The following is a 57,671-nucleotide window of genomic DNA, read 5'->3' as shown; positions in this document are numbered from 1 at the left end:
GGGCCGGATCGGCGAGCTCGAACGCTATTCGACCGCAGCGCTCGGCGCCGCCCGCCGTGCCGCGGCGCTCACCCACCGGCTGCTCGCCTTCTCGCGCCGCCAGACGCTCGATCCCAAGCCGACCGACATCAACCGCCTGATCGACGGGCTGCGCGACCTGATCCAGCGCACCGTCGGCCCCGGCGTCGAGATCGAGGTGGTCGGCGCCGGCGGCCTCTGGCCGGCGATGGTCGATCCCAACCAACTCGAAAACGCGCTGCTCAACCTATGCATCAACGCGCGCGATGCGATGCCCGACGGCGGCCACATCACGATCGAGACCGCCAACCGCTGGCTCGACCAGCGCGCCGCGCGCGACCGCGATCTCGAACCCGGCCAGTATCTGTCGCTCTGCGTCACCGACACCGGCACCGGCATGACGCCGGAGGTGCAGGCGCGCGCCTTCGACCCCTTCTACACCACCAAGCCGATGGGCGAGGGCACCGGGCTCGGCCTGTCGATGATCTACGGCTTCGCGCGCCAGTCGGGCGGGCAGGTGCGCGTCTATTCCGAACTCGGCCAGGGCACGACGATGTGCATCTACCTGCCCCGCCATTACGGCGATGCGGAGGAGGAGGGCGCCCCGGTCGGCGCCGTCCTGCCGGTCGCGGCGGAGGGCCGGCATTCGGTGATGGTCGTCGACGACGAACCGACGATCCGCATGCTGGTGGTCGAGATCCTCGAGGAGATGGGCCATACCGTGCTCGAGGCGGGCGACGGTGCCGCGGCGATGCGCCTCCTCGCCACCGGCGCGCAGGTCGACCTGCTCATCACCGACGTCGGCCTGCCCGGCCAGATGAACGGGCGTCAGGTCGCCGACGCCGCCATGGCCTTGCTGCCGCAGCTCAAGGTGCTGTTCATCACCGGCTATGCGGAAAACGCCGTGATCGGCAACGGCCCGCTCGCGCCCAATATGGCGCTGGTCACCAAGCCCTTCGCCATGGAAGTCATCGCCGACCGCGTCCGCGCCATTCTGGAAGGCTGACCCCGCCCCCGGCTCGGGGCGGAGGTCAATAGGCCAGCAACCGCTCCGCCTCGGCGAGGTGGAGCCGCTCGACCATCGCACCGTCCAGCCGGATCGCGCCCTTGCCCGCCGCCTCGGGCGCGGCGAAGGCCGCCACCACGCCCCGCGCCCACGCCAGTTCCTCGTCCGACGGCCCGAACGCCGCATTGGCCGCGGCGATCTGCCCCGGATGGATCAGCGTCTTGCCGTCGAAGCCCAGCATCGCGCCCTGCGCGCATTCCGCCGTCAGCCGCGCCTCGTCGCCGATCGCGTTGCACACCCCGTCCAGCACCACCAGCCCCGCCGATCGCGCCGCGATCACCATCTGCGCCAGCGCCGGCACCAGCGGCGCGCGGTCCGCGCCGGGCCGGCAGCGCATCTCCTTGGCGAGGTCGTTGGTCCCCGCGATCAGCAGCTCCAGCCCCGCCCCCGCCGCGACGATCTCCGCCAGCCGCAGGATCGCGCCGCACGTCTCGATCATCGCCCATAGCGGCGGACCGTCCGCGCCCAGCAGCGCGCGCACCGCGCTCAGTTCCGCCGCAGACGCCACCTTGGGCACCACCACCGCCGCGACGCCGGGCGCGCCCGCCAGCGCCGCCGCATCCGCCGCGCCCCATGACGTATCGAGCGCGTTGATCCGCACCGCACACGCCCGCGCCCCGAACCCTTCCTCCGCGGCCGCCAGCGCCGCCGCCCGCGCCTCGTCCTTCGCCTCGGGCGCGACCGCATCCTCGAGGTCGAGGATCACCGCATCGCACTTCAGGTCCCGCGCCTTGGCCATCGCCCGCGGGTTGGAGGCGGGCATGAACAGCACGCTGCGGCGCCGGAGGGTCTGCTGGGTCATGCGCCCGTCCTATCAGGCGCTCACCAGCCGGGCGAGATCGATCAGCGTCCGCGGCATCGCCGCGCCCGGCGGCGTCGCGATATAGCGCGACACCCAGTCCGGCCCGTATTTCGCCTTGAACGCGCGCAGCCCGGCAAAGCCGTACAATCGCTCGCCATTGGCATACATCGCATGGCCCAGCCGCGCCCACAGCGGCGCCAGCCGCCCGCTCGGCATCCCCGACAGCGGCGCCATCCCCAGGTTGAACCGCCCGTAGCCGCCCTCGCGCGCCCATTCGATCAGCCGCACCATCATCATCTCCATCGTCCCGTAGGGCGCATCGGGGCGGTGGCGCATCAGGTCGACCGACGCCTCCTCGCCGTCGCCCGACACCCAGACGTTGGCGAAGGCGACGATCCGCCCCTCCACCCGCACCAGCGCGATCGGCGAGCGCGCCAGATAGGCCGGATCGAACGCGCCCAGGCTGAACCGCTTCTCGCACCCCGCCTTGTCCGCCAGCCACGCCGCCGACACATCGGCGAGGTCGGGGATCAGCCCCGGCACCACGCCCGCCGGCTCGACCGAGAAGACCGCCCCCGCCGCCTCGGTCCGCCGCACCGCATGGCGCAGCGACTTGCCGCGCGGCCCCGCCATCGAGAAGGTTGCGGTCGCGACATGCGCCTCCTCGCCATATTTGATCGCGTGCAGCCCCATCTCGACGAACAGCGGCAGCATCCGCTCGCTCGCCTGATAGAAGCACAACCGTCCCGACCGCGCGTCGCAGGCGCGGCGGATGCTCCACACCAGCTCGCTCCACGCCGCGACCGGGCCGACCGGATCGCCCATCACCACCCAGCTGCGCCCCTGCACCCGGTACATCAGGAACGCATCGCCCGCCGCGGACACGACGAAGCTCTTGTCCCCGGTCCACGCCAGCGCGGCGTCGCTGCGCGATGCATGCGCCCGCGCCGCCGCGATCACCGCCTCGGGCGGCAGCGCATCGGGCAGCGACCGCGTCGCGCTCGCGGTCAGCAACTGCCACGCCGACGCCGCGGTCAGCAGCACCCCGGCGGCGAAGCTCGCGCGCAGGAACCGCGGCGCATTGGCGTCGAACGCGAATCGCCACCACAATTCGTCGCTGTAGGGGGTGCGCTTGTAGGCGAAGAATCCCGCCCAGATGCTCAGCCCCAGCGCCGCCGCCGCCGCGACCAGCCATGGCCAGCGCGGCCGGTCGGTCAGGATGCCGCCCTCGCGATAGAAGCTCGCCCGGCAATATTGCAGCACGCCCGCGACGATCAGCTGCAACGCCGCCTCTTCGTAATCGAGGCCCTTGGTCAGCGAAAAGATCGCCCCGCCGATCAGCAGGATGCGCGCCGCCGCCCAGCCCGAGCGCAGCCGCGCGGTCAGCGCCGGCGCGACCAGCAGCATCGCGGTGCCGATCAGGCTCCCCGCCATGTGCGATCCCTCGATGAACGGCAGCGGCACGAGGTCCTGCAGGTCGGCGAGCCGCCCCTTCACCCCCGGCAGCGCGCCCGACACCAGCAACACGAAGCCCGCGACGAACACCAGCACGGTGACCGCGCTCGGCGCCAGCAGCTGCCCGGCACGGTCGACATAGGACAGGCCGCGCCGGATCGGATGGCGCAGCCGCCACCCCTCCGCCGCCGCGATCCCGATCGCCGCAATCAGCAGCGGCAGCAGATAATAGATCAGCCGGTACAGCAGCAGCCCCGCGAACAGCGCCGGCCGGTCGCCCGGCACCGTCGCCAGCACCATCGTCTCGAACACGCCGAGGCCGCCCGGCACGTGCAGCAGCAGCGCGACGACCACCGCCACCGCATAGGCGACGACGAACGCCGGAAACGCCGCCGCCGCCGCATGCGGGGTGAGCACGAACAGCGCCGCCGACGCCGCGATCAGGTCGGCGAGCGACAGCCCGCCCAGCGCCGCCATCTGCCCGAGCCGCGGCAAGGCGATGCGCAAACGACCCCACCCCAAGGTCTCGCGCCCGCTCGCCCGCACGATCGGCAGCACGGCGAGCGCCGCGACCAGCACCGCCCCCAGCCCGCGCGCCGCGCCCGCCCCCAGCGTCACCGGCCCCAGCACGATGCCGTCGCTCACGATCAGGCCGATCCCGCCCGCACCCGTCACGCCCGCCCAGAACGCGAGCGCGCAGATCGCCGCGACCTGCGCGATCTCGCCGAACGCGAGTCCCGCCGCGCCGTACAATCGCAGCCGCGCCGACCCGCCGGTAATCAGCGACAGGCCCAGATTGTGGCTCAACGTGTAGCTGGTGAACGATCCCGCCGCCGCGATCCGCCACGGCAACGGTCGCCCGACGCTGCGCAGCGCGACCCAGTCGAGCCCGGTCAGCAGCAGGTAACTGACCGCGGTCAGCGCCAGCGCCGCGGCGATCCGCACATCCGCCACCGCATGCAGCGCGGTGCGCACGTCGCTCAGATGCACCGCGCGCAGCACCAGCCGCAACGCTTCGAACCCGATTCCCGCGACGACCAGCACCGCCGCGACCGTCAGGCTGCGGCGGTGCCGGGTCGCCAGCGCGATGACGGCATCCAGGCGCATGGTCGTCACGCCACCCGGTGCCAGACCTGCGATTTGCACAGGAAGCCGCCGACCAGACAGCCCGAGATGCTCAGCGTCCCTGCCGACGTCTGGCGGATGCGCGAGGAAAAGCTGCGCCCCATGTCGGGGACATAGACCCGCCCCGCCCAGCTGCCGTGCCCCTCCGGCCGATAGCCCTGCAGCAATTGCGTGCCCACCAGCGCGGCGACCCCGGCGTCGCGGGCATCGGCCTGCGCCTGCGCGCTCGCCCAGACGATCTGCCCGCACAGCGATCCGTCGGCGCACAGGCCGGTCTGCACCGCCAGCGTCCCCTTGGGATTGCTCCAGCGGCCGATCACCGCGTCCGGCCGCAGTGCCGCCCCCGCAGACGCGCCTGCCGCCAGCGCCATCAGCGTCGCCGCGCCGATCGCGACCCTCTTCGCCGTCATCATCATCCCCCTCTTCTCATCCTGTCACCCCGCGAACGCCTCGGGCGCCGCCCGCCGCACCGCCGCCAGCACATGGCCGAACAGCCCCGCATGATCCTCGTTCAGGAAATGGCCGCCCGGCATGGCGATCGCGCGCTGGTTGCGCAGGCGCACGTGCGGACACACGCTGTCGCGCTCGGCGACACCGTAGATGCACGTCACCGGCGTCCAGTCCAGCCGCGCGAGCGTCGCCGCGCCGCGGCTGTCCGGCGTCTCGCGATAGGCGAGGCCGGTCGGGTCGGCACGGAAGAACACCGACGTTCCCGGCACCACCAGCACCACCCCGGCGACATGCGCACGCAGATCGGCGGGCAGCGCCGCCAGCCCGGTCTGCACGATATCGGCGCCATAGCTCTGCCCGATCAGCACCAGCCGGTCCGCGTGCGTCTCCGCCAGCGCCCGCCGCACGCCGTCCGCGACGATCGCATCGATTTCCGTTCGCGTCCGGCGGGTGCGGAACGCGGTCGGCGCGTTGATCCCGACCACGGTGATGCCCTGCGCCACCAGCGCCTGTGTCGTATAGGGGGCGGGACCGAAGCGCAGCCCCATGTCGCCCGACATATAGAGCACGCCGACCGGCCGCTTCGCGCCTCGCGCGGCGAACAGCCGCACGGGATCGCGATCGAAAAACCCCGCCACCGCGGCGACGCCGATCAGCGCGACGGCGACGACGACGCCGATCCCGGCGCTCCATCGCATCCACCGCCGCTGCCGTCGCTCGGGTGCATTCAGGCCCATCCCGCCGCCATGCGCCCGCGCCACTGTCCCGGGCATGGCGGCGACATGAACTTTTCGTCACCCGCCGCGCGTTCAGCCGCCGGCACCGGGTCATTCGCGGTTGCGCGCCGCGTCGCTTGCGTCATGATACCGCTATCGACCCCGATCGCAGGGTCGCACCGGGGAGGGTGAATGACCGACGCGCAGCTCACGCGGATCGCCGACGATCCAAGATACCGCCAGCTCATCCGCGCGCGCGGCCGGTTCGGCTGGCTGCTGTCGGGCATCATGCTCGCCGCCTATTTCGGCTTCGTCCTGCTCGTCGCCTTCGACAAACCCTTCCTCGCGCAGCCGATCGCGGCGGGCGACGTCACCTCGCTCGGCATCCTGATCGGCTTCGCGCTGATCCTCCTCGCGATCCTGCTCACCGGCCTCTACGTCGCGCGCGCCAACCGCGATTACGACGCCGCGCTCGTCGCGCTCGTCGCGGATCACACGCCATGACGCGCCGGCTCCTCGCCCTGCCGCTCGCCCTGCCGCTCGCGGTGCCGTTCGTCCTGCTCGCCACCCCCGCGCTGGCCGACGGCATCGCCGGCCAGATGCAGCAGCAGCCGACCAACTGGACCGCGATCGCGATGTTCGCGGCCTTTGCATTGCTGACGCTCGGCATCACCCGCTGGGCGGCGCGGCGCACCCGCACCGTGTCGGACTTCTACACCGCGGGCGGCGGCATCACCGGTTTCCAGAACGGCCTCGCCATCGCCGGCGACTATATGTCCGCCGCCAGCTTCCTCGGCATCTCGGCACAGATCTTCAACGACGGCTATGACGGGCTGATCTATTCGATCGGCTTCCTCGTCGGCTGGCCGATCATCCTGTTCCTGATGGCCGAGCGGCTGCGCAACCTCGGCAAGTTCACCTTCGCCGACGTCGCCTCGTTCCGCTTCGCGCAGACGCCGGTGCGCAGCTTCGCCGCGACCAGCACGCTGGTCGTCGTCCTCTTTTACCTGATCGCGCAGATGGTCGGCGCAGGGCAGCTCATCAAATTGCTGTTCGGCCTGCGCTACGAATATGCCGTCGGCATCGTCGGCGTGCTGATGACGCTCTACGTCCTGTTCGGCGGCATGACCGCGACGACCTGGGTCCAGATCATCAAGGCGGTGCTGTTGCTCGGCAGCGCCACCTTCATGGCGCTGATGGTGCTCGCGCAATTCGGCTTCTCGCCCGAGGCGCTGTTCGCCCGCGCGGTGCAGGTAAAGACCGGCCTCGCCGCCGCCACCGGCCTCTCGCCCGCCGAGGCGTCGACGCGCGGCGCGTCGATCATGGGGCCGGGCAATTTCATCAAGGATCCCGTCTCGGCGATCTCCTTCGGCATGGCGCTGATGTTCGGCACCGCTGGCCTGCCGCACATCCTGATGCGCTTCTTCACCGTGCCGGATGCCAAGGCGGCGCGCACGTCCGTCCTCTGGGCGACGGGGTGGATCGGCTATTTCTACCTGCTCACCTTCATCATCGGCTTCGGCGCGATCGTGCTGGTCGCGACCGATCCGGGCTATGCCGACGGCGCCGGCGGACTGATCGGTGGCGGCAACATGGCGGCGATCCATCTCGCCCATGCGGTCGGCGGCAACCTGTTCCTCGGCTTCATCTCCGCGGTCGCCTTCGCCACCATCCTCGCCGTCGTCGCCGGGCTGACGCTGTCGGGCGCCTCGGCGGTCAGCCACGATCTCTACGCCACCGTGTTCCGCAAGGGGCAGGCGGACAGCGCCGCCGAACTGCGCGTGTCGCGGCGCACCGTGCTGGTGCTCGCCGCCGCGGCGATCCTGCTCGGCATCGTGTTCGAGAAACAGAACGTCGCCTTCATGGTCAGCCTCGCCTTCGCGATCGCCGCTTCGGGGAATTTCCCGGTGCTGATCCTGTCGCTGCTGTGGAAGGGGTGCACGACCCGCGGCGTGGTCGCCGGCGGGACGCTGGGCCTCGTCCTCGCCGTCGTCCTCACCATCCTGTCGCCCGCGGTCTGGGTGACGATCCTCGGCCACCCGGCCGCGATCTTCCCCTATTCGTCGCCGGCGATCGTCTCGATGCCGCTTGCCTTCCTGACGATCTGGCTCGTCTCGATCCTCGACCGCTCACCGCGCGCCGCGGTCGACCACGCCGGCTACGCCGCGCAGCGCATCCGCGCCGAAACCGGCATCGGCGCGGAGGGCGCGTCGGCGCATTAGGTCACTTGGGCAGGTTATTTGGGCAGGGCATAGGCGATCACCGAATCGCCCAGCTTCGTCCCCAGCGAGCCATGCCCGCCGGCGACCACGACGACGAACTGCCGCCCGCTCGCGGCGGAGCGGTAGGACATCGGCGTCGCCTGCCCCCCGGCGGGCAGGCGTGCGCGCCACAGCACCTTGCCGGTGCGCGTGTCATAGGCGCGCACGTAATTGTCGATCGCCGCCGCCATGAACGCGACCCCGCCCGCGGTCGTGATCGGCCCGCCCAGCGACGGCACACCCAGCTTGAATGGCATCGGCAAAATCGTCTCGTCCCGGATCGTGCCGTTCTTGTGCTCCCAGACCTTCTTGCCGGTCGTCAGGTCGATGCCGGCGACATAGCCCCAGGGCGGCGACTGGCACGGCAGCCCGGCGAACGACAGGAACGGGTTCATGTCGACCGCGAACGGTGCGCCGGTGTTGGGGTTGTAGCCCGCCTCCTGCGACCCCTTGCGGTCCGATCCGCCCGCCGGCCCGCGTTCGCCCGCCCCGCCCGCGTCGTCCGCCCGAGGCACCAGCCGGTCGACGAACGCGACATAATTCGGATGGGCGAACGCCACCTGCCGCACCGGATCGATCGAGATGCCGCCCCAGTCCATCACCCCGAAATTGCCCGGGAACACCAATGATCCCTTCAGCGACGGCGGCGTGAACGCGCCCTTATAGTCGAGCGACCGAAAACGGATGCGACACCACAATTGGTCGAGCATCGTCGCGCCCCACATATCCGTCTCGCGCGCCGGCGCCGGCATCAGCGAGACCGCGCTGAACGGCTGCGTCGGCGACGTCCGGTCGCCCGGCGCGGCACCGGCCGGCACCGGCCTCTCGGGCGCCGGGAACACCGGCCGCCCGGTCCGCCGGTCGAGCACGAACAGATTGCCCGTCTTGGTCGACTGGACCAGCGCCGGCACGCGTCCGCGCCCCGGCAGGTTGAGGTCGACCAGCGCGGGCTGCGCCGGCACGTCCATGTCCCACAGATCGTGATGCACCGTCTGGTACACCCAGCGCGGCCGCCCGGTCGCGATCTCCAGCGCCAGCACCGACGTCGCGAACCGCTCGGTCGTCGCGGGCCGGTTGCCGCCCCATTGATCGACCGCACCCATCCCCATCGGCAGATAGACGAGGCCCAGCGCCTCGTCGGCGGCGGGCGTGCTCCAGCTGTTCGGCGACGACGGCGTATAGCGCTTGCCCGTACCCAACGGCGCGGTGTCGTCGGGGTTACCCGGATCGAAATTCCATACCAGCCGCCCGGTCGCGGCGTCATAGCCGCGGATCACACCCGACGGCACCTTCGTCGAGATATTGTCGAACACCGCCCCGCCGGTGATGACCAGCCCGCGCGCGACCAGCGGCGCCGACGTCACCTGATACCAGCCCTGGTTGTAATGCGGCTGCCCCGGCAACAGGCTGACCGTGCCACCCTGACCGAAGCTCCGGCACAGCGCGCCCGTCTTGGGGTCCAGCGCGATCAGCCGGCTGTCGTTGGTCGCGAGGAAGATCCGCTGCGGGCAGTCGCCCACATTCGCGCCCGCCTTCGCGCCATCCCAATAGGATACGCCGCGGCAGGTCAGATGCTGCATGTTCTTGGACGAGGTCGCGATCTTCGGGTCGAAGCGCCAGCGCTCCTTGCCCGTCTCCGCATCGACCGCGATCACCCAATTGTGCGGGGTGCACAGATACACCGTGTCGCCGACCTTGATCGGCGTCATCTCGTATGTCGTCTCGCCCGGATCGCCCGCGCGCTTGACGTCGCCGGTCTGCAATTGCCACGCGACCTTCAGATTACCGACATTGGCCGGCGTCAGCTGCGTCAGCGGCGAGAATTTGTCGCCCCGCCAGCTGCGCGCATAGGCGGACCAGTCGTCGTCCGGCACCCCGCCCGCATTCGCCACCAGTGCCTCGCGCGGTCCCGGCAGCGTCCCGTCCAGATTGTGGACGTCGCGCGTCAGCGACACCGCGCCGAACACCGCCGCCAGTCCTAGCGCGCCCGCCAGCGGCCCCGCCGCCCGCCGCCACGTCGTCCCGGGCACCAGCCGCCGCACCGTCCACGGCAGCGCCAGCAGCGCACCGAAGATGAAGATCAGGTCGCCGCGCGGCACCAGCGGCCACCAGTCCGCACCGATCTCGAACCACGCCCAGACCACCGTCCCCAGCACCAGCGCCGCGAAGACGTGCAGTGCCGCCACCTGCCGCCGCCACAGCAGCGCCGCGGTCGCCAGCATCGCCAGCCCGGCGACCGCGTAGAACAGGCTGCCGCCCAATGTCGCCAGCCACACGCCCCCGGCCAGATTGAGCAGCCCGACCACGCCGATCACGACGGCGAGGATATGGGGCCATCGGGCGGGATGGCGGACGGTCTTCATACGGCAGCTCCGGGTTCGTTCCCGACACTACTGCCGCGCCGCAGCAATGTTCCGTTACAATAGCCCGTGACGGTTGCTTTTTTTGCCCCCGCGCCCGCCCGCGGCGGCGGTCAGTTCCCCAGCCAGGCGGTCCGGAACGCCATCTGCGCCGGCGTCACCGCGACGCCCGCCGCCTCGCCGCGCACCAGCTCGACCATCGGGTTCGCCGCCAGCTGCATCGTCGCCGCCCGCTCCACCCCGCGCTGGCGATAGCGGACCGCGATCCGGTCGCCGGGCCGGTGCGTGGCGAGCAGCGCCTTCACCGCCGCCGGGTCGGTCGCCACCATGCCGTCGAGGCGCAGGATCGTGTCGCCCCGCTCCAGCCCCGCGGCATAGGCGGGCGCCGTCGGCCACGGTGCCTCGCCGACGATCACGCCGCCGTCCTCGCCCGCCACCACGGTCAGCCCCGCCCAGCCATGTGCGGCGTCCACGGGCCGCAGCACCAGCCCCGCCTGCCGCAGCAACGGCGCATAGTCCGGCAGGCCGCTCGCATGCACGCTGCCGTCGAAGAACGCCTTGGCGAAGCCGGGATCGCGCGTCACCTCGCCCAGCGCGCGTTCCAGATCGGCGGGCGTATAGGCGCGCTCGGGATCGCCCAGCGTCGTCCACAGATGCCGCATATAGGCGTCCAGCGTCAGCCCGCGCTGGCGCAGCTGCAGGTCGAGCGCCAGCGCGATCATCGCGCCATAGGGGTAATAGGACACGTAGATGTTGGGATTGACCTGATCGATCGCCTTGGCCGCATCGACGAACGGCGCGCGCAGGCTCATCTCCTCCGGCCCGCCGTACAGCCGCGCCGGCCGGGCGACGACCGCAGCCAGCGTCCCGCCCAACTGCGCAAGGAAATCGTCGACGCTCATCTCGCCCGCACGGCGGATCATCAGCGGCCCGTAATATTGCGTGAACCCTTCCGCGAACCACAGGCTCGGCGTCGGATTGGCACGAGTAAAGTTGAATGGCTCCAGCTCGGCGGGACGCAACCGCTCGACGTTCCAGCTGTGGACGAATTCGTGGCTCAGCGTGTTGATCTGCGCGAACTTCGCCTCGCGCAGCGACCGCTGGTCGGTAATGATCGTCGAGTTGCGATGCTCCATCCCGTCGCCGGCGATCTGCGGCAGGTAATCGGCGATGAAGGTATAGGTGCCGTAATCGTAGCGCGGCGCCTGCCCGAACAGCGCATAATGCTGCGCGATCACCCGCTTCACCTTGGCGGCATAGACGTCGAGATCGGCCTCGGTCCCGGCATGATGCACCGCCAGCCGCACCAGCTGCGTCCGCCCCTTCGCATCGGTCATCGGCCATTCGCGCAAGGCGAAGTCGCTGAGCTCGGTGGGGCTGTCCATGAAATACTGGAAATTGGGCGCCCAGAAGCTGTCCGCCCCCTTGGCCGCCGGCAATTGCGTCGCGATCTTCCATTTGGGATCGAACGGCCGGAACCGCACCCGGATCGGCTTCGCCTCATAGCCCGGCGCCCACAGGAAGGTCGCCGGCATGTTGAGATGCGCATGCGTCGCGTCGATCTGCGCATAGGTGCCGTCGCCCCAGTCGCCGAACAGCGTGTAGGTAACGACCACCGTGCCGTCATGCCCGGCGACGCTCCAACCATAGGGATCGCTGCGCGTCACGACGAGCGCCCGCCCGGCGCCGTCCTTCGCCGAGACGCGATAGACGTTCTTGGCGAATTCGTGGATCGCATAGCGCCCCGGCGAGGATCGCGCCATCTGCACCCGCAGCGGCCCCGCCGGCACCGCCCGGAACGTCGCCGTCACCTGTGCCTCGTGATGCATCGCATGGGGGAAGGACACGTCATACGCCACCGCCGCCGCATCGCCCGGATCGAGCGCCTGCTGCGCCGCCACCGTGCTGGCGGCGGTCGGCACGGCACCCGCCGCCGGCGTCCGCGCCTGCGCATGGCCCGCCATCAGCGCCAGCCCGCCCGCCAGCCAGTATCCCGCCTTCATCGCCACGCCGCTCATCCCTCGTCCGTTCGGCGTCCATCTGCACGCACGACGAAACGTCTGGCAAGCATTCCCGCCCGCCTCACGCCGCGCGGCGCAGCACGAACCCTCCCCCCGTATGCGCGACATGCCCCAACCGCTCGAGCGCCGCCAGCGTCGCCAGCACCCGCCGCTCCACCTTGCGCCCCTGCGCAAAACCGCGCGCGATCGCCTCGGCGCTCATCACCCCGCCATGGCGCAGCGCGTAAAGCACCGCCGCGGTCTGCCCGATCGCATCGCGGGGGAAGCTTGGCTTCCTCGCTGCGATCGCCGGGAACAGCGCCTCGATCTGCTCTGTCTGCGCCGTCTTTACGGTCGGCAGCGCGGGCAAACCGGTACGGCCGATCTGATAATCGGGCCGGAGCCAGCGCACTGTTCCAGACAGCTCTTCGACATGACGTTCGGCGTTCAAGGCCACCAGTCGCGCGATGATCTCCTCCCCCGACAGATCCCCCGGCCAGCCATAGGTCGCCACGACACCCGCATCGATCTGGTCGTGGAGCTCGATGATGATGTCGACCAACCCGTTCTGCCGATCTTGCTGCTCCTCCTGCGTCAGCGCGATGCCGCCGCGCACCTTTTCGCACAGATTGTACAGGCGGGTCAGCGTCAGGGCATCTCGCCCCGCGAGCACGGCCTTGCGGGTCGCGTCCAGTTCTTCCGCAAGCTCACCGATGATCCGGCGCTGTTCCGGCGTGGCATCCGGAAACGGAAAGGGATCAAAGACCTTCGATTTGGAATAGCGCGGATCGTTGCCGATCCCCAACCAGCCACCGACGCGCAGCGCCCATTCGGTGTGCACCCGGCTCGTCAGAACGCCCAGCTCGTATCCCGTCTCGAAAGCGAAGCTGACGACCATGTGATCCGGCACCACCTCGCTGGAAATAAATTGGAAAATGCGATGCTTGGCCGTTTCGGTCGTTCCGATATAACGGCTCAGCCCAAACAATGCCGGCCGAAACGTGCGACGGGGCTCGCCGAAAATCCACCAACGATCCCTGAACGCCTCCCGCCGGTTCGTGGCTCTGACCGGCTTTACGGTAGCGAGCAGATGTTGATAGACTTCGGGGTAGCTCAGTCGAACCTCTTTATCGTCCAGACCGAACGCGTCGATCACCCACCGGTTCGTACTCGCCCTCACCAGATCGGATCCGCCCAGGTACGGCTTGACGATGGCGGCCGATGCCGGCCGTACGGCAAGGATATGACGGGCCACGGCATCGGCGAGGACGAAGCCTCGTCCGGCAAGCATCATGCCGTTGCAAGATAGCCCATCGTTCGCACGCAAACCAAAGGCCGATGCCGCATCATGGCCGATCGTGAGGTCGGCATTGATCCGCCCGACGCTGGTTTCGAACGACAATTCCGGCGCGTCACTGTCCAGCTGCCGTTCCGACACGACGGTCAGCAAGGTACCCTCGCGATGACCGGCTTCGCAGACGGTCATCGCGATCCGGACCGCAGCGGCATCCTTCGTCGCTTTCGTCCACGGATGATCGGCGATCGCCATGACGAGGGCGATCGACGGGCGTCCCTCGATACGCCGCGCAATAAGGCGTCGACTGAATTCCTGCGTGATCGAGTTCGTGGTGACGAATCCGAACCGCTTGAGCCGGGTTGCTTGGTCCGACAACAATCCGGCGGCACGATCCCACCAGTACATGACGAAATCCGCCGATCGGTTGATCTTGGGATAGGCCTTCCACAAGGCTTCGACGTACGGATCACCCAGTGCCGAGCGGAGCGCGGCGCCCTTTCCGATGAAGGGCGGGTTGCCGACGATATAATCCGCCTCCGGCCAGTCCGGCTGCCGGGGATTGGGCAATTCGATCCCGCTGCCATCCGCCTTCATCCGTGCGGGATCATGGCGGAGCACCGCGTCCATTACGGTGATGTTGCGCAGCCGCTCCAGCACCGGGTCGGCCACCGCGCCCTTGTTGCGCAATTGCCATTGCAGATAGCCCAGCCACAGCACCAGCTCCGCGATCGCCGCCGCGCGCGGGTTGAGCTCCAGTCCCAGAAACTGCTGCGGGTGCACCGTCGCCGTCTCCAGCGCCAGCGCCTCCTGCCCGCCCAGATCGGCGAGCACCTCGAGCACGTCGCCCTCCAGCCGCTTCATCAGTTCGAGCGCGACGTACAGGAAATTGCCCGTGCCGCACGCCGGGTCGAGGACCCGCGTCGCCGCCAGCCGCTCGTGGAACGCGTGCACCGCGCGGATCGCGGCGCCCACGTCCTGCGTGCGCTCGCGCTCGACCGTGCCAAGCACCGTCTCCTCCCATTCGCGCTGCAACGGCGCGATGATCGTCGCGATCACCAGCCGCTCGACATAGGCGCGCGGTGTGTAATGCGCCCCCAGCCGCCGCCGCTCGACCCGGTCCAGCGCCTGTTCCAGCATCGTGCCGAAGATCGCCGGTTCAACGTCGCGCCAGTCGTGTCGCGCCGCCGCGCACAATTCGCCGATCTCCTCGCGCGCCAGCGGGATCGCGTGGCAATCGGCGAACAGCCCGCCGTTGAACTGGCGCACGTCGCGGCGCAGCAGCGCTGAAAAGCCGCCGGTGTCCATCGTCCGCCACAAATCCTCCAGCATCGGCGCGAACGCGTCGGGATGGTCGAGCGCATCGGTCAGCACCTGGCTGAAGCTGCCGCGCTCCAGCAGGCCGGTATCCTCGGCGAACATCGTGAACAGGCAGCGCATCAGGAAATGCGCGACCGGCTCGGCGGCATGGCCGCGATCCTCCAGCCGCTTGCTGACGTTGGCGAGCCGCCCGGCGATATCCTTGGTGACCTTGGCGGCATGTTTCGACGGATCGAGCGACTGCGGCTCCAGCCAGATCGCCCGCAGCCGGTCGCGCACGTCGGAATCGCGCAAATCGTCCAGATAGATGCGGAATCCGCTCCGGTCCGGGAACTGGCGGTAATTCTTCCCTTGCCCCGAAAAGTCGGCGAACACCTCGATCGCATGGCCCACGTCCACCACCAGGATGAACGGCGGCCAGCCATGGCTCTCGGGCAGCGCGCGCGCATATTGCTCGGCCTGTTCGCGCGCGTTGCGCATCAGCACGTCCCAGCCGCGATGCGCGCTGCGCCGCCCGCGCGGCACCTCGATCCCCGGCAGCGTCGCCTGCGCATCGCCCAGCGCCACCTCCTTAGCGCCGCCCCGCTCGCGGCTTTGCTTCGCCTCCAGCACGAAGCTGCCGCGGCGATACAGGTCGATCCGCCCGTGCCGCCCGCTTCCCTCCGCATCCGGAAAGGTCACGCCGCGCTCGAACACATAATCGTTGCGCGCATGCGTCGCGTCGGCCGGATCGGGCGGCGGCAGCTCGAGCAGTGCACACAATTCGGTCAGGAACAGCGGAAAATTCGCCCGCTCCGCCCCGCCCTCGTTACGTCGCCACCGCTCGACGAACCGCTCGATCGCCTCGTCCATCCGCCCCGCTCCCCACCCCGCAAAGGTGACAGGGTGGCGCGGATCGGACACGGCAAACTATTGAAGAATAATCCATTTTCGCGGCAACGCCGCGGCGGGACGGCATGACGGTCGGATATTACATCCGAAATCGACCATCGCCGGCAAAATCCGGCATACAGGCTCAGCCCTTCTTCCCCCCGAACAACCGGCCGAGCATCGCCTCCGCCGCCTTGCCCACCGCCTCTGCGATCGCCTGCGGATCGGGCTGCGTCTGCGTCCCCTGCGGCGGGATCGGCGGGGTGGGCGGCGTCGGCGCCTCTGGCGCGCGCGGCGCATCTGGCGCCCGCGGTGCCTCCGGCGCAGCGGCCGCCTCGCGCTTCGCCCGGCCCTTCGCCACCGCGGCGGTCGCCGCCGCGGCCGCCATCGTCAGCCCCGCCGCCAGCATCTCGCGCCCCTGCGGGCTTTGCGCCTTTTCCAACAACGCACCGCCGATCTCGCGTACCTCCCTGGGCAGCTTCACGCCCATCACCTCCTTGGGGAGCTTCGCCTTCTTCGTCTTCGTCTTCTTGCCCATGCCGCAGCCTCTTTCATGTGTATCGGACAGGTAAGACACCGGTCGGGTGCTTTCAATGCGGTCCGCGCGTTCCTACGTGGCGGGACTAGCCCCCGGCAAAGAACAGAAGTAGAACCAGCCCCATGCTGACCAAGATTTCCGTACGCGGCGCGCGTGAACACAATCTCAAGGACGTCGACGTCGACATCCCCCGCGACACGCTGACGGTCATCACCGGCCTGTCCGGCTCGGGCAAATCCTCGCTCGCCTTCGACACCATCTATGCCGAGGGGCAGCGCCGCTACGTCGAATCGCTGTCGGCCTATGCCCGCCAGTTCCTCGAACTGATGCAGAAGCCCGACGTCGATCATATCGAGGGGCTGTCGCCGGCGATCTCGATCGAACAGAAGACGACGTCGCGCAACCCGCGCTCGACCGTGGCGACCGTCACCGAGATCTACGATTACATGCGCCTGCTCTGGGCGCGCGTCGGCGTACCGTACAGCCCCGCCACCGGCCTGCCGATCGCCGCGCAGACCGTCAGCCAGATGGTCGACCGCGTCCTCGCTTTGCCCGAGGGGACGCGCGCCTATCTGCTCGCCCCCGTCGTCCGCGGTCGGAAGGGCGAATATCGCAAGGAACTCGCCGAATGGCAGAAGGCGGGCTTCACCCGCGTCCGCATCGACGGCGAAATCCATGAGATCGACGAGGCCCCCGCGCTCGACAAGAAGTTCAAGCACGACATCGAGGTCGTCGTCGACCGGCTCGTCGTCCGCGGCGATATCGCGACGCGCCTCGCCGAGAGCTTCGAGACCGCGCTCAAGCTCGCCGACGGCCTCGCCTATATCGACCCGGTCGACCCCGTCGAACCGCACACCCCCAAATCCGAAGTGCTCGGCGACAACGCGCCCACCGGCCGCATCGTCTTTTCCGAAAAGTTCGCCTGCCCGATCAGCGGCTTCACCATCGCCGAGATCGAGCCGCGGCTGTTCTCGTTCAACGCGCCGCAGGGCGCCTGCCCGGCCTGCGACGGCCTCGGAGAGAAACTGCTGTTCGACGAGGATCTCGTCGTCCCCAACCATGCGCTGTCGATCAAGAAGGGCGCCGTCGTCCCCTGGGCCAAGTCCAACCCGCCCTCGCCCTATTACATGCAGGTGCTCGGCTCCCTCGCGCGCGAATTCGACTTCAGCCTCGACACGCCCTGGGCCGACCTGCCCGAGAGCGTCCACGCGCTCATCCTCAACGGCAGCAAGGGCAAGCCCGTCACCCTCACCTTCATCGACGGCAAGAAGAAGTACGACGTCAAGAAGCCTTTCGAGGGCGTCGTCGGCAATCTCAACCGCCGCCTGCTCCAGACCGAGAGCGCATGGATGCGCGAGGAGCTGTCCAAATACCAGTCGTCGCGCCCGTGCGAGGTCTGCCACGGCGCGAGGCTGAAGCCCGAGGCGCTGGCGGTGAAGATCGCGACCAAGGACATCGCCTATGCCACCCATCTGTCGGTGGTCGACGCGCTCGCCTTCTTCACCGATATGCCGAACCACCTCGGCGACCAGCAGCGCGCGATCGCCGAACGCATCCTGAAGGAGATCGTCGAGCGCCTCGGCTTCCTCAACAACGTCGGGCTCGACTATCTCAACCTCGACCGCACCAGCGGCACGCTGTCGGGCGGCGAGAGCCAGCGCATCCGCCTCGCCAGCCAGATCGGCAGCGGCCTGTCGGGCGTGCTCTACGTGCTCGACGAACCCTCGATCGGCCTGCACCAGCGCGACAACGACATGCTGCTCGCGACGCTCCGCCGCCTGCGCGACCTCGGCAACACCGTGCTCGTCGTCGAACATGACGAGGATGCGATCCGCACCGCCGATTACATCATCGACATGGGGCCGGGCGCCGGCGTCCACGGCGGCCAGATCGTCGCGCAGGGCACGCTCAAGCAGATCCTCAAGAGCAAGACCAGCATCACCGCCGATTACCTCAACGGCACGCGCGAGGTCCCCGTCCCCGCCACCCGGCGCAAGGGCAACGGCAAGCAGCTGACCGTCCACAATGCGCGCGCCAACAACCTCACCGGCGTCACCGCCAGCATCCCGCTCGGCACCTTCACCTGCATCACCGGCGTGTCGGGATCGGGCAAGTCGAGCTTCACCATCGACACGCTCTACGCCGCCGCCGCCCGCGCGCTGAACGGCGCGCGCATCCTCGCCGGCAAGCACGACAAGGTCACCGGCCTCCAGCATCTCGACAAGGTCATCGACATCGACCAGTCGCCGATCGGCCGCACGCCCCGGTCGAACCCGGCGACCTATACGGGCAGCTTCACCCAGATCCGCGACTGGTTCGCCGGCCTGCCCGAAAGTCAGGCGCGCGGCTACAAGCCCGGCCGGTTCAGCTTCAACGTCAAAGGCGGGCGGTGCGAGGCATGCCAGGGCGACGGTGTGCTCAAGATCGAGATGCACTTCCTCCCCGACGTCTACGTCACCTGCGACGTCTGCCACGGCGCGCGCTACAATCGCGAGACGCTGGAGGTGAAGTTCAAGGGCAAGAGCATCGCCGACGTGCTCGACATGACCGTCGAGGATGCCGCCGAATTCTTCAAGGCCGTGCCGCCGATCCGCGACAAGATGGAGATGCTGGTCGAGGTCGGCCTCGGCTACGTCAAGGTCGGCCAGCAGGCGACGACCCTCTCCGGCGGCGAGGCGCAGCGCGTCAAGCTCGCCAAGGAACTCGCCCGCCGCGCCACCGGCAACACGCTCTACATCCTCGACGAACCGACCACCGGCCTGCATTTCGAGGACGTCCGCAAATTGCTCGAGGTGCTCCACGCGCTGGTCGAGCAGGGCAACACCGTCGTCGTCATCGAACACAATCTCGACGTCATCAAGACCGCCGACTGGATCGTCGACCTCGGCCCCGAAGGCGGCGTCAAGGGCGGCGAGATCGTTGCCGTCGGCACCCCGGAAGAGGTGGTGAAGGAATCGCGCAGCTTCACGGGCAAGTATCTGACGCCGCTGCTGAAGGGGCGTGGCCAGGCGGTGGCGGCGGAATAGGGCGGGCCCACCCCATATCCGTCATTGCGAGCGCAGCGAAGCGATCCAGAGCCGCAACAGAACGCCCTGGACTGCCTCGTCACGCGCGCAATGACGACTCGCCGGAACACTCAACGCAGCCTCCACCCCCGCCAGCGCCCCCTATCCCCCCGCCAGCCCCCGCAACACCGCCCGGTCCACGATCGCGATCCGCGCATAGGCCAGCCGGATCGCGCCCTGCTCCGCCAGCGCCCGCAAGTGCCGGTTCGCCGTCTGCCGCGACACGCCAAGCATCACCGCCACCTCCTCCTGCCGGACGTGGAACGTACCGTCCGCCTCATCCAGCCGGCCGAGCAGCAGCTTGGCTAGCCGCGCCGGCACCGGCAGCGACAGTGCCTCCGCGATGAAGTCGAGCGCGATCCGCTGGTGCTGGCAGACGAGCCGCCCGAGATCGTGGTATAGCGCCGGCAGCCGTTCCGCGGCGCGATGGAAGGCCGCCGTCGATACGTGCAGCACCCGCGCCGCGCCGAACGCCTCGGCATCGTGCGGTCGCGGTCCGCCGTCCAGCGTCGACACCTCGCCGAACCACGTCCCCGGCCGCAGGATGAGCGCGAGGAACTCCGCCCCCGCCGCCGGATAGCCCTTCAGCCGCACCTGCCCCTCGATCACCGCCCACAGCCCGTTCGGCGCATCGCCGATGCCATAGATCAGCCCGCCCGCCGGCACCGCCCGCACCCGCGCCTCGGCGAGCAAGGCGTCCTGCCGCGCCGGCGCCAGGCTGGCGAACCAGCGGTCGGTCTCGAGAGGCGTGCGGTCGATCGCGATCACCCCCGGAAACAAGGCGCATCGGCCGACTTTGTCAACTTCGCGACATTCTTCGCCGGCGGGACGTGGCATGATCGCACCAACGACAAAGGATGAGAGGACAGACCATGGCGACCGCACTCCGGCCCACTGCATTGCGCGACACCGTCTCGCCCGAGGAATGGGCGCTGCGCGTCGACCTCGCCGCCGCCTACCGGCTGGTCGCGCTCTACGGCTGGGACGATCTCATCTTCACCCATCTGTCGGCGCGCGTACCCGGCCCCGAACATCATTTCCTCATCAACCCCTATTCGATGATGTTCGAGGAGATCACCGCCTCGTCGCTGGTCAAGATCGACGTCGACGGCAACACCGTGTCGAACACGACCGCGCCGGTGAACCGCGCCGGCTTCGTCATCCATTCCGCGATCCATGCCGCGCGCGAGGATGCGGTCGCGGTGCTCCACCTCCACACGCCGCACGGCCAGGCGGTGTCGGCGATGGCCGAAGGGCTGCTGCCGCACACCCAGACCGCGATGATCGCCGGCCATGACGTTGCCTATCACGACTTCGAGGGGATCGCGACCGAGCTGGATGAGCGCGAACGCCTCGTCGCCGACCTCGGCACGCACAATCTGATGATCCTGCGCAACCACGGCACGCTCGCCGTCGGCGCCAGCGTGGCCGAGGCGTTCCTGCGCATGTACTTCCTCGAACGCGCCTGCGAGGCGCAGATCCTGATGCTCAGCGCCGGCCGCGCCAACCTCAACAACCCCAACCAGGGCGTCGCCGAAAAGGTCGAGCAGCAATCCAGCGGCCAGGGCATGGCATCGCTCGCCCGGGGCCTCGCGTGGCCTGCCCTCCTCCGCAAACTCGACCGCATCGACCCCGGCTTCCGCGATTGAGGCTGGTTCACGCGTCGCCGCGACGATGCCTCGCCCGGCGCCGGCCGCCGGGCCCGGCAACGACGCGGGCCGGGGCGGGGGCCGGCGCCGGAGCCAGCGCCACGGGCGTGACCTCTTTGCGGCTTCGCGGCTTCGCGTGAACATGTCGTTCCGGCGCCCGCCCGCGCCCCAGCATGGATAGAGCAGACCCGATGCCCCATTACGGCGACTACCAGAATGCGATCTACGCCGCCGGCCTCGCCGGGGTCATGCCGAAGGTGCCGGTCGATTTCGCCACGCTCGAACGGCGCGCCGCCGCGGCCCTGCCCGCCTCGACGCTCGACTATGTCCAAGGCGGTTGCGGCGACGAACACACCCAGCGCGCCAACGCCGACGCCTTCCGCCACTGGGGCATCGTCCCGCGCATGATGGTCGACTGCACGACCCGCGACCTGTCCGTCGCGCTGTTCGGCACGACCTACCCCAGCCCCGTCTTCATGGCGCCGATCGGCGTCACCGGCATCTGCACGCAGGATGGCCACGGCGACCTCGCCGCCGCCCGCGCCGCCGCGGAGACGGGGGTGCCGCTGATGGCCTCCACCCTCTCGAACGACCCGCTGGAGGCGGTCGCCGGGCAGATGGGCGACACCCCCGGCTTCTTCCAGCTCTACACGCCCAAGGACCCGGAGCTCACCGCCAGCCTCGTCTCCCGGGCGGAGGCGGCGGGCTACAAGGCGATCGTCGTGACGCTCGACACCTGGGTCACCGGCTGGCGCCCGCGCGACCTCAACACCGGCAATTTCCCGCAGTTGCGCGGCCACGTCCTGACCAATTACTTCAGCGACCCGGTGTTCCGCGCCCGGCTGGCGGTGCCGCCCGAACAGGACCCCGCCGCCGCCGTCCGCGCTTGGATGGGGGTGTTCGGCAAGGTGCTGACCTGGGCCGACCTGCCCTGGCTGCGCTCGCTCACCAGCCTGCCGCTGATCCTCAAGGGCATCTGTCATCCCGACGACGCGCGACAGGCGATCGATGGCGGCGCCGACGCCCTCTATTGCTCGAACCACGGCGGCCGCCAGGCCAATGGCGGGATCGCCGCGATCGACCTGCTGCCCGGCGTCGTCGCCGCCGCGGGCGACACGCCGGTGCTGTTCGATTCGGGCATCCGCTCGGGCACCGACGTGGTGAAGGCGATCGCGCTCGGCGCGCGCATGGTCGGCGTCGGCCGCTCCTACAGCTACGGCCTCGCGCTCGACGGCGCGGCAGGCGCCGCCCACGTCCTGCGCTGTCTCCTCGCCGAGGCCGACCTGTTCATGGCCGTCAACGGCTACCCGACCCTGTCCGCCCTCCGCACCGCCGGCGCGCAGCGGATGGCGTGACGCGGCGTCAGCGGACCCGGCGCACCTTGGCGGAGCGGCGACCGGGCGCGGTGGCGATGTAGCTGCCGAGCGAGCCCGCCTTGATCGTCACCACGTCGCCGCGGTGCGGCGCCATCATCACCTGCTCCGTGGTTTCCCACTGCCCGCCATCCTCCAGCGTGAAGCGAATCAGCCCGCCCGGCAGCGACGTCGACGCCTGCATCGTGCCGACCAGCTGCTTCAGCTGCGCATCGTCCTTGCCATCGCCGAACAGCTTGATCGACGGCAGCGAGAATCCGAACAGCGACTTCTTCGCCTTCTGCACCTCGCCGCGATCCAGCACGACGATGGCCTTGTCGTTGCGCGCCTCCACCACCGCCCCCGCGGTCCGATCGAAACAGGCGAGTCGCGCGTCCGGTGCGGCGATCGCGCGGCAGGCGGCCAGATCGTCGATCAGCCGTGGCGCGGTGGTGCTGGCGGCCTGCGCCGCCGCCAGCAGGACTATCGGTAACATGGGTCAGCTCCTCCGACGATCGGTCGTCTGACCGCTGCATCGCGCGTCGCGCGCGCCTCCGCAAGTCGATCGGAAAGCACTTATGACCCATTGTGACGGTTCGGCAACAACAGTAATTCAAAGTGTTGCGTCGCCGCAAACGGCCATTGCGGGCTATTATGTTCCATGTCTAACCCCTCGCGCAGAACCGGGTGCATGCACATCCGGGCGATATCGCCGGCACCAATGTCGGCAAAAGGGGCCTTTCATCGTATGACATCACGTATCCGTACGCACCTGCTCAACACGACGTTGTTCGTCGGCGCCGCGCTCGTTTCCACGCCGACGCTCGCGCAGACCGCGCCCGCCACGCAGGAGACGCAGCAGCAGTCGACGCCCAACGCTTCCGCACCGGCGGACGAGGGTCAGGACATCGTCGTCACGGGTACGCTCATCAGCAATCCCAACCTCGTCTCGTCGAGCCCGGTCAACACCGTCTCCGAGAATGAGCTGACGCTGCGCAACGTCAACAACGTCGAACAGATCATCCGCGAACTGCCGGGCGCCGTCCCGGGCATCGGTTCGGCCGTCAACAACGGCACCGGTGGCTTCGCGACGATCAACCTGCGCAATCTCGGCTCGCAGCGTAACCTCGTGCTGCTCGATGACGACCGCCTCGTTCCGGCCGCGGCCGGCGGCACCGTCGACCTCAACAATATCCCGACCGCGCTGGTCCAGCGCGTCGACGTGCTGACCGGCGGTGCTTCGACCACCTATGGCGCGGACGCCGTGTCGGGCGTCGCGAACTTCATCACCAAGAAGAACTTCGCCGGCATGGAGGCGACCGCCAGCCAGCAGATCACCGAGCGCGGTGATTCCAACTACTTCCGTGCGGACCTGACCGTCGGCGCGAACTTCGACGACGGCCGCGGCAACGCGACGCTGAGCCTCGGCTACCAGGAAGCCGATCCGCTGTATCAGGGTGCACGCGACGTGTCCGTGTTCAGCATCGGCGGCGCCAACGGCGTTGCGGCAGGTGCCTCGCCGACGTCGACGCCGACCCGCATCGCCATCGCCGGCAACGATCTTCAGGTCAATCCGGCCGGGACCGCGCTGGTACCGTTCTACAACGGCTTCAACTTCAGCCCGTACAATATCTTCCAGACGCCGTTCAAGCGCTACAACATCTACGCGCAGGCCAATTACGAGGTGAATGACAACCTCGAGGTCTACACCCGCGGCCTGTTCTCGAAGAACACGATCCAGTCGATCATCGCACCGTCGGGCATCTTCGGCGAAGCGCTGACCATCCCGGGCAGCAACCCCTATCTGCCGGCCGGCATTCGCGATCAGCTGTGCACGCTCAACGGCATCGCGCTCGGCGCCGCCTGCAACACCAACACCGCGATCGCGCTGCCGGAAGTATACCGTCGCTCGGTCGAGCTCGGGCCGCGCGTGTCGACCTACACGACGACCGTCTTCGATTATAAGGCGGGCCTGCGCCTCCGCTTCTCCGATCACGTCAAGCTCGACGTCTCGGCCGCCTATGGCGAAAGCAACCTCGACCAGTCGCAGACCGGCTACGTGCTGCGCAGCCGCGTGCAGCAGGCGCTGAACGCGACCAACACGACGACCTGCAACGTCACCTCCAACGGCTGCGTGCCGCTCAACCTGTTCGGTCCCGCGGGCTCGATCACGGCCGACCAGGCCGCGTTCCTGAACGGCGAGAGCAGCATTGCGATCAACACCGCGCTGTCGCAGGTCCGTGGCGTGCTGAAAGGCGACTTCGGCACCACCTCGCCGTTCGCCAACGAGCCGATCGCGTTCGCGGCGGGTGGCGAGTACCGCAAGTACAGCTACAACCGCATCCCCGACGCCTATGCGCTGGTCCCGGGTGAACTGGGCGGTGCAGGCGGTGCCGTGACGCCGTTCGCCGGCGGCTACGACGTCCGCGAGGCGTTCGGCGAAATCATCGCGCCGCTCGTCGCCGACCGGCCGTTCTTCCACTCGCTGACCCTCGAAGCCGGCGTCCGCTATTCGGACTACAAGGTGCAGGCGGCGAACAGCCCGAAGTTCAATGCCACCACCTACAAGCTCGGCGGCAGCTTCGAACCGGTTCAGGAGATCAAGTTCCGCGGCAACTACCAGCGCGCGGTGCGTGCGCCCAACATCTCGGAGCTGTTCACGCCGGTGTCGACCAGCCTCGACAGCCTGCCGCCGGGCCTCGATCCCTGCGTCGGCCTGAACGTGCGCAACGTCCCGAACCTGCGGGCCGCGTGTCTCGCCCAGGGCGCGCCTCTGTCCGCGATCAACAGCACGACCGGCATTCTCGAGCCGGCGTCGGGCCAGCCGAACGTCACCGGTGGCGGCAATCCGAACATCCGTCCGGAAAAGGCCGACACCTACACCTTCGGCGTCGTGATCCAGCCGCGCGGCATCGTGCCGGGCCTCAGCATCGCGGTCGACTACTTCAACATCAAGGTGCGCGACGCCATCACCAGCGCCACGCCGGGTGACATCCTCGCGCAGTGCTTCGGCACCAACCCGGCGGCGATCACTGCGACGCAGGCAGCCTCGGCCGCCTGCACCAGCATCCGTCGCAGCGCCGCGACGGGCCGCCTCAGCGGTTCCAGCGCCACGGTCGCGGGCCTGCCGCAGCCGCTCACCAACCGCGGTCGCCTGCGCACGGACGGCATCGATCTCAATGCCAACTACGCACGCAACTTCGGCGACGTGGGGCTGAACCTCAGCTTCCAGGGCACCTGGACCGCGCATCGCTACTTCCGTGCGTCGGAAACCGCCTATGATCGCGATTGCGTCGGTTACTACAGCAGCAGCTGCGAATCGATCCAGCCGGAGTTCCAGTGGAACCAGCGCACCAGCCTGAGCTTCGGCCCCGGCACGCTGTCGCTGCTGTGGCGCCACATCGGCAAGGTCCAGTATGAGGCGCTGGCACCCGACGCCGCCGCCCGCCTGATCTCGACGCGGCTGTTCAGCGGTACGGTTACCGGACCGACCCCGCTGGCCGGTGGCACCTACGACTTCAACCGGATCGGCGCGTACGACTATTTCGACCTGAACGTGCAGGTCGAGGTGAACGAGAATCTGACGTTCACCGCCGGCGTGCGCAATCTGCTCGACAAGCAGCCGCCGCTGGTGGGTGCGTCGATCGGGTCGACCGCCTACAACAGCGGCAACACCTATCCGTCGACCTACGACGTGCTGGGTCGCCTGTTCACCGTGTCGGGCAAGCTGCGCTTCTAAGCGTCGCTACCCAAACGGATATCTCGAAGGGGCGGCTCTCGCGGGCTGCCCCTTTTTTTGCGCGATCATCGCCTATAGGCTGCCCGTCACCATGACCGATCTTCCGTCGTCCGTTCAGCCGCTCGTGTCCCAGGCGATGGCCGCGCGGCAGCGTGGCGACGCGACGACCGAGCGGCGGCGGCTGGATCAGGCGCTGACCCTCGCGCCGGACCACCCCCAGTTGCTCAACGCCCGTGGAATGCGCGCGCTCGCCGACGAGAATCTGCCACAAGCGCTCGCGTTCTTCGCCGCGGCGGCAGCGCGCGACCCTGGCCAGCCGGTCCTGTGGATCAATCAGGCGACCGTCCACCGCCTGTCCGGCGACGACGCGGCGGAGGGCCTGGCCCTCGAACGGGCACTGGCCATCGACCGGCTGAACTTTACTGCCCAACTGCGCATGGCCGAATTGCACCAGCGCTGCGGTCGGGCCGCTGCGGCGGCGCAGGGCTGGTCCGGTGTCGTCCAGATGGCCGCCGCCATGCCGGAGCGGTCGCCGGCGATCGACGACGCGCTGGCGCGTGGCCGCGCGTTTCTCGCCGATCATACCGATACCATCGGCCGGGCGATCGACGACGCGCTCGGCGGTGCGACGAACCGCCGCATGACGGCCTGTATCGACCACATGCTCGGTCGGCGCGCGATCTACACTAATCACTGCGACGGCGTGCACGTGCCGTTCCTGCCCGCCGACGAATTTTTCGATCGCGACCTGTTTCCCTGGTTCGCCGCGCTGGAAGCGCGCACCCCTGCGATCCGGGCGGAAGCGCTCGCGCTCGTGCAGCACGACGCCGCCTCGATCCGGCCCTATGTCCGTCAGGACGCCGGCACGCCCGACAACAAATGGTCGGGCCTCGACAACAATCTCGACTGGAGCGCCTGTTTCCTCTGGGAATATGGCATCCGCAACGACGACGTCTGTGCGCGCTGCCCGGAAACGGCGGCCGCGCTTGCCGCGATCCCGCAGAACGAGGTGCCGGGCAAGGCTCCGACCGCGTTCTTCTCCATCCTCCGACCCCAGGCGCATATCCCCGCGCACACCGGCGTCACGAACAGCCGGGCGATCATCCACCTGCCGCTGGTCGTACCGGCGGGCTGCCGCTTCCGTGTCGGCGGCGAAACCCGCGCTTGGCGGGAGGGCGAGGCCTTCGCGTTCGACGACACGATCGAACACGAAGCGTGGAACGACAGCGATCGGCCCCGCATCGTGCTGATCTTCGACGTCTGGAATCCGCATCTGTCCGCGGATGAGCAAGCCGTGCTGAAAACGGTCTTCGAGGTTACGGGTCGTGGGGTAACGGCGGCATAGACACGCGGCGCGGTCCGGGACCGGTCACGCCACCGCCCGAAGCCGCTAGTCCTCGCCCTCCTCCCCGTTCTCCCCCTTCTCCGCCTCCAGCATCTCGACCGCAGCCTTTCCCGCCTGCCTCGCATCCAGCATCGCGAGCAGCCGTGCGGCGGGATTGTCGGGGGCGGCGTGCGCCGAATAGGCGAGCGGGCGCAGCGCGACGCGCGCCTCGTCCAGCTTGCCGTCGATTAGCGCCTGCCGGGCATAGGCGAAGCTCAGTCCCGGATCCTGCGGGACCAGTTCGTGCGCGCGCGCCAGCGCCGCCTTGGCATTGGCGGTCGCCGGCACGCCCGCCATGCCGAAACTCGAATAATAGAGCATCAGCGTATAGGCATCGTCCGCATCGACCTTGTTGGCCTTGAGCAGCCAGCTGCGCGCCTCCTGCCAGACCGCCGGGTCCTTGACCTTGGCCTCGCGCGCCCGGCGCAAATGCGCCTGCCCCTTGTAGACCAGCGCCTGCGACGATCGGGGGTCGGCCGCCAGCGCCCGGTCCGCCGCCGCCTCGGCCAGGTCGTAGCGGCCGGCGTCGAGCGCCATCTCCGCCAGCCAGCCCTGCACGACCGGATCGTCGGGATAGCGTTCGCCGATCGGCAGCGCTTCGGCCAGGATCGGCTGCGCGCTCGTGCGGTTGACGCCGCGATCCGACCGCATGCGCAGCTCGATCATCGCCTTCTCGCCAGCGCGCAGCGGCCGGATCGCGACGACGGGCTTGGGCAGCCGTTCGTTCGGTATGCGATAGGCCGGCAGCTTCGCCGCGTTCATCCGCGCGTTCATCTCCTTGTCGAGCTGCCTGAGATCGCCGAACGCCGCGCGCGCCGCCTCGACGCTCGGCTTGCCGGCGTTCAGCGCGGTCAGATACGCGCCGAACTGCTGCCGCCGCGTCTGGTCGGTTTCGATATAATGCGTCAGCAGCCAGCCGCGGGCGTACAGGGACGACACCTGCTCCTGGCTGAGGTTGCGCATATTGGCAGCGAACAGTCGTTCCGCGCGCAGCGACGCGCCGAGGTGCAGCGTATAGGCGCGATGCTGTGCCGGGGCGCCGATCCAGAACACGTCCTTGTCGAACCGGACGGTGGACAGGAACTCGGCATAGCCTTCGGAGAACCAGGCCGGATAGGCGGCCTCGTAATTGCCGAGCAGCAGGTGATGGGCATATTCGTGGAACAGCACGATGCGCGGTTCGTCGCGGCTGCGCGCGTCGCCCGTCGATCCGCGCGCGGGGGTGAAGGCGACCGATCCGCTCGCCCGCCCCTGATAGAAGCCGCCGACGTTGCGGCTGCTGTCGCCGTACAGCCTCCGCACCGCGCTGCCGCTGGCGACGACATAGACCGTCAGCTTGTTCGATTCGTCTTCGGGTCGTTCGGGTATGGTCTGGAAGTATCGGAAGACGCTGTCGAAGCGTTCCAGGTCTTCCGCCTGCCGCCGGACCGTACCGGCATCGCCATTGGCATAGACGATGAAGTGCTTCGACGTCGCCTGCAACCATTCGGCCCGTGCCGGCGCCACCGGCGCAAGCATCGCCGCCGCCATGATAACGAACCCCGGTCGCATGTTCGCCCGCATCTCATCCTCCCCGACCCGCCTATAGTTAGTCGGGGCGACGCCGGCTGTCAGCCCGTCTTGCGGCAGGAATAGACGAGTTTCTCGTTGGGCAAGGGCGGCAGCGCCGCACGTACCGCCGCCTGGCTCTGCGCGAGGCGGTCGATCGCCGCCGGGTCGACGCTGCAGCGCCGGTCGCCGCCCTGCCCGCCCCCGCGCAGCTTGCGCACCTGCTCCATCGCCTGCGCGCCGAGCATGTACCGGGTACTGGTGTAGCGCCGCGTCGCGGGATCGAACATCAGCACCGACACCGTCTGCTCGCCGTCCGGCACCAGCACGCGTTCCCACCGGTCGCCGGCCGGCAGATACTGGGTGCGACCGTTGACGCAGCCGCTGCCGCCCCAGCCGAGCGCGACGTCGGTGGTCGCCGATACGGTGACGCGGCTGCTCTCCGGCTGGAACACGCAGGTGAGCGGGCCGATCGGCGCGTTGGGGACGACCTGTCGCGTCACCGCCGGCGCGGCCGGCAGATCGGGCTCGCCCGAGGGGCGCAGCACGAACACGACGATCGCGGCGATCATGCCGAACCCGCCGGCGCCCGCCGCCCATATCGCATGGCGCCGCCGCCCGCGCGATTCGAGCAACCCCGCCCCGCCGAGACCGAGCGCGCCGAGCACCAGCAGCAGGCCGGCGATCGCCATCACATTCTCGCGCCGGGTCTGCGCGGCGTCGCGCGCGTGCGACAGCGCTTCCTCGCGCGCCATCGCGGTACGGGTCGCCGCCTCGCGCGCGGTGGTGAGCGCATCGGCGCGGGCGCGGGCATCCGCTTCGCTGTCGTCGCGCAGCCGTTCCTCGATCGAGGTGCAGGGCGTGCCGACGGTGGCATAGGGCTGCTTCGCCTCGCGGAGGAAGCCGGCGACCTCGGTGTCGGCGATCGCGAAGCCGAACGAACTGTCGCCCTCCTCGCCGCGGGTGATCGCCGAATTGATCCCGATCACCCGCCCGCAGCGGTCGAGCAGCGGCCCGCCCGAATTGCCGCGCGCGATATTGGCGGTGTGGAGCAGCACCTCGACCCCGGTCAGGCTGCGCCGGCCGGAGAACACGCCCTCCGACCGCACCGGGGAGGTCGGCCGGATATAATCGGCGGCGGAACGGGCGGTCGCGAGGTCGACGTTGCCGGGATAGCCGAGCGCCACCACCGCCTCGCCCTCGGTCACCGGCCCCGTATAGAGCGCGGCGGGCGGCAGGCTGGCGCCGGCGAATTCGATCAGCGCGAGATCGCGTTGCGCGTCATAGGCGATGACGCGCCCCTGATAGCTCTTGTCCCCCTCCGACGGCACGATGCCGACGACGACATTGTCGGGATAGCGTTCGGCCAGCTCCATGACATGCGCATTGGTGACGATGCGGTTGGGGGCGATCGCGACGCCACTGCCATGACCGAAGCCGACCACCTGCCCGTCGACCACCGCGATGGTGACGACGCGCACGACGCCGCGGCCGGTCGCGCCGATGTCGTCCGCGGCGGCGGGAACGGCAAGGGCGACGGTCCAGCCGAACGCGAGGAGGGCGAGCAGAAGACGGCGCATGCGGCGCCTTCGAAGGGCAGTGACGGGTCGCTGTCAAGCACGGCGGCACCATGATCGGCCAGCGCTCTGGTTTGGTTAGGAAAATGTCAAACTCTGCCGCCTACCCCTCTCGGCAGGTTCAAGGGGTATGGCATGAGCGCGTTCGGGCGTCGCAGCGGAATGGGTGGGGGGCAGCCGGCACGGCCGGCCTTCGGCGTGGCGCGTCCGATGCAGGGCAACGGCCTGACCCGGCCCGAGGAACCGGCGCCGGGCAGCCAGTTCCCGCCGATCGATTCGATGCCGCTGCCGGGCGAGGACATGCTGCCCGGCACGATGCCGGCGGGCACGCTCGACGCGATGCAGCGCCTCACCGACCGCCAGAATGCCAGCGGCGACGCCGGCAGCAGCCGCGGCGAGGGGTTCGAGGCATCGATCCACAAGATCAAGGAACAGGTGCTCCCCCGCCTGCTCGAACGCGTCGATCCCGAGGCCGCCGCGACGCTCGGCAAGGACGAGCTCGCCGAGGAATTCCGGCCGATCATCGGCGAGGTGCTCGCCGAACTGAAGCTGACGCTCAACCGCCGCGAACAGTTCGCGCTGGAAAAGGTGCTGGTCGACGAGCTGCTCGGATTGGGGCCGCTCGAGGAACTGCTCGCCGATCCGGCGGTGACCGACATCATGGTCAACGGCCCCGACCAGACCTATGTCGAACGCAAGGGCAAGCTGGAACTCGCGCAGATCCAGTTCCGCGACGAGGAGCATCTGTTCCAGATCGCGCAGCGCATCGTCAATTCGGTCGGCCGCCGCGTCGACCAGACGACGCCGCTCGCCGACGCCCGCCTCAAGGACGGCTCCCGCGTCAACGTGATCGTGCCGCCGCTGAGCCTGAAGGGCACGGCGATCTCGATCCGTAAATTCTCCGCCAAGCCGATCACGCTCGACATGATGGCCGGCTTCGGCAGCATGAGTCCCAAGATGGCGACCGCGCTCAAGATCGCGGGCGCCAGCCGGTTCAACGTCGTCATCAGCGGCGGCACCGGCTCGGGCAAGACGACGATGCTTAATGCGTTGTCGAAGATGATCGACCCCGGCGAGCGCGTGCTCACGATCGAGGACGCGGCCGAATTGCGCCTGCAGCAGCCGCACTGGCTCCCCCTCGAAACCCGCCCCGCCAATCTGGAGGGCCAGGGTGAGGTCAGCATCCGCGATCTCGTCAAGAACGCGCTACGCATGCGTCCCGACCGCATCATCCTCGGCGAAATCCGCGGCAGCGAGTGTTTCGACATGCTCGCCGCCATGAACACCGGCCACGACGGATCGATGTGCACGCTCCACGCCAACTCCCCGCGCGAGGCGCTCGCCCGCATGGAGAACATGGTGATGATGTCCGACATCAAGGTGCCCAAGGAGGCGATCAGCCGCCAGATCGCCGACTCGGTCGAACTCATCATCCAGGTCAAGCGCCTGCGCGACGGCAGCCGCCGCGTCACCAACGTCACGGAAGTCATCGGCATGGAAGGCCCGGTGATCGTCACGCAGGAACTGTTCAAGTTCGAATATCTCGACGAAAGCGCCGACGGCAAGATCATCGGCGAATACCGCTCGATGGGCCTGCGCCCCTACACGCTCGAAAAGGCCAAGCAGTTCGGCTTCGACCAGGCGTATCTCGAGGCGTGTCTGTGAGCAGGCGCTAATGGTCGCGATGATAAGTCCCCGTAGCGGGCCGATGGACATCGAGCCGCGCCACAACACGGCGATGCAGATTGTCGCCAGAGCGCTCGCCGGCTGTTCGCATCCGTTACCATGGCTGATGCTCCTGGCGATTATCCTGCGCGCCTGGGCTGCTTTGACACCCGGTTTTCATCATCCCGACGCGATCTACCAGTATCTCGAACCGGCGCACCGGCTGCTGACCGGTGAAGGCGTCATCACTTGGGAATGGCGGGTCGGGATACGCAGCTGGCTGCTTCCTGCCCTGCTCGCTGCGCCACTCTTCGTCGGTGAAACGCTCGATCCCCATGGGCAGCTACCGATGATCCTGCCGCGACTTGCAACGGCTGCTGCTTCGCTGGGCATCGTCTGGGCGGCATGGGACATCGGGCGCCGCCAAAGTCGGACAACCGGAATACTTGCCGGTGTCGTTGCCGCGACCTGGTTCGAACTCATCTTCTTCTCGGCCGAGACGCTGGCAGAACCGCTTGCGGCCGCCGCGCTCATTCCAGTTGCCGCATTGACGAGTGCGCCGCGTCCAAACACGGCCAGGATTATCTTGGCAGGCGCCTTGGTGGCTTTTGCGGCCTTGGCCCGGCCTCATTACGCGCCGGCGGGCGCAGCGATGCTGTTGGTATCATGGTGGCCAAGTCTCCGGCTGACGCACTTTGATTGGCGCCGCTGGGTTCTGTTGGCGATCGGTGCGTCGAGCGTCGCAGTCGCAAGCATCGTCGTAGACGCTTCCAACGGGCTTACGCCGTTCGCTTGGATCCTCGAAAATTTCCAGCAGAACGTCGTCCATAACGTGTCCGCACGCTACGGCACCTTTCCGTTCCTCTCCTACATTGCATGGTTCATGGAAGTGTGGCGGTGGTGGCTGATTCCCGTGATCGTCGGGGTGCTTTTCGGATGGCGGCAGTCACCCGGCCTTCTCGCGGCAGCCACGATCACGCTCCTTCTACACAGCCTGATTCCTCATAAGGAATATCGCTTCGTCTTTCTGTCCTTCGCCGCCATCACGCTGCTCGCCGCGTTCGGCTGGGGTGAACTGATCGGCCTTGCACGGGCGCGATTCGGAGCCGTGATCGCCGGCCGTCTGGCGATCGGGGTCTTTGGAATGTGGGCCTGCGCATCGATCGTGCTGGCGCAGGGCACAATGGCCCCCGGCCAGCTCAAGCCGAATACCGACGGCTGGAACACCTTTGCGCATTTGCGGGCAGATCCCTCAGTCTGCGGTGTTGCATTGATCCAGCCTGCCAGCTTTGCCAATCTGCCTGGTGCCGTTGCCTTAAGCCTCAATACACCGATCAGCATGTTCTGGACCGGCGATCCGGCCTCATATCAGAACCGCCCGTGGGCAACGGCGGCGCGGTGGAACGCGACTTTCAATCGTATCGTCACCATATATGGATACGGCAATGCGATGCGCGCGCCTCCTGGTTACGTCGTGGAGCATTGCGAGCAGCAATGGATGAACCGGATGTGCATCCTCGCTCGTCCCGGTTCCTGCTCCAGGTCAGACGCATCGCCATTTCTTATCAACAGGGTCATGGCCCGCACCGGTTTCTAGCCGCCCGCCCATTTCGTCGCTACGATCGCGTCGATGCGCCTCTTGCTGCTTTCATCGCTCATCGCCGTCGCGTCACCGGCCCAGGCGCAGGGCGTCGGCCGCGAAGGCGTCGCGACACTCGCACCCGATGCGGAGGCGCGCTGGGTGCCGTTCGACCTGACGCCGGGCAACCAGATCCGCTTCACGCTGACGCTCGACGCGCGGCCGGTGACCGCGATCCTCGATACCGGGGTCAGCTACTCCGTGCTGGCGCGCAAATCGGCGGCGGTCGATCCGGCGCGGGTCACCGCCAACGGACATGCGACCGCGATCGGCGGCGATACCGGCGGCGCGGTCGCGATCGGGTGGCAGGCGACGCGGCGGCTGACGATCGGCGGGCTCACCCGCACCGGCGGCGGCGTCACAGTCGCCGACCTGCCGGCGCTCGCCACCGGCAGCGCGCGGGCGGTCGACATGCTGATCGGGCGCGACGTCACCGGCGGGCAGGCGCTCGACATCGATTATGCCAACCGCCGCTTTCGCCTGATCCCGTCGGGCCGGCTGCCCTTCGTCGGCGCGCTCGCGCCACTGGCCATCGCCCCCGGCCGCCGCGTCTACGAAAGCAGCGCGACGATCGGCGGCCGGCGCGTGGCGCCGATGATCGTTGACACCGGTGATGGCTCCGCGATCACGCTGACGCAGGCGGCCGCGAAGACCGCGCGCGTCGCCGCCCTGCCGACCACCACAACCATCTCGTTCGGCCTCGCCGGCGAGACGGTCAGCACGCTCGCGATCCTGCCGGCGGTGACGCTGGGGCAGCAGGTCGTCCGCAACGTCGAGGCGCGGGTGGAGCCGGCCGGCGGCTTCTCCGAGACGATCGGCGTCGCCGGGCGGATCGGCTCGGGCCTGTTGCAGAACTACCGTGTGCTGCTCGATCCCGGCGCCGGACGAATGGTGCTGAAGCCCGGCCCCGACGCCGATGCCGCGCCGCTGCGTTCGACCAGCGGCCTGCTGGTCGGGCTGGAGCGCGACCGGCTGAAGGTGCTGCACGTCATGCGCGGCGGCCCCGCCGCGGCGGCGGGCTGGCAGGCGGGCGAGACGATCTGCCGCATCGACGGACAGGCGGTGACGCCCGATTATCCGACGACGCCGCTGGCGAAATGGGCGGTCGGCACACCGGGCACGAAGGCGGCGCTGGGCCTGTGCGACGGCACGACCCGCACGCTGACGCTCGCCCGCTTCTACTGAACCAGCGCCGCCCGCCCGCGGCTAGCGCATATGCAGCCCCAGGCTGACCAACAGGATCGTCGCCAGCAGCGCCGCCATCTGCACCGTCCGCCAGTCGACCCAGCCGACCCGGTCGAGGTCCTCGCGCAACCGCCGCCGGCGATCCCGCAGCGCGGCGAACAGCGCGACGATCACCGCCGCGCCGGCGCCCCAGAACATCGCCGGCATGCGCGCGCCTTCAGCCGAGCTTCGCGACCTTGTCCTGCAACCGCGCCATTTCCGCCTTCAGCGCGGCGATCTCGTCGTCCTTGCTCCCCGCGGTCGTGGGCGACGGAGCTGCGACGCCACCGACCGGCGGCTGGAACGCCTGCGCCGCCGCCTCGAACATCTGGAGGTTGCGCTTGGCGATCTCGGCAAAGGGCGAATGCGCGAACGCGCCCTCGACCGCCGACTTGAACTGCTCCTGGTTGCGGCGGAAGCTGTCCATCGACGCCTCCAGATAGCCCGGTACCATCGATTGCATCGAATCGCCGTACATCGCGATCAGCTGGCGCAGGAAGCTGACCGGCAGCATCGTCTGGCCGCGGCTTTCCTCTTCCATGATGATCTGGGTGAGCACGTTATGGGTGATGTCGTCGTCGGTCTTCGCATCGACGACCTTGAAGTCGCGGCCTTCGCGGGTCATCGTGGCGAGATGGTCGAGCGTGATGTAGGACGAGGTCTCGGTATTGTAGAGTCGCCGGTTGGCGTACTTCTTGATGATGACGATCCCGTCGGCGTTCTGTTTCTTCATACCGCTCCCCTGCCCGCAACCCCACCTTCTGATGGCGGACGTTCGTGACTAATCCGGGTGTTACGCCTCAATTTGCCGCGTCGCAACACGGACCGCGCCCATTGCCGCTGTTCCTCGACATGCTGCGCAGCGAAACCGCAGCATATCCCGATCGGACCGCGGCGGCACTGGCCGGTCTCGCCGCCTATCAAGGGGCGTCCCGCCCTGCCCCGCCCACACCGATGCCGGCGCTCGCCACCGCCGGCCGCGCCAGCCTGCGCTATCATGGCGGGCGCGGGCGGATGGTCGTGTTCGTTCCCTCGCTCATCAATCCGCCCGCGATCCTCGATCTCGGCGAGGCATCGCTGGTCCGCTGGATGGCAGCCCGGGGGTTCCGCGTCGCGCTGCTCGACTGGGGCGCGCCCACCGCCGCGGATCGCGACCTGGACATGACCGGCCATGTCGAATCGCTGCTGATCCCGCTGATCGAGCAGCTCGACGAACCGCCGGTGCTGGTCGGCTATTGCCTCGGTGGCACGATGGCGCTCGCCGCCGCCTGCGCCACCGCAGTGGCGGGGCTCGCGCTGATCGCCGCGCCGTGGCGCTTTGCCGGCTATGGCAGTGCGGCGCCGACGATGCTCGACATGTGGGCCACCGCCCGGCCGACCTCAGAGGCGCTGGGCGTGCTGCCAATGGAGGTGCTCCAGGCGGGCTTCTGGCGGCTCGATCCGGCGCGCACGATCGGCAAGTATGAGGCGTTCGGACGGTTCGATCCCGATGGCGAACAGGCGCGTGCCTTCGTCCGGCTGGAGGATTGGGCCAACGCCGGCGAGCCGCTGCCGCTGGCTGCCGCGCGCGACCTGTTCGAACGCTTCATCGCCGCCGACTTGCCGGGCACCGGCGGCTGGACGATTCGCGGCAGCGCCGCCACGCCGGAGCGGCTTGCCTGCCCGGCGGTCGAATTCGTCTCCGCCACCGACCGGATCGTCCCCGCCGCCACCGCCGCCGGCCTCGCCGATCGCCGCGACCTCGCGCTCGGCCATGTCGGCATGATCGTCGGCGGCCGCGCCCGCGCGATGCTGTGGGAGCCGTTAGCAGACTGGATCGCAAGCCTGCCGAAGGGTAGAGCAGCGCCAAAGGAGTAGGATCATCATGACCGAGATCGTCGTCACCGCCGCCAAGCGCACCCCCGTCGGGAGCTTCCTCGGCGCCTTCGCCACCACCCCCGCCCACGAACTCGGTCGCGTAGCGATCGAGGCGGCGCTGGCGCAGGCCGGCGTCGACGGCGCCGACGTGTCCGAAGTGATCCTCGGCCAGGTGCTCACCGCCGCGCAAGGCCAGAACCCGGCGCGTCAGGCGTCGATGGCCGCCGGCATTCCCAAGGAGGTGCCCGCCTGGGGCGTCAACCAGGTCTGCGGCTCGGGCCTGCGCGCGGTCGCGCTCGCGTTTCAGGCGATCCAGACCGGCGATGCGACGATCGTCGTCGCCGGCGGGCAGGAAAGCATGTCGCTCAGCCCGCATGCCCAGTCGATGCGCGGCGGCACCAAGATGGGCGCGGTCAGCCTGGTCGATACGATGGTCAGCGACGGCCTCACCGACGTGTTCAACGGCTATCACATGGGGATCACGGCGGAAAATCTCGCCGAACAATATCAGGTGACGCGCGCCGACCAGGACGCCTTCTCGGTCGGATCGCAGAACAAGGCCGAGGCGGCGCGTGGCGGCGGCCGCTTCAAGGACGAGATCGCGCCGGTCACGATCAAGGGCCGCAAGGGTGACACGATCGTCGCCGAGGACGAACATATCCGCGCCGGTGCGACGCTGGACAGCGTCAGCGGCGTGCGGCCGGCGTTCAAGAAGGACGGCACCGTCACCGCCGCCAACGCCAGCGGCCTCAACGACGGCGCCGCCGCGCTGGTGCTGATGAGCCGCGAGGAGGCCGACCGGCGCGGCACTCCCGTGCTGGCGACGATCAAGAGCTGGGCGAGCGCCGGCGTCGATCCGTCGATCATGGGCATCGGCCCCGTCCCCGCCTCGCGGAAGGCGCTGGAAAAGGCCGGCTGGACGATCGGCGACCTCGACCTGATCGAAGCCAACGAAGCCTTTGCCGCGCAGGCGCTGTCGGTCGGCAAGGAACTTGGCTGGGACGCGGACAAGGTCAACGTCAACGGCGGCGCCATCGCCATCGGCCACCCGATCGGCGCCAGCGGTGCGCGCGTCCTGACGACGCTGATCTACGAAATGCAGAAGCGCGACGCGAAGAAGGGCCTCGCGACGCTATGCATCGGCGGCGGCATGGGCATCGCGATGTGTGTGGAGCGGTGAGGGACGGCGCCTGACTATCGGTGGCTCGCTATTGCGAGCCACCTCCCCGGGGTAGCACTGCCTGACGGGGATGTGCCCCTTGGGCCGCTCCCCGGAGTGACCTTTCTTGTCGAACTATCGCCAATCCCGCCCATACCGCCGCCCCAGCGCCGTCAGCAGCTCGTACTGCGACATCCCGCTCCACGTCGCCGCCTCCGGCAGTGCGAAGTCGATCGCGACCCAGTCGCCCTCGGCCGTTCCCGGCGCCGCGCTTACGTCCAGCGCCACCAGATCCATCGACACGCGGCCGATCACCGGCAATGTGCCGCCGCCCGCGCTGCCCCGATCGGAAAACCCACGGAAATAGCCGTCGGCATAGCCGAGGTTGAGGATCGCCACCGCAGTGTCGCGCTCCGCCGTCCAGGTCGCGTTATAGCCGACCGTCTCGCCGGCACGGACCGTGCGTCGTTGCAACACCTGCGCTTCGGGCGTCACCACCTGACGGATGATCCCGGCAAGCTCGCGGCGCGGAACACCGCCGTACAGCGCGAGGCCGGGGCGGGTCAGGTCGAAGGCATAGTCCGTCCCCAGCGCGATGCCGGCGGAATTGGCGAGGCTCATCCGGCGCGCGCCCGTCGCGCCCCGCAACGCCGAGAACGCCATCCGTTGGGCGGCGTTCATCGCGCTGTCCTCGTCGGCGCAGGCGAGGTGACTCATCAGCGTCTCGATCGCGAGGCCCTCGAGCAGCCCGCCGCGCACCCCCTCGGGCGATACGCCGAGCCGGTTCATGCCGGTGTCGACCATCACGTCGCACGCGCCGCCGCCTGCCGCCCGCCAGCGCGCAATCTGCGCATCCGTATTGAGCACCGGGCGGGCGATGCCGGCAAGGGCCAACGGCATGTCCTCCTCGCGCACACCGTGCAGCACGGACAGCGGCAGGTGGAGGGGGGCGAGGCGTTCGGCCTCGGCCCAGGTGGCGACGAAGAAATCGCGGCAGCCGGCAGCGGCCAGGTGACGGGCGACCTCGGTCGCGCCAAGGCCGTAACCGTCGGCCTTGATCGCCGCACCACAGGCCGCGGTGCCGCTGAGGCGATCCAGCGCGCGCCAATTGTCGGTCAGGGCGGCGGTGTCGATACGGAGGCGATGGGGAGCGGTCACCCGCCCGCGCATAAGGCCGCCGCCGCCCCGCGTCGATGCCCGAGCGGACGGCTCAGCGCGCGATACGGCCGACCGGTATCATCATCGCGCTGCCCGGCAGCAGGGCGACATGGACGTCGAACACATCGGCGATGTGATCGGGGGTGAGCACCGCAGCGGTCGGCCCCGCCGCGACCAGCTTTCCCTGTTTCAACAGCAGCACGTCGTCGGCAGCGCGCGCGGCCTGCGCCAGATCGTGGAGGACAAGCAATACGCCCCTGCCCTGCCGCGCGACGTCGCGCAGCCGGTCGAGGATGTCGATCTGATGCGCGGGGTCGAGACTGGCGAGCGGTTCGTCGGCAAGCAGCCATTCGGGTTCGCCCGCCAGCACGCGCGCCAGCAGCACCCGGGCGCGTTCGCCGCCGGACAGCTCGGAAATACGCCGCCCGGCCAGCGCGCCGGTGTCGGTCGCAGCGAGCGCGGCGGCGATGGCCGCACGATCCTGCGCCGACGGGGCGGCGAAGGGCGTACGATACGGCACACGACCGAGCGCGACGACCTCCTGCGCGGTAATGTTCCAATGCACCGCCGCCGCCTGCGGCAAATAGCCGATCCGCCGCGCGCGGTCGCGATCGGACAAAGCGCGCACGTCCCCGCCACCGATCGTCACCTGACCAGCAGCCGGGGCGATCAGGCCGGCGAGCGCGCGGAGCAGGCTGCTCTTGCCGGCACCGTTCGGCCCGAGGATCGCGGTGACGCGCCCCGGCCGCAACGTCGTCGCCACCCCCTCCAGAACCCGCCGCCCGCCAAGCGCGACCGCCAGGTCGTGCGCGATCAGATCCATGCGCGGTTCCGGTGGCGGAGCAGCAGGGCAAGGAAGAAGGGCGCGCCGAGCAACGCCATCGCCACGCCCAGCCGCACCTCGCTCGCGCCCGGCGCGAGGCGGCACAGGCTGTCGGCCAGCAGCACCAGCGCCGCACCGCCGAGCGCACTCGGGAGCAGCAGCGCGGACGGACGATGACCGAAGAGCGGGCGCAGCATATGCGGCACGACCAGCCCGAAGAAGCCGATCACCCCCGTCGCCGCGACGCCCGCGCCGACGCCGAGCCCGGTTCCGAGCACGACCAGCGCCTGCACCCGCCCGATGCGCATCCCGAGCGAGCGCGCAACGTCCTCGCCCAGCGTCAGCGCATCGAGCCCCGGCCCGGCGAAGGCGAGCAGCACGCCGCCCAGAACGAGGAACGGCGCGGCGCGGGCGAGGTCGGCGAGGCCGCGGTCGGTCAGCGCGCCCATCAGCCAGTCGATCACGCCTGCCACCGCATAGGGATTGGGTGCGATCGCGATCAGGAAGGCGGTGAGCGCGCCGGCGAGGCTCGACAGCACGGTGCCGGCGAGCACGAACGTCACCGCATCCGCGCCACGCCACGTCAGCGCGACCAGCAACGCCATCGCCGCCAGCGCCCCCGCCATCGCCGCGCCGAACAGGCCGAGGCTGGTCGCACCGGCATAGAGGATCGCGGCGACCGCGCCGAAGGCGGCGCAGGACGAGACGCCGACCACCGCCGGATCGGCGAGCGGATTGCGCAGGAAGCCCTGCAGCACCGCCCCGTTAAGCCCGAGGAATGCGCCGAGCAGCAGGCCGAGCACCGCGCGCGGCAGGCGCAGCTCGACGAAGATCGCGGTGGCGGCCGGATCGCCCCATGGCAGCCATTGCTTGCCCGCCGCGAGCGACAGCGCGAACCCGATCACGACCAGCGCGGCGAGGAGGACAAGGCGAAACGGACGGCTCACGACGTCAGCGCCGTGCGGATCGCGGTCAGCCGGCGCAGCGCCGGGACGATCGCCGGCCCGCCGCAATTCATCAGTGCGTGCGGAAAGGCGACCTCGACCGTCGCCGCACCGCTGCGTGCGAGGATGCGGCGGCGCAGGTCGGCGGTGCGGCCGTCGCCGTCGCTGAGGATCGCGCGCGGTGGATGCGCCGCGATCGTCTCGATCGGCAGCGTGCCGGTGAAGGCGAGCCCGTAATCGGTGGCGGCGTTGCGCAGCCCGGCGCGGGCCAGCAGATCGTCGAGCAAGGTGCCGCCGCCGTTCGCAAGGTCGCCGGCGATGAACAGCAGCACCGGCGGCCTTGCCCCGTGCGCGGGCGGCACCGCGGTCTCGATCGCGCGGACCAGCGCCGCGCCGCGGGCGGGGACGCCGGCGGCCTTCGCGATGGCGATCACCTGCGCCTCGCTCGCCGAGATCGTCGCGGGGGCGTCCAGCGTCAGCACGGTCAGGCCGGCGCGGGCATAGGCCTCGCGCGTCGCGGCGGGGGCGAAGATGTCGGTGACGACCAGATCGGGGTGGCGCGCGATCACCTCCTCCGCCGTTCCCGCCACCGCCGGATAGCGCCGGGCGACGGCGAGCGGCAGCGAGGTCGCGCCGGGATCGTGCGAATAATGGCTGATCGCCGCCAGCCGGCCGGGCGCGATCGTCGCGAGGATCGCATCGGCACACGGATTGGTCGACACGATACCCCCCTGCCGCGGCGGCGCCGCACAGGCGGCAAGCGTCATCAGCGCAAGAGGCAGACAGGAACGGAAGACCACGGCGGCGTGTGTTCCTCACCCGGCGAAGGATGGCAAGCATTCTGGCGGGCAGGTGTTCGCGCAGAGGCGCGGAGGACGCGGAGGTGTTGCGCCAGCCGGATCGGCAGCCCTTCCCCATCCAGCCGTGGAGAGGACAGGACCACGCTGCCGCGCGCGATACGCCTCCGCGTCCTCCGCGCCTCCGCGCGAACCACATCGTCTCCTGCGATCGATCGTCGCCCCGACGGTGCGGCCTGGGGTGATGGAACGACCCCGATCAGCCGATCTTCGCGCGCACGCCGATCCACAGGGTCCGCGGCGCGGCGCGTTCGACGATGCTGGCGCCGCTGATCCCCGCCTCGACCCGGGCGTCGAGGACGTTCTCGGCGCGCGCCTCGATCGTCAGGACGCGGGTCACGGGCAGCGCGGCGAAGCCGTCCAGCGTCGTCGCGGGGGCGAGGCTGCGGCTGTTCTGGTCGTCGTCGAACTGGCGCGCGACATGACGCAGCGTCGCCGACAGGGCCGCCGCGTCCTGCCGCCAGCCGAGCGTGCCCGACACCGCGTCGCGCGGCGTCTGCGCCGGGCGCAGGCGGTCGAGCGTCGCCGCCGCGCCCGACGCCTTCACCCGCGCATCGACATGGCTCCACGAGGCCAGCGCGCTGAACGCGCCGAACCGGTAGGCGGCATCGACCTCCACCCCGGTCGAGCGGATCGCATCGAGATTGCGGCGCACGCGCGACGCGCTGGTCGGCGTCGACGACAGCGTCACGTTCGCGATCGCATCGTCCAGCCGGTTGTGGAACAGCGTCGCCGCCAGGCTGGCGCCCGCAAACGGAGTCAGCGTCACCCCGCCCTCGATCCCGGTCAGCCGCTCCGGTGCCAGCGCCGCATTCGCCGCGGTGACGTCGTTGCCGACGCGGAACGGGCGATAGAGTTCGTTGAGCGTCGGCAGCCGCCAGCCGCGATAGCCCGCCGCGCGCAGCGTCACCGCGTCCAGCGGCTGCCATGCCGCGCCGACCCGCCCGGTGAAGGCGCTGCCGTCGCGATCCCCGAAGCGGCTGTCGGTCAGCGCCGCGCCGCCCGCGATCGGCCGTTCGCTGAGATAGCCGCCGTCGATGCGCCACCAGTCGACCCGCGCCGCGCCGGTCAGCGTCAGCCTGCCCAGCGCGACGCTGCCATCGGCGAACAGGCCGTTGGTGCGGGTCGACCCGCCCGCCTCGCGCCGCCGGGTCGGGCTGGCGTTGACGAAGGTGAACAGCTCCTGCGTCTTGCCCGAGACATCACGGATATCCGCACCGAGCCGCAGGTCGACCGCGCTGCCAACCGGGGGCTGCACCTCCAGCCGCGCGCCGAGGCCGGTGGCCGGGGTGTTATACTGGTTCAGCGACTGGCCGACCGTGGTGCGCGCCGCGTTGACGCTGGCGAAGCCCGACGCGAAGGCGCGCGTCTGGAGATAGGCGAGCGCCGACCAGCCCCAGCGACCGCGCCCGACTAGCCGCAGGCTGGCGTCCGCCCCCTGCGACCGGTTGGCGGTGAAGGCGGTGCCGCGCTCGCGGCGGTCGGTGAAGGCGCTGACATTGGCCTGTATCTCTGTCGCCGGCGCGATCGTCACCACCGTGCGCAGGGCGCCCGATGCCTGTTCATAGGGCGCCGGCCGGTCGACCGGGCCGCGGCTGGCCGCCACCGTCGGCACGAAGCCGTCGCCGCGCGCATAGGCCGCCGACAGCGTCGCGAAGCCGCCCTCGCGGACCAGCGCCGCCGATCCCTGCGCCTCGACCGAATCGCGGCTGCCGTAAAAGGCGCTCGCCTCCAGCGGCGCGAGCTGGTCGGGCGTGGCGCTGTCTAGCTGGATCGTGCCGGCCAGCGCACCCGGCCCGAAATAGCCGCTGCCGCCGCCGCGCGTCACCCGCACCTGCCCCAGCCGGCCGGTGGCATAGGCCGGAAACGCGACCCAGCCGCCGAACGGATCGGCCTGCGGCACGCCGTCGAGGATCAGCAGCGCGCGGCTCGACGCATTGCCGCCGATGCCACGCAAGGTGATGCCCTGGCTGGTCGGATTGGCGCTGCGGCTGTCCGAACGGCGGAATTGCTGGAGGCCGGCGACGTCGGCAAGCACGCTCTCGAGCCGCTGGCTCGCGTTCGCCTGCAGCCGGTCGCGATCGATGGTGACGACGTCGAAGGCGCGCTCGCCCGGCGAGGCGGACAGGCCGCGACCGGTGACGACGATGTCGGGGCCGGTGGTCTGGATCTGGGCAAGGGCGGGACTGGCGAGGATCAGGGCGACGAGGGGGAGATAGCGCATCCGCCCTCCATGCCGGTTTTCGCGCGCGCCGCAACGCTACCATCGGTCCGATCGGATAGCCGCACGCGATACGCAGGCGGCGGGCGCGCCGCGGCCCCGGATAACGCTACCATTGTCGTAAGCAGCGCCAGCGCCTAATATTCGTCCGACATTTACCAACAGACATTCCGCGAGAGGTATTTCCATGATCGACGGCGCCCTGCTGATCGGCGGCGAAGCACGCCAGGCCACCGACCGGTTCACCGCGGTCAATCCCGCGACCGGCGAAACGCTCTCCCCCGATTTCTCATCGGCCGGCACCGATGCGGTCGCCGAGGCGTGCGCGCTCGCCGAGGCGGCCTTCCCCGCCTATGCCGCGACCGACCTTGAGGCACGCGCCGCCTTCCTCGAGGGAATCGCCGCCAACATCCTCGCGATCGGCGACGACCTGATCGTGCGCGCGATGAGCGAGAGCGGCCTGCCCCGCGCCCGGCTGGAGGGCGAACGCGGCCGAACCGTTGGCCAGCTTCGGCTGTTCGCCGGTGTCGTACGGCAGGGCGATTTCCTCGACGCGACGATCGATCCGGCGCTGCCCGAGCGCGCGCCGCTGCCCCGGCCCGACCTGCGCCGCATCAACCTTGCGATCGGCCCGGTCGCGGTGTTCGGCGCGTCCAACTTCCCGCTCGCCTTCTCGGTGGCAGGCGGCGACACCGCCTCGGCGCTCGCCGCCGGCTGCCCGGTGGTGGTGAAGGGCCATCCGGCGCATCCCGGCACCGGCGAGCTGGTCGCACGCGCGATCCGGCAGGCGGTGGCGGACGCCGGCCTGCCCGCGGGCGTCTTCTCCTATCTGCCCGGCGAGACCAATGCGCTGGGCGGCGCGCTGGTCGCCGATCCGCGCATCCAGGCGGTCGGCTTCACCGGCTCGCGCGCCGGCGGCCTCGCGCTCGTCCGCATCGCGTCCGAACGGCCCGAACCGATCCCGGTCTATGCCGAGATGTCGAGCATCAACCCGGTCATCCTCTTCCCCGCCGCGCTCGCCGCGCGTGGCGAGGCGCTGGGCAAGGAATTCGTCGCGTCGCTGACGATGGGCGCGGGCCAGTTCTGCACCAACCCCGGGCTGGTGTTGGCGATCGATGGCCCCGACCTCGACGCGTTCGTCGCCGCCGCCGCCACGGCGATGACCGAGGCCGCGCCGGCGACGATGCTGTCGCCGGGCATCCATGCCAGCTTCGAGAAGGGCGTCGACGCGCTCGCCGGCCATGATGCGGTACGCACCGTGGCACGCGGCAAGGTCGGCGAGGGCGTCAACCAGGCGGTGGGCGCGGTGTTCGAGACGGACGCGCAGGCGTTCCTCGCCGATACCGCGCTCGGCCACGAGGTGTTCGGATCGTCCTCCGTGGTCGTCCGCTGCCGCGACATGCGCGAGATCGCGGCGGTGATCGCGGGACTCGAGGGCCAGTTGACCGCGACCCTGCAGATGGACCCGGCCGACGAGGCCGATGCCGCAGCGCTGGTCCCGGTCGTCGCGCGCCGCGTCGGCCGCATCCTCGCCAACGGCTGGCCGACCGGTGTCGAAGTCGCGCCGGCGATGGTCCATGGCGGGCCGTTCCCGGCGACCAGCGACGGGCGCACGACTTCGGTCGGCACGCTGGCGATCGCGCGCTTCCTGCGCCCGGTCTGCTTCCAGAACCTCGCGCCGGCGCTGCTGCCCGCGGGGCTGGACGACGCCAACGCCTGGGGCATCGCCCGCCGCATCGACGGCACGCGCGAGCAGTAAGGGCTCAGGCCAGCGCGACCGGCGTCACCGCGAGGCCGGTGACGCCGGGGTCGAAGGCGAAGACGTTGCCCGCCTCGGGCTGCGCCGCCAGCGCCGCGGCGTCGAGGCCCTTGCGCGCGCTGGTCGCGAAGGCGGTGCGCAGGTCGTCGCCGCCAAAGGCAATCTTGGTGATGTTCGACGCGGGCAGGTCCACCCTGCCCATCAGCACGCCGGCGGGGTCATAGCGCCGCACGCCCCAGCCGCCCCACAGCGCAACCCACAGGCAACCATCGGCATCGACGACCGACCCGTCGGGATGGCCGGCGCCGTCCTCGATCGTGACGAACCGTTCCGCCGCGCCGAGCGTGCCGTCGTCGCGGATCGTCGCGCGCCAGATCGTCCGGGCGAGCGTATCCGTGTGGTATAGCATGGTTTCGAAGATCGCCGGGCCGTTGGTGATGCACACCGGCGCGAGGCCGCTGTCGACGATTGCGCCGTCGGCATAGCGGTACAGCCGTCCGCTCGCGTCGGTTTCGGCATCGTCCATCGTCCCGAACCAGATCCGGCCCGCGCCATCGGTCGCCGCATCGTTGAGGCGGTTGCCGGCGGGGTCGCCCTCTGGCCGGCCGATCGGGGCGAAGCTGCCGTCGGCAGGATCGAACCGGTGCAACCCCGTCCGCAGCCCCGCGACCATGCCGCCGTCGGCGCCCGGCAGCACCCAGCCGACCTGATCCGGCGCATCCCAGCGCCGCGCCGCGCCGGTCGCCGGATCGACGCGGTGGATGTGCCGGCTCTTGATGTCGACGAACCACAGAGCGGCATCGCGCCCGATCCAGACCGGCCCCTCGCCCAGCATCGCCTGTACGGGCAACAGGGTTCGGACATTATGGTCGGTCATGCGGGCATCCTCTCGTCGTGGCCGCGCTTCATCCAACGCCAAACAGGATTCGTCTAGTCGGACAATTGACCGTCAGACGTCGAACAGGTCGCGATACTGGCGCGGCTGAGAGCGGAGATACTGGTTCGGCGCCTTGACCTTCGCACCGAGGTGCGCGGCGGCATGCCACGGCCAGCGCGGATCGTAGAGGATGGTGCGGGCGAGCGCGATCATGTCGGCATCGCCGGTGCCGACGATCGCCTCCGCCTGATCGTAATCGGTGATGAGGCCGACCGCGACCACCGGCAGGCCGCACCCCTGTTTGACCGCGCGCGCCAGCGGCACCTGATAGCTCGGCCCGACCGGGATATCCTGTCGCGGGTCGAGCCCGCCGCTCGACACATGGATCGCCGCGCAACCGCGTTCCTCCAGCGCCTGTGCGAAGGCGACGGTCTGTTCGGCGTCCCAGCCGCCTTCGACCCAGTCGCTGCCCGACACGCGCATCGTCACCGGCCGGTCCGCCGGAAAGGCGGCGCGGACGGCGTCGAACACCGCGAGCGGGAAACGCATGCGATTGTCGAGGCTGCCGCCATACTCGTCGTCACGACGGTTGGAGAGGGGCGAGAGGAACTGGTGCAGCAGATAGCCGTGCGCGCCATGCAATTGCACCGCGTCGATGCCGAGCCGCGCCGCCCGCCGCGCCGATTCGGCAAAGGCGTCGCACAGCGCCTTGAGATCGTCGGCGGTCAGCGCGACCGGGGCGTTCTCAGCCTCGGCGAAGGGCTGCGCGGAGGGCGCGACCGTCTGCCAGCCGTCGGCATGCGTGGGCGCGAGCTGTTTGCCGCCCTTCCACGGCAGGTCGGTCGATGCCTTGCGCCCGGCATGCGCCAACTGGATCGCGATCGGCATGTCGGAATGGCGCCGGACCGATTCGATGACGCGCGCCATCGCCGCCTCGGTCGCATCGTCCCAGAGGCCGACGTCGGCATGGGTGATCCGCCCTTCCGGCACGACCGCGCTCGCCTCGATCGTCAGCAGGCCGGCGCCGGACAGCGCGAGATGGCCGAGGTGGATCAGATGCCAGTCGGTCATGCAGCCGTTCTCGGCGGAATATTGGCACATCGGCGCGATGACGATGCGGTTGGACAGGGCCAGCGACCCGACGGTGACGGACTGGAATAACGCGGGGTTGCTCATGGAAACCTTTCGGATGATCGACAGGCGTTACGAACCGGGAGCGATTTGGTGCCGCGCGGGCAGGGTGACGCGCGCCGCCAGCCCGCCGCCGGGCCGTTCGGCGAGCGTCAGCCGGCCGCCGTGCAGATCGGCGAGTTCGCGGACGATGGCGAGGCCGAAGCCATGGCCCTCGCCGCGTTCGTCGAGCCGTACGCCGGGCTGCGTCACCCGTTCGCGTTCGGCGGCGGGGATGCCCGGTCCGTCGTCGGCGACGACCAGATCGAACCAGCGCGCATCCGCCTGCGGCTGCGCCGAGACGCGCACGCCGGTCGCGGCATGGCGCGCGGCATTGTCGAGCAGGTTGCCGAGCAGTTCGTCGAGATCCTGCGCGTCCATCGCCGCGGTGACGTCGGCGACGTCGGTGTCGATGGCTAGGCCACGCGCCGCATGCAGCCGCCCGATCGCCTGCACCAGATCGGCGACCGCGGGGGCGAGCGGCGTGCTCGCGCGCACGTCGACCGTCCCGGCGCGCGCGCGGGACAGGTGATGGCGGATCGTCGCGTCGATTCGGTCGACCTGCGCCGCCTTTGCCGGATCGTCGCGCAGGGCGAGCGCCAGCGTCGCCACCGGCGTCTTGAGCGCATGCGCCAGATTGGCCGCGGACTGGCGCGCGGTCGCCAGCGCCGCCTCGCGGTCGGCGGCGAGCGCGTTGAGTTCGGCAGCGAGGCCGCGCAACTCGACCGGCTGGTCCTCGTCGATCCGCGACGCCGTCCCGGCCCGGATCGCCGCCACCTGCGCGCGCATCCGGTCGAGCGGGCGCAGTCCCAGCCGCAACTGCACCCAGGTCGCCGCCGCCAGCAGCGCAGCGAGGATCGCGAGCGCCGCGAGCAGCGGCACCAGCGCATCGCGCAGCGGCCGCGCGATCACCGCGCGCGGTGCGGCGGCGAACAGCGTCACCCGCCCCATGACCAGCCGTCGCGCATGGACGCCATGGCCGCGGGCATCATCGCCGTCGATCGCCTCCGGCCCGCGCGCATCCTCCCGCCCGGGACCGGGGGGATGCGGTCCTTCGCGGCCCAGCGGCACGTCCGCCGACCCGATTGCGCCCGCTGGCGTCTCGATCCGCCAGCGCCAGCCGCGCCCCGCCTCCAGCACGCCGGCGCGCTGCGCCAGCGCGGCGCGGTCGACGGTGCCGTCGCGGTCCACCACGCTGGCGAGCAGCGCGATCTCCGCATCCAACCGACGGTCGATCCCCTCGGTCACGACGCGTTCCAGCACGCCGCCGATCGCCCAGCCGGCGATGCCCAGCGCGGCGAGGATCGCGATCGCGGACAGCAGCAGCATGCGCCCCTGAATCGACCGGGGCATGCCGCGCGGCAGGGCGCCGGTCGTCACGGGCAGGTCAGCCGATAGCCGCGGCCGCGTACCGTTTCGATCATTTCGGCGCCGATCTTGCGGCGCAGCCGGCCGACGATCACCTCGAGGCTATTCGAATCGACATCAGCATCGCCCTCGTAGACGCGTTCGAGCAGGTCGAGCCGCTCGATCACCGCCTCGCGCCGCAGCATCAGCGCCGACAGCACCCGCCATTCGAACGCGGTCAGTTTGAGCGGCAGGCCGTCGAGCTCGAAATGGCCGATCTGCGTGTCGAACGACAGCCGCCCGCAGGCGAGCACCGGCTGCGCATGGCCCGCGGCGCGGCGCACCAGCGCGCGCAGCCGCATCACCAGCTCCTCCAGCCGGAACGGCTTGACGAGGTAGTCGTCCGCCCCCGCCTTGAACCCCATGACCTTGTCCGACCAGCCGTCGCGCGCGGTCAGGATCAGCACCGGCAGCGTGCGGCCCGCGGCGCGCCATTCCTTCAGCACGGTGATGCCGTCCTTGCCCGCCAACCCGAGGTCGAGCACCGCGGCGTCATAAGCCTCCGTCTCGCCCAGATGCGCGGCGTCGATCCCGTCGGCGACGAGGTCGACCGCGAAATGCTCCGCCCGGAGCGCCCGCGCGATCCCCGGCCCCAATTCGCTGTCGTCTTCCACTAGCAAGATGCGCATCGGCCGCCGGTATCCCGTGTCGCTAAACCGAACCTGAACCGCGCGGTTCAGCGGGGGTCGGACGCATTATCCTAGAACGCCGTCATCGACACACCAAATGGAGAACTTGAATGGCTAGGATGACACTCGGACACCGCCAGCGCCTCGCACTCGGCGCGGCGGCCATGGTCGCGGTCGGCGCGGCCGGCGGCGCGGGCGCGGTGGCGCTGACCCGCCCCTCGATCGAAATGGCGCCGACGGTGGCGACGCCGATCGCGAAGCTGGGATCCAGCGACGGCATCGTCACCGTCCGCGGCCGCGTCGCCGAGGTGTTCGGCGACCGCTTCGTCGTGCAGGACGGCACCGGCCGCGCGATGATCGACGCCGGCCGCAACGCCACCGGTAGCATCGCCAAGGGCAATGCGGTGATGGTGCAGGGCCGCTACGACGACGGTCAGCTGCGCGCCCGCTTCCTCGTCGACCCCGCGGGTCAGGTCCGCGAAGTCGGCCCGGCGCATGGCCCGCACGGACCGCATGGCCGTGGTGGTCCGGGGGGTCCGCGCGGGGACGGTCCGCCGCCGCCCCCGGGCGCCGGTCCGGATCGCGCACCGCCGCCCCCGCCTGCGGATGGCCGCGCGACGCCGCCCGCTGCGAATGCGCCAGCTCCCGCCCCGACCGGGACGGCGCCCCGCTGATCCGGCAGCCCCGGTCGCGTGTCGGCGCGGCCGGGGCTTTCGCCGCGCGCCGCCGCGGGCGATAAGCGGGCATGTCCCGCTTCCTGCCGCACGCCAACGACGCCCTGCTCGTCATCGATCCGCAGAACGATTTCTGTCCCGGCGGCGCGCTCGCCGTAACCGACGGCAACGCGATCATGGGTCGTATCGCCGACCTCGCCGGCCGGTTCGCGCATGTCGTCGTCACGCAGGACTGGCACCCCGCCGGCCACAGCTCGTTCGCGAGCAGCCATGCGGGCGCCCTGCCCTTTGCCACCGTCGCCATGCCCTATGGCGCGCAGACGCTGTGGCCGGACCATTGCGTGCAGGGCAGCCATGGCGCCGAATTCCACCCCGCCGTGGCGGGTGCGGTGGCGCGCGCTGGCATGATCCTGCGCAAGGGAGCCGACCCGGCGATCGACAGCTATTCCGCCTTTCGCGAAAACGACCGCACCACGCCGACCGGGCTTGCCGGCTTCCTGCGCGACATCGGCGTAACGCGCTGCGTGCTGGTCGGCCTCGCCTACGACTATTGCGTCGGCTGGTCGGCGCTCGACGCCGCCGAACACGGGTTCGAGGCGATCGTGCTGAAGGACCTCACCCGCGCCATCGCCCTGCCGCTGGGCGACGGCCGCACCACCGCGGATGAGGCGGAGGCGCGCTTTGCGGCGGCGGGCATCGTCCTCGGCTAGCGCCCGGTCGACACCGCATAGATCGCCGGCGCGCCCTCCAGATTGGTGCGATAGACGATCCACTTGCCGTCGGGCGTGAAATGCTGGTTCGGCTCCAGCGTGTAATCGTGCGTCGCGAGGTTGGCGAGCCGCGTCGTATCGAGCACGCCGGGCGCGATCAGGTTCGGCTGCGGCGTCGCCGTCGCGCGGGGCGTGAACAGGCTGATCCACTTGCCGGCGTTGCCGCCGTCACCGGCGAATACGGTCCGGTCGGGCGACTGGGTGAAGTGGTACGAGCTCTGGTCCCCGGCGATCGCCAGCCGCGTCCGCGCGCCGCTCGCGACGTCATAGCTCGACAGCCAGCCCGCGCCATCCTTCGCCGGCGTGCGCAGATCATACCAGATCGTGTGCCCGTCGCTGCTCCAGAATTCATGGCCGGCGATCTCCCCCGCCATGGTGCGGGTGTGGACCCTGGTCAGCCCCTTGCCGTTCGTGCGGATCGTCCAGATGCGGTCGACCTTGTCCCACGGTCCTTCGTGGCAGAACATCAGCAGCCCGGGGTCGGTCGGTGAGAACTGGACATGGTTCAGCCAGTCGGTGGCGCGATGAATCGTCCGCCGCCGGCCGTCGGCGATGGCGATGCTATACATCTCCATCGGCACCCGCGCGGCGAGGCGCGCCGCCATCCACTGCCCCTTGGCGGCGGCGAAGGACAAGGGCTTGCCGTCCGGACCGGTGCCGGCATAGGTCGGCGCGCCCGTCTTCGGATCGCGCCGACCCTGCGCGGCGATCGCGGGCGGCGGCGGTTGCAGCTCGCGCTCGCCCGCCAGCAGCGTCTCGTCGGCGTTGATCGCCTCGATCCGCCCGCCCGGGGCGTCGGCGATCTTGCGCGTCGCCCCGCTGTCGAGGTCGACGCGCCACACCTGAAACGGCCCGCCGTCGTCGACCGCGACGTCGCGCACGGTGTAATAGGCGCTGCGGCTGCGCGGCCCGGCGAACAGCAGCCGGTCGACCTTCGCGCGCAGCACCAGCCGCGTCTGCCACGTCTTGAGGTCGACCGCCCGGATCCCCTCCGGCGTCAGGTAGATCATCAGATCGCCCTGCGGGGTGAACGGGTTGTAGTTGAAATAGAGCGCGTAATTGCCCGGCGTCGCGTCGATGCGGACGATCTGCCGGCCGGTGGTCGGGTCGATCCACGATGCCGGCGTCTGCTGGGTCGTGATCCCGGCGGCGGGGGCCTGCGCGATGGCGGGCGTTGCCGCCAGCGCGACGCTCGCCGCCGCGGCGAAGACTGTGGCGCGAACCCGGCGCGTGTGATGGTCGAACATTGTACATTCCCCTCCGATCGCGGGAGGCTATGCAACCGCGCCAACGGGTCAAGTCATTATCTGCTTGACGCTTCCATCATATGGAATCGAAGCGTTAGCCCGATCGTGCGCGGGTCGCTGGGAGTCGCGAGGATCAATCCGGAATTGCCGGCCTGCACGGTGACGTTCTGAATGTAATCGGCGTCGAGCAGGTTGCGCGCGAACACCGCGACTTCCATGCCGTCGGCGAAGCGATAGCCGATGTTGGCGTTGGTGAGGTTGTAACCGCGGATATAGGTCGCGCGCGACAGGCTGGGATCGCCGTTGAAGCCGCTGCGCGAGGCGGTATCGACATGGACGAAGACCGCGCCGCCGCCGACCGGGCGGACGTAATCGACGCCGCCGGTGACCGCGAAGCGCGGCAGCGAGGCGAGCCGCCGGCCGCTGAGGTCGCACGCCGCCGTCGTCGCGGTCTGTACCTCGAGCGGGCACGGGCCCGCCGGATAACGGCTGTATTCCCCGTCGGCATAAGCGAGCCCCGCGCGCAGCGACAGGCCGCGTACCGGCACCGCGGTGGCGTCCGCCTCGATCCCCTTCACCGTCACCTGCGGGATGTTCGACAGATAGCCGCGCAGTGCCACGGTCTGGCTGGAATCGATCAGGGTCGCCTGGAAATCGCGGACCTTCGTCACATAGCCGTCGATGTTGAAAACGAGGCGGCGGTTCCAGGCTTGCGTCTTCAGGCCGATTTCATAGGTCGTGTTGCCTTCGGGACGGACCACGGCAGTAGCGAGCGCGGGGCGGTTCTGGTTGTCGAGCGGCAGGCCCGACATGTTGATCCCGCCTGATTTAAACCCGCGCGCATAGGATGCATAGGCGAGCACGTCGTCGCTGATCGCCCAGGCGACGTTGCCGCGGCCCGACAGGCTGCCGTCGCTGTCTCGCGCGGTATAGCTTTGCGGGCGCAGAATCGACAATCTGGCGTTGACCAGCGCAGCGTTGGTCGTCGCCGGCCCGCCCGCCACGGTTGTCGCATAGGAGCCCTGCTTGTCCTCGTGCGTGTAGCGCAGCCCGCCGGTCAGCGTCAGTGCCGGCACGATCCGCCAGTTGACCTCGCCGAATGCGGCATAGCTCTGCGTGCGGAAATCGGTGCGTCCGTCCTGGCCATAGCCGTCGAGCAGGTTCGCGGGCACCGGCGTCGCATTCGCCCCGGTGGTCGGCCCGATCAGCCAATAGGCCGCGGCGGGACCGTAGATGCTGATCGGCCGCCCGGTGATCCGCTGGCGGAAGCCGTAGAGGCCGACGACATAGCCGAGCGGGCCGGTGCCGTCCGACGCCAGCCGCAACTCCTGGCTATACTGGTCCTGCCGCGACGGGATGTGCTGCGACAGCTGGATGGGCACGCCGATGTAATCGCGGTCGTTCTCCGCATCCCAGTTCCAGAAGCGCCATGCGGTGACCGAGGTCAGCGTGCCGAACGGCAGCGTCACGTCGGTGATCGCACTCACCCCGCCCTCGTTGGTGTCGGCACCGAGCGGTCCGTCGATATCGGTCAGCCGATCATAGGGGTCGGTGCTCGGCACGCGATAGCCGATCCCCGCCGCCAGCGCGGCATATTGGCGGGCGACCGGGCGGCGACTCGCGGAGACGCCGTAATAGACCTGCGTGCAGCAATAGGCCTGGAAATTGGTGAAATCGGCGCTGACCCGCATCCGGAGGACGTCGTCTGGCCGGAAGAGCAATTGGCCGCGCACCGCCTGCGTGCCGAGCGTGTTCGCCGCGCGGCCGGTGCGGACGTTGTCGAGCACGCCGTCGCGCCGGGTCGACACGCCCGACACGCGATAGGCGATGCTATCGGTGATCGGGCCGGACACCCAGCCGCGCGCCTGCAGAAAATCGCGGCTGCCGTAGGACAGTTCGGCGAACCCCTCGCGCGTGAAGACCGGTTCGCGGGTGGTGATGGCGATCGCGCCGGCGGTGGTGTTCTTGCCGAACAGCGTCCCCTGCGGCCCGCGCAATTCCTCGACCCGCTCGACATCGGCGAAGTCGAACGCCGCGGTCGCGGGACGGGCGTGATAGACCTGATCGACGTAGAATCCGACGCCCGGTTCCAGCCCGTCGTTCGACTGGCTGACCGCGACGACGCTCGATCCCAGGCCGCGGATGGTGAAGGCGGTGTTGCGCGGGTTGGCCGAGCTGTAGTTGAGGCTGGGGATCAGGGTCGTCAGCCCCTGCGTGTTGATCGTATAGCTGCGGTCGAGCAGGTCGCCGCCGACGACCGACAGGCTGGTCGGGATCGCCTGCGCATTCTCGGACCGCAGCCGCGCGGTCACCAGCACCTCGGGCACGGTATCCTCGTCGTCCGCGGTGGCGGCCGGGCCCGCCGTCCCGCGCTGCGTCTGCGCCATCGCGGGCGCCGACCCGAGGGACAGCGCCATCGCCGCAAGGCCGATTCCGTAACGCATCGTTCAACCCCCCTGCCCGACCGGACGGCCACACCCTGTCGACCCCGCCCTGTCGGCGAATCTCTATATCCGTCCGTATACACAGCGCGACACAGGCGAACAGCCCGTGGAATCAGGATTTTACGAAGGGTCGGCGGGAACGTCGCGCAGCGCGGCGGCGAGCCGGCGATAGGCGGGATGGTCGGCGACGTCCGCCATCGCCGCCTCCAGCTCGCGATAGGCGGCGAGCATCGCCGCGCCCGCCGCGGTCAGCCGCGCGCCGCGCTCGCGCCCGCCGCCGCGCAGCGTCTCGACCAGCGGCTCGGCGAAACAGCGGTTCATCTCGTCGACGAGCAGCCAGGCGCGGCGGTAGCTCATGCCGAGCGTGCGGCCGGCGGCAGAGATCGAGCCGTCGCGCCGGATCGCGTCGAGCAGGTCGGCCTTGCCGGGTCCGAGCGCATAGGCGTCGCCGCATGCGAGCTGCAGCTTCAGCTTGAGCGCGCCGACCTTCACCTCATTTGCCGATCAGCACGTCGCTCGCCTTGACCACGACGGTGACGCGGTCGCCCTCCGCCAGCGCCAGATCGGCGATCGCCTCTTCGGTGATGCTCGACGTGACGATGATGCCGCCCCCGATATCGACCTTGATCGTCCCGTTCACCGCCCCCGGCGTGATGCCGACGACCGTCCCCGGAATCTGGTTGCGCGCGCTGAGTTTCATCGGGACCTCCATCTGTCGCGGCGATGATAGGCGCATCGTCCGGCGCCGCCAACACGATGACACGACGATAAATGATGGACCTTGCAGTCAGGATGTGGAACCTGTCGCGTCAATCGACCACGCAAGGTCGAACGTCCGTCCCGAGAGGAATCGCCTGTGAAGCCAATGCCATGGATTGCCGCCGCCGCGCTGATGGCAAGCACCGCCGCCACCGCGCAACAGGTGCCGGTGCTGACGGCGAAGCCGGATATGCAGGCGACGCCGCCCAAAACCTGGATCGACCGCACCACCGGCCATCGCATCGTCCGCATCTCCGACCAGCCTGGCAGCAGCAGCAACTATTTCAACGTCAACAGCTACACCCCCGACGGCCGCTGGATGGCGTACAGCTCGCCCGCCGGGATCATGGCGCTCGACCTCAAAAGCTGGACATCGAAGCTGATCGTGCCGGGCCGGGTGAGCCTGCAGTTCGTCGGCCACCGCACCGGCACCGTCTATTACCTTACCGCGCTGGAACAGACGCAGGGGCACGACGGCCCCGCCGGCGCCGGCGCCAAAACGGGCCCGCGTGCGATCATGGGCTATGACATCGCCACCGGCAAAAGCCGCCGGATCGCCGACCTCCAGCCCGGCTATTCGATCGCGACGATCAATGCGGACGAGACGCTGTTCGCCGGCGCGCGCAACACCGGCGACGGTCCCGGTGCGGGCGTCAACCCGGGCAGCGTCATGGCCAGCCGCGATCCCGCCGCGGAGCGTGGACCCAACGGCGAGAAACTGACCTATGCCGAGGGGCGCGAGGTGCAGATCAACCGCCGGCTGATGCAGCGCATCCCGATGGAGATCTTCACGATCGATATCAGAACCGGCGCGAGGAAGACGATCACCGCCTCGACCGACTGGCTCAACCACCTGCAATTCTCGCCGACCGATCCCAACGTCCTGCTCTATTGCCACGAGGGCAACTGGCATGTCGTCGACCGGCTGTGGCTGGTCCGCGTCGACCGGCCGGACACGCCGAAGCGGCTCCACACGCGGACGATGAACATGGAGATCGCCGGCCACGAATGGTGGAGCAAGGACGGCAAGACCGTCTGGTACGACCTGCAGACCCCGCGCGGCGAGGATTTCTGGGTGGCGGGCTATGACGTCGCGACCGGCAGGCGCCGCTGGTATCATCTCGACCGCAACGCCTGGGGGGTGCATTTCAACAGTTCGCCCGACGGGACGCTGTTCGCCAGCGACGGCGGCGATCCCGAGATGGCGGCGCACGCGCCCGACGGCAAATATATCCAGCTGCTCCGCCCGCGCGCGATCCCCGACGTCGCCGGCATCCATGCCGCCAACAGCGCCGACCTCATCACGCCGGGCGCGTTCGATGCGGAGCGGCTGGTCGACCTCAACCCCCACGATTACCGCTCGGAGCCCAACGCCAGCTTCACCCCCGACGGCAAATGGCTGGTGTTCCGGTCGAACATGTGGGGACCGGGGCATGTCTATGCGGTCGAGGTGGCGAAGGCGGGGCGGTAACGCCGGCGTTCCGCGCTCGCCTTCACCCTTTCGGCGCCACGCGCCTTTTCCCTCTCCCGGCGGGAGAGGGAAGAGACGGCGAGGCCGGCGAAAGGGTGAGGATGGGGGTCGCTTACACCAACGTCTCGATCGCGATCGGGAAGCTGCGTGGGCGGACCCCGGTGGCGTGCCAGACCTGGCGGTAACGCCAGCGTTCGGCGCTCGCCCTCACCCTTTCGGCGCTACGCACCTTTTTCCCTCTCCCGGCGGGAGAGGGAAGAGACGGCGAAGCCGGCGAGAGGGTGAGGATGGGGGTCGCTTACACCAACGTCTCGATCGCGATCGGGAA

Annotated in this window: 44 protein-coding genes (1 of these 44 only partly in view); 17 read left to right on the top strand and 27 right to left on the bottom strand. The window is 69.6% G+C overall.

Annotated features, from left to right (window positions below):
• Positions 1–1,024, top strand: the 3' portion of a protein-coding gene (locus B2515_RS07080) for an ATP-binding protein (protein WP_414711372.1). The gene continues 692 nt to the left of window position 1, outside the view; only the last 1,024 of its 1,716 coding nucleotides appear in the window; the start codon falls outside the window, past its left edge; its stop codon occupies positions 1,022–1,024.
• Positions 1,025–1,049: 25 nt separating this feature from the next.
• Here the strand turns inward: B2515_RS07080 and B2515_RS07075 are convergent, their stop codons facing one another.
• Genes B2515_RS07075 through B2515_RS07060 form a run of 4 tightly spaced genes read right to left on the bottom strand, consistent with a single transcriptional unit; the run spans position 1,050 to position 5,689 of the window.
• Positions 1,050–1,886: an HpcH/HpaI aldolase/citrate lyase family protein gene (locus B2515_RS07075; RefSeq protein ID WP_293875219.1), complete on the bottom strand. Its 837-nt coding sequence runs from the start codon at positions 1,884–1,886 to the stop codon at positions 1,050–1,052.
• Between the two features lie 12 nt (positions 1,887–1,898).
• Positions 1,899–4,448 (bottom strand): bifunctional lysylphosphatidylglycerol flippase/synthetase MprF, encoded by a 2,550-nt coding sequence (gene mprF, locus B2515_RS07070; protein ID WP_293875407.1) that lies wholly within the window; start codon positions 4,446–4,448, stop codon positions 1,899–1,901.
• A 5-nt stretch (positions 4,449–4,453) separates the two neighbouring features.
• Entirely contained in the window at positions 4,454–4,876 is a 423-nt protein-coding gene (locus B2515_RS07065) for a DUF2147 domain-containing protein (protein ID WP_349676235.1), read from the bottom strand.
• Between the two features lie 24 nt (positions 4,877–4,900).
• Positions 4,901–5,689 carry an AcvB/VirJ family lysyl-phosphatidylglycerol hydrolase gene (locus tag B2515_RS07060; protein WP_293875215.1) on the bottom strand — a complete coding sequence of 263 codons (789 nt, stop codon included), beginning with the start codon at positions 5,687–5,689 and terminating at the stop codon, positions 4,901–4,903.
• Between the two features lie 135 nt (positions 5,690–5,824).
• Here B2515_RS07060 and B2515_RS07055 point away from each other — a divergent pair, with 135 nt between their 5' ends.
• Together B2515_RS07055 and B2515_RS07050 are read left to right on the top strand one after the other, a co-directional pair.
• Complete coding sequence (locus B2515_RS07055; RefSeq protein WP_293875213.1) at positions 5,825–6,136, top strand: DUF485 domain-containing protein; 312 nt, start codon at positions 5,825–5,827, stop codon at positions 6,134–6,136.
• A complete protein-coding gene (locus B2515_RS07050; RefSeq protein ID WP_293875211.1) occupies positions 6,133–7,854 on the top strand; it encodes a cation acetate symporter in 1,722 nt (573 codons plus the stop codon). The genes B2515_RS07055 and B2515_RS07050 overlap by 4 nt, the downstream gene beginning before the upstream one ends.
• A gap of 14 nt (positions 7,855–7,868) precedes the next feature.
• Here B2515_RS07050 and B2515_RS07045 read toward each other — a convergent pair whose 3' ends face one another.
• The 4 genes from B2515_RS07045 to B2515_RS07030 form a co-directional block, all read right to left on the bottom strand.
• On the bottom strand, positions 7,869–10,256 hold the full coding sequence (locus B2515_RS07045) for a membrane-bound PQQ-dependent dehydrogenase, glucose/quinate/shikimate family (RefSeq protein ID WP_293875209.1): 2,388 nt from the start codon (positions 10,254–10,256) through the stop codon (positions 7,869–7,871).
• Between the two features lie 110 nt (positions 10,257–10,366).
• Positions 10,367–12,271, bottom strand: a complete 1,905-nt coding sequence (locus B2515_RS07040; protein ID WP_293875207.1) for a M61 family metallopeptidase — start codon at positions 12,269–12,271, stop codon at positions 10,367–10,369.
• 64 nt (positions 12,272–12,335) lie between these two features.
• Positions 12,336–15,719 carry a class I SAM-dependent DNA methyltransferase gene (locus B2515_RS07035; RefSeq protein ID WP_293875205.1) on the bottom strand — a complete coding sequence of 1,128 codons (3,384 nt, stop codon included), beginning with the start codon at positions 15,717–15,719 and terminating at the stop codon, positions 12,336–12,338.
• Between the two features lie 163 nt (positions 15,720–15,882).
• On the bottom strand, positions 15,883–16,275 hold the full coding sequence (locus B2515_RS07030) for a hypothetical protein (RefSeq protein WP_293875203.1): 393 nt from the start codon (positions 16,273–16,275) through the stop codon (positions 15,883–15,885).
• A 122-nt stretch (positions 16,276–16,397) separates the two neighbouring features.
• On the opposite strand from B2515_RS07030, the gene uvrA reads away from it, so the two are divergent.
• On the top strand, positions 16,398–19,301 hold the full coding sequence (gene uvrA / locus B2515_RS07025; RefSeq protein ID WP_293875201.1) for an excinuclease ABC subunit UvrA: 2,904 nt from the start codon (positions 16,398–16,400) through the stop codon (positions 19,299–19,301).
• A 141-nt stretch (positions 19,302–19,442) separates the two neighbouring features.
• On the opposite strand, the gene B2515_RS07020 is transcribed toward uvrA, so the two are convergent.
• Complete coding sequence (locus B2515_RS07020; RefSeq protein WP_293875199.1) at positions 19,443–20,108, bottom strand: Crp/Fnr family transcriptional regulator; 666 nt, start codon at positions 20,106–20,108, stop codon at positions 19,443–19,445.
• A 104-nt stretch (positions 20,109–20,212) separates the two neighbouring features.
• On the opposite strand from B2515_RS07020, the gene B2515_RS07015 reads away from it, so the two are divergent.
• The gene (locus B2515_RS07015) at positions 20,213–20,989 is read left to right on the top strand and encodes a class II aldolase/adducin family protein (protein WP_293875197.1); all 777 of its coding nucleotides are present in this window, start codon (positions 20,213–20,215) and stop codon (positions 20,987–20,989) included.
• Between the two features lie 191 nt (positions 20,990–21,180).
• A complete protein-coding gene (locus tag B2515_RS07010; RefSeq protein ID WP_293875195.1) occupies positions 21,181–22,344 on the top strand; it encodes an alpha-hydroxy-acid oxidizing protein in 1,164 nt (387 codons plus the stop codon).
• A gap of 7 nt (positions 22,345–22,351) precedes the next feature.
• Here B2515_RS07010 and B2515_RS07005 read toward each other — a convergent pair whose 3' ends face one another.
• The gene (locus B2515_RS07005) at positions 22,352–22,837 is read right to left on the bottom strand and encodes a hypothetical protein (RefSeq protein WP_293875193.1); all 486 of its coding nucleotides are present in this window, start codon (positions 22,835–22,837) and stop codon (positions 22,352–22,354) included.
• A 252-nt stretch (positions 22,838–23,089) separates the two neighbouring features.
• Between B2515_RS07005 and B2515_RS07000 the strand changes: the two genes are divergently transcribed.
• Both B2515_RS07000 and B2515_RS06995 read left to right on the top strand, forming a co-directional pair.
• The gene (locus B2515_RS07000; protein WP_293875191.1) at positions 23,090–26,080 is read left to right on the top strand and encodes a TonB-dependent receptor domain-containing protein; all 2,991 of its coding nucleotides are present in this window, start codon (positions 23,090–23,092) and stop codon (positions 26,078–26,080) included.
• Between the two features lie 91 nt (positions 26,081–26,171).
• Entirely contained in the window at positions 26,172–27,425 is a 1,254-nt protein-coding gene (locus B2515_RS06995; RefSeq protein ID WP_293875189.1) for an aspartyl/asparaginyl beta-hydroxylase domain-containing protein, read from the top strand.
• Positions 27,426–27,470: 45 nt separating this feature from the next.
• Here the strand turns inward: B2515_RS06995 and B2515_RS06990 are convergent, their stop codons facing one another.
• Together B2515_RS06990 and B2515_RS06985 are read right to left on the bottom strand one after the other, a co-directional pair.
• Positions 27,471–29,027 carry a tetratricopeptide repeat protein gene (locus tag B2515_RS06990; protein ID WP_293875187.1) on the bottom strand — a complete coding sequence of 519 codons (1,557 nt, stop codon included), beginning with the start codon at positions 29,025–29,027 and terminating at the stop codon, positions 27,471–27,473.
• A 47-nt stretch (positions 29,028–29,074) separates the two neighbouring features.
• Entirely contained in the window at positions 29,075–30,592 is a 1,518-nt protein-coding gene (locus tag B2515_RS06985; RefSeq protein ID WP_293875185.1) for a S1C family serine protease, read from the bottom strand.
• 132 nt (positions 30,593–30,724) lie between these two features.
• On the opposite strand from B2515_RS06985, the gene B2515_RS06980 reads away from it, so the two are divergent.
• The 3 genes from B2515_RS06980 to B2515_RS06970 are packed head-to-tail and all read left to right on the top strand — an operon-like array spanning position 30,725 to position 35,078.
• Positions 30,725–32,254 carry a CpaF family protein gene (locus B2515_RS06980; protein ID WP_293875183.1) on the top strand — a complete coding sequence of 510 codons (1,530 nt, stop codon included), beginning with the start codon at positions 30,725–30,727 and terminating at the stop codon, positions 32,252–32,254.
• Between the two features lie 43 nt (positions 32,255–32,297).
• Positions 32,298–33,851 (top strand): hypothetical protein, encoded by a 1,554-nt coding sequence (locus B2515_RS06975; protein ID WP_293875181.1) that lies wholly within the window; start codon positions 32,298–32,300, stop codon positions 33,849–33,851.
• Positions 33,852–33,884: 33 nt separating this feature from the next.
• Complete coding sequence (locus B2515_RS06970; RefSeq protein ID WP_293875179.1) at positions 33,885–35,078, top strand: aspartyl protease family protein; 1,194 nt, start codon at positions 33,885–33,887, stop codon at positions 35,076–35,078.
• Positions 35,079–35,099: 21 nt separating this feature from the next.
• Here B2515_RS06970 and B2515_RS06965 read toward each other — a convergent pair whose 3' ends face one another.
• Together B2515_RS06965 and phaR are read right to left on the bottom strand one after the other, a co-directional pair.
• The gene (locus B2515_RS06965) at positions 35,100–35,285 is read right to left on the bottom strand and encodes a hypothetical protein (protein ID WP_293875177.1); all 186 of its coding nucleotides are present in this window, start codon (positions 35,283–35,285) and stop codon (positions 35,100–35,102) included.
• A 10-nt stretch (positions 35,286–35,295) separates the two neighbouring features.
• Entirely contained in the window at positions 35,296–35,850 is a 555-nt protein-coding gene (gene phaR / locus B2515_RS06960) for a polyhydroxyalkanoate synthesis repressor PhaR (RefSeq protein WP_293875175.1), read from the bottom strand.
• A gap of 101 nt (positions 35,851–35,951) precedes the next feature.
• Between phaR and B2515_RS06955 the strand changes: the two genes are divergently transcribed.
• Both B2515_RS06955 and B2515_RS06950 read left to right on the top strand, forming a co-directional pair.
• Positions 35,952–36,974 carry an alpha/beta fold hydrolase gene (locus B2515_RS06955; protein ID WP_293875173.1) on the top strand — a complete coding sequence of 341 codons (1,023 nt, stop codon included), beginning with the start codon at positions 35,952–35,954 and terminating at the stop codon, positions 36,972–36,974.
• Between the two features lie 7 nt (positions 36,975–36,981).
• The gene (locus B2515_RS06950) at positions 36,982–38,154 is read left to right on the top strand and encodes an acetyl-CoA C-acetyltransferase (protein WP_293875171.1); all 1,173 of its coding nucleotides are present in this window, start codon (positions 36,982–36,984) and stop codon (positions 38,152–38,154) included.
• 114 nt (positions 38,155–38,268) lie between these two features.
• On the opposite strand, the gene alr is transcribed toward B2515_RS06950, so the two are convergent.
• The 5 genes from alr to B2515_RS06925 form a co-directional block, all read right to left on the bottom strand.
• Positions 38,269–39,291, bottom strand: coding sequence for an alanine racemase (alr, locus tag B2515_RS06945; RefSeq protein ID WP_293875169.1), 1,023 nt, complete (start codon positions 39,289–39,291; stop codon positions 38,269–38,271).
• Between the two features lie 52 nt (positions 39,292–39,343).
• On the bottom strand, positions 39,344–40,114 hold the full coding sequence (locus tag B2515_RS06940) for an ABC transporter ATP-binding protein (protein ID WP_293875167.1): 771 nt from the start codon (positions 40,112–40,114) through the stop codon (positions 39,344–39,346).
• Positions 40,105–41,061, bottom strand: a complete 957-nt coding sequence (locus tag B2515_RS06935; protein WP_293875165.1) for a FecCD family ABC transporter permease — start codon at positions 41,059–41,061, stop codon at positions 40,105–40,107. The genes B2515_RS06940 and B2515_RS06935 overlap by 10 nt, the downstream gene beginning before the upstream one ends.
• Positions 41,058–41,780: an ABC transporter substrate-binding protein gene (locus B2515_RS06930; protein ID WP_293875163.1), complete on the bottom strand. Its 723-nt coding sequence runs from the start codon at positions 41,778–41,780 to the stop codon at positions 41,058–41,060. Before B2515_RS06930 ends, B2515_RS06935 begins: the two co-directional genes overlap by 4 nt.
• Before the next feature lie 334 nt (positions 41,781–42,114).
• Positions 42,115–44,139, bottom strand: a complete 2,025-nt coding sequence (locus B2515_RS06925) for a TonB-dependent receptor (RefSeq protein ID WP_293875161.1) — start codon at positions 44,137–44,139, stop codon at positions 42,115–42,117.
• A gap of 184 nt (positions 44,140–44,323) precedes the next feature.
• Between B2515_RS06925 and B2515_RS06920 the strand changes: the two genes are divergently transcribed.
• Complete coding sequence (locus tag B2515_RS06920) at positions 44,324–45,895, top strand: aldehyde dehydrogenase (NADP(+)) (protein WP_293875159.1); 1,572 nt, start codon at positions 44,324–44,326, stop codon at positions 45,893–45,895.
• A 4-nt stretch (positions 45,896–45,899) separates the two neighbouring features.
• Here the strand turns inward: B2515_RS06920 and B2515_RS06915 are convergent, their stop codons facing one another.
• The 4 genes from B2515_RS06915 to B2515_RS06900 form a co-directional block, all read right to left on the bottom strand.
• On the bottom strand, positions 45,900–46,772 hold the full coding sequence (locus B2515_RS06915) for an SMP-30/gluconolactonase/LRE family protein (protein WP_293875157.1): 873 nt from the start codon (positions 46,770–46,772) through the stop codon (positions 45,900–45,902).
• A 72-nt stretch (positions 46,773–46,844) separates the two neighbouring features.
• The gene (locus tag B2515_RS06910) at positions 46,845–47,948 is read right to left on the bottom strand and encodes an NADH:flavin oxidoreductase/NADH oxidase (protein WP_293875156.1); all 1,104 of its coding nucleotides are present in this window, start codon (positions 47,946–47,948) and stop codon (positions 46,845–46,847) included.
• A 27-nt stretch (positions 47,949–47,975) separates the two neighbouring features.
• Positions 47,976–49,271, bottom strand: a complete 1,296-nt coding sequence (locus tag B2515_RS06905; protein ID WP_293875154.1) for a sensor histidine kinase — start codon at positions 49,269–49,271, stop codon at positions 47,976–47,978.
• Between the two features lie 47 nt (positions 49,272–49,318).
• A complete protein-coding gene (locus tag B2515_RS06900) occupies positions 49,319–49,978 on the bottom strand; it encodes a response regulator (protein ID WP_293875152.1) in 660 nt (219 codons plus the stop codon).
• 110 nt (positions 49,979–50,088) lie between these two features.
• Here B2515_RS06900 and B2515_RS06895 point away from each other — a divergent pair, with 110 nt between their 5' ends.
• Both B2515_RS06895 and pncA read left to right on the top strand, forming a co-directional pair.
• Positions 50,089–50,652 (top strand): hypothetical protein, encoded by a 564-nt coding sequence (locus B2515_RS06895; RefSeq protein ID WP_293875149.1) that lies wholly within the window; start codon positions 50,089–50,091, stop codon positions 50,650–50,652.
• A gap of 71 nt (positions 50,653–50,723) precedes the next feature.
• Positions 50,724–51,362 carry a bifunctional nicotinamidase/pyrazinamidase gene (gene pncA, locus B2515_RS06890; protein WP_293875146.1) on the top strand — a complete coding sequence of 213 codons (639 nt, stop codon included), beginning with the start codon at positions 50,724–50,726 and terminating at the stop codon, positions 51,360–51,362.
• Here pncA and B2515_RS06885 read toward each other — a convergent pair.
• From B2515_RS06885 to B2515_RS06870, 4 genes are all read right to left on the bottom strand, one after another.
• Positions 51,359–52,669: an oligogalacturonate lyase family protein gene (locus tag B2515_RS06885; RefSeq protein ID WP_293875143.1), complete on the bottom strand. Its 1,311-nt coding sequence runs from the start codon at positions 52,667–52,669 to the stop codon at positions 51,359–51,361. The genes pncA and B2515_RS06885 overlap by 4 nt on opposite strands.
• A gap of 56 nt (positions 52,670–52,725) precedes the next feature.
• Complete coding sequence (locus B2515_RS06880) at positions 52,726–55,113, bottom strand: TonB-dependent receptor (protein WP_293875141.1); 2,388 nt, start codon at positions 55,111–55,113, stop codon at positions 52,726–52,728.
• Between the two features lie 120 nt (positions 55,114–55,233).
• Positions 55,234–55,605, bottom strand: coding sequence for a winged helix-turn-helix domain-containing protein (locus tag B2515_RS06875; protein WP_293875138.1), 372 nt, complete (start codon positions 55,603–55,605; stop codon positions 55,234–55,236).
• Position 55,606: 1 nt separating this feature from the next.
• Complete coding sequence (locus tag B2515_RS06870) at positions 55,607–55,813, bottom strand: TOBE domain-containing protein (RefSeq protein ID WP_293875135.1); 207 nt, start codon at positions 55,811–55,813, stop codon at positions 55,607–55,609.
• A 165-nt stretch (positions 55,814–55,978) separates the two neighbouring features.
• Between B2515_RS06870 and B2515_RS06865 the strand changes: the two genes are divergently transcribed.
• A complete protein-coding gene (locus tag B2515_RS06865) occupies positions 55,979–57,343 on the top strand; it encodes an oligogalacturonate lyase family protein (protein WP_293875405.1) in 1,365 nt (454 codons plus the stop codon).
• Positions 57,344–57,671: the final 328 nt, after the last annotated feature.

It is taken from the genome of Sphingomonas sp. UBA978, assembly GCF_002292295.1.
GTDB lineage: Bacteria > Pseudomonadota > Alphaproteobacteria > Sphingomonadales > Sphingomonadaceae > Sphingomonas.
Note: the sequence above shows the minus strand (reverse complement) of the source record. Positions and strands in the feature narration are given on the sequence as shown.

Bases quoted from the DNA above. Each gene is read 5' to 3' on its own strand.
- B2515_RS07075 (WP_293875219.1), bottom strand. From the start codon at position 1,886: ATGACCCAGCAGACCCTCCGGCGCCGCAGCGTGCTGTTCATGCCCGCC.
- mprF (WP_293875407.1), bottom strand. From the start codon at position 4,448: ATGCGCCTGGATGCCGTCATCGCGCTGGCGACCCGGCACCGCCGCAGC.
- B2515_RS07065 (WP_349676235.1), bottom strand. From the start codon at position 4,876: ATGACGGCGAAGAGGGTCGCGATCGGCGCGGCGACGCTGATGGCGCTG.
- B2515_RS07060 (WP_293875215.1), bottom strand. From the start codon at position 5,689: ATGCCCGGGACAGTGGCGCGGGCGCATGGCGGCGGGATGGGCCTGAAT.
- B2515_RS07055 (WP_293875213.1), top strand. From the start codon at position 5,825: ATGACCGACGCGCAGCTCACGCGGATCGCCGACGATCCAAGATACCGC.
- B2515_RS07050 (WP_293875211.1), top strand. From the start codon at position 6,133: ATGACGCGCCGGCTCCTCGCCCTGCCGCTCGCCCTGCCGCTCGCGGTG.
- B2515_RS07045 (WP_293875209.1), bottom strand. From the start codon at position 10,256: ATGAAGACCGTCCGCCATCCCGCCCGATGGCCCCATATCCTCGCCGTC.
- B2515_RS07040 (WP_293875207.1), bottom strand. From the start codon at position 12,271: ATGAGCGGCGTGGCGATGAAGGCGGGATACTGGCTGGCGGGCGGGCTG.
- B2515_RS07035 (WP_293875205.1), bottom strand. From the start codon at position 15,719: ATGGACGAGGCGATCGAGCGGTTCGTCGAGCGGTGGCGACGTAACGAG.
- B2515_RS07030 (WP_293875203.1), bottom strand. From the start codon at position 16,275: ATGGGCAAGAAGACGAAGACGAAGAAGGCGAAGCTCCCCAAGGAGGTG.
- uvrA (WP_293875201.1), top strand. From the start codon at position 16,398: ATGCTGACCAAGATTTCCGTACGCGGCGCGCGTGAACACAATCTCAAG.
- B2515_RS07015 (WP_293875197.1), top strand. From the start codon at position 20,213: ATGGCGACCGCACTCCGGCCCACTGCATTGCGCGACACCGTCTCGCCC.
- B2515_RS07010 (WP_293875195.1), top strand. From the start codon at position 21,181: ATGCCCCATTACGGCGACTACCAGAATGCGATCTACGCCGCCGGCCTC.
- B2515_RS07005 (WP_293875193.1), bottom strand. From the start codon at position 22,837: ATGTTACCGATAGTCCTGCTGGCGGCGGCGCAGGCCGCCAGCACCACC.
- B2515_RS07000 (WP_293875191.1), top strand. From the start codon at position 23,090: ATGACATCACGTATCCGTACGCACCTGCTCAACACGACGTTGTTCGTC.
- B2515_RS06995 (WP_293875189.1), top strand. From the start codon at position 26,172: ATGACCGATCTTCCGTCGTCCGTTCAGCCGCTCGTGTCCCAGGCGATG.
- B2515_RS06990 (WP_293875187.1), bottom strand. From the start codon at position 29,027: ATGCGGGCGAACATGCGACCGGGGTTCGTTATCATGGCGGCGGCGATG.
- B2515_RS06985 (WP_293875185.1), bottom strand. From the start codon at position 30,592: ATGCGCCGTCTTCTGCTCGCCCTCCTCGCGTTCGGCTGGACCGTCGCC.
- B2515_RS06980 (WP_293875183.1), top strand. From the start codon at position 30,725: ATGAGCGCGTTCGGGCGTCGCAGCGGAATGGGTGGGGGGCAGCCGGCA.
- B2515_RS06975 (WP_293875181.1), top strand. From the start codon at position 32,298: ATGGACATCGAGCCGCGCCACAACACGGCGATGCAGATTGTCGCCAGA.
- B2515_RS06970 (WP_293875179.1), top strand. From the start codon at position 33,885: ATGCGCCTCTTGCTGCTTTCATCGCTCATCGCCGTCGCGTCACCGGCC.
- B2515_RS06965 (WP_293875177.1), bottom strand. From the start codon at position 35,285: ATGCCGGCGATGTTCTGGGGCGCCGGCGCGGCGGTGATCGTCGCGCTG.
- phaR (WP_293875175.1), bottom strand. From the start codon at position 35,850: ATGAAGAAACAGAACGCCGACGGGATCGTCATCATCAAGAAGTACGCC.
- B2515_RS06950 (WP_293875171.1), top strand. From the start codon at position 36,982: ATGACCGAGATCGTCGTCACCGCCGCCAAGCGCACCCCCGTCGGGAGC.
- B2515_RS06940 (WP_293875167.1), bottom strand. From the start codon at position 40,114: ATGGATCTGATCGCGCACGACCTGGCGGTCGCGCTTGGCGGGCGGCGG.
- B2515_RS06925 (WP_293875161.1), bottom strand. From the start codon at position 44,139: ATGCGCTATCTCCCCCTCGTCGCCCTGATCCTCGCCAGTCCCGCCCTT.
- B2515_RS06920 (WP_293875159.1), top strand. From the start codon at position 44,324: ATGATCGACGGCGCCCTGCTGATCGGCGGCGAAGCACGCCAGGCCACC.
- B2515_RS06915 (WP_293875157.1), bottom strand. From the start codon at position 46,772: ATGACCGACCATAATGTCCGAACCCTGTTGCCCGTACAGGCGATGCTG.
- B2515_RS06910 (WP_293875156.1), bottom strand. From the start codon at position 47,948: ATGAGCAACCCCGCGTTATTCCAGTCCGTCACCGTCGGGTCGCTGGCC.
- B2515_RS06905 (WP_293875154.1), bottom strand. From the start codon at position 49,271: ATGCTGCTGCTGTCCGCGATCGCGATCCTCGCCGCGCTGGGCATCGCC.
- B2515_RS06900 (WP_293875152.1), bottom strand. From the start codon at position 49,978: ATGCGCATCTTGCTAGTGGAAGACGACAGCGAATTGGGGCCGGGGATC.
- B2515_RS06895 (WP_293875149.1), top strand. From the start codon at position 50,089: ATGGCTAGGATGACACTCGGACACCGCCAGCGCCTCGCACTCGGCGCG.
- pncA (WP_293875146.1), top strand. From the start codon at position 50,724: ATGTCCCGCTTCCTGCCGCACGCCAACGACGCCCTGCTCGTCATCGAT.
- B2515_RS06885 (WP_293875143.1), bottom strand. From the start codon at position 52,669: ATGTTCGACCATCACACGCGCCGGGTTCGCGCCACAGTCTTCGCCGCG.
- B2515_RS06880 (WP_293875141.1), bottom strand. From the start codon at position 55,113: ATGCGTTACGGAATCGGCCTTGCGGCGATGGCGCTGTCCCTCGGGTCG.
- B2515_RS06870 (WP_293875135.1), bottom strand. From the start codon at position 55,813: ATGAAACTCAGCGCGCGCAACCAGATTCCGGGGACGGTCGTCGGCATC.
- B2515_RS06865 (WP_293875405.1), top strand. From the start codon at position 55,979: ATGCCATGGATTGCCGCCGCCGCGCTGATGGCAAGCACCGCCGCCACC.